Raw genomic sequence first — 57,336 nt, 5'->3', positions numbered from 1 at the left:
TCGATGTTGTGCAGCTTGAACTGGCGGAAGATTTCACAGTTCAGGATGTCCAGCACCCGGCCTTTGAGGGCCGGCTTGTCAATCCACACCAGCAGTTCGAACTCAAGGGCAGAGGCACCGTAGCGGCGGAAGCGCACCCGCGGTTCCGGGGCGGCGCAGACGTATTGTTTTTCCCCCAGCGCAATTTGCATCAGGATTGCCCGCACTTGATCGATATCCGCATCGTAGGCGATGCCGATCGGTACCCGGCAGCGGTATTTTTCGTGCGGGCCGCCGGACTCGTTGATGATCTTGGTGTTGCCCATGACCGAGTTGGGGATGGTGACCTCCACGTCCTCACGAGTCAGCATGCGTGTGCTGCGCATACCAATATGAGTCACTTCGCCCCGCTCGCCGGAGTCCAGGACGATGTAGTCGCCAATCTTGTAGGGCGCGTCGGCCATGATGAAAACCCCGGAAAAGAGGTTGGCGAGGGTATCCTTGGCGGCAAAGCCCACGGCGATACCGACGATGCCGGCCGACGCCAGCCAGGCGGTCATATTCACGCCCCAGACGGAAAAGACGAAATACACCGCCAGCACTATGACCACGATGTTGACCAGGTTGAGGAACAGCGGCAGGGTTTTGTTGTTGATGATTCTTACCCGCCGGGAGTTGCGGGCAATGCCGGTCAGCAAATAGCGATTGGCGCGCATAAAAAAGCCGGACCAAATCAGGATAGCGAGGGATTGCAAGGTCGAGTAGACAATGTGCAGGTAGAGCTCCGCGGGCGACAGGATCAGGGTGGCGCTGGCAAAGCCGAGCAGCAGGAAGCTGAAGTAGACCGGCGAGTGCAACAGGTCGAGAAAGCTGTTATCCACATCCACCTGGCTGCGGGATACCAGTCTTTTCAAGCCGGCGATAATCACGTATTTGAAAATCGAGGCCACCACAAAGGAAAACACGATGACCACCGCCGCCTGGATATAGGGGTTGTTGCCAAAGGCATTCAGGAGTGGCGCGATGGCGGACTGCAGTTGTTCAAACATGGTGAGAATCCAAACGGGAGCCAGGGCAAAAAGTGTAACTGAAGCGCGGGACTAAAGCATGTCTTTGTAAGGCCGGTCCGGCGGCCTTAGCAAACGGGCTGCCGCGGTGCCTGCTATTGCCTTGTGCTGCCTTACCAGTGGCCAGCGGGGTGGGGGTTGGGGGTGTCTGCGCTTTCTATTTGGCGTCCAAAAGTTTACCCTGCAGCGCTTGAATTCACGCAAAACCTGACGAGCCTGTTGTTGTCCAGAGAAAACCTTACTCCTGCCAGCCCTGATACCCGCAGCCAGCGCCTGGTGTTGTTGCTGGTGTGTATGGGCTCCGTGTTGATGCCTTTCACTATGGCGGCCGTCAATATTGCCATACCCTCGATGGCGGCCGACTTGCAGGCAGATGCGGCGAGTATCGCCTGGATGCCAACCCTGTTTTTGCTGGCCAATGTGGCCCTGATTCTTCCCTTCGGCAAGCTCGCCGACAACTACGGTCGCAAGCGCATATACCTGTTGGGGTTGGCTCTCTCTGCGCTGGCATCCCTTGGCTCCTGGTTCTCCCCGACCATAGACTGGGTTCTGTTCTTTCGGGTCTTGCAAGGTGCGTCTTCAGCCATGATTTTTGGCTCCAGCCTGGCGTTATTGACGTCGGTTTTTCCCGCCAATGCCAGGGGGCTGCCGCTGGGCCTGAATACCGCCAGTGTTTATATCGGCCTTACCATTGCCCCGGCCATAGGTGGCTGGTTGACGCAAGTCTTCAGTTGGCGGGCCGTGTTTTTTGTGCCCATCCCGGTTGCGCTCGGGCTGATTGTTATCGGTGTCGTGCTGGTGAAAGGCGAATGGAAAAAGGATCAACACTCAAGGTTTGACTGGATCGGGACCGCGCTTTTTGCCGGCTGGGCACTGACCTTTGTGACCGGGTTTACCAAAATCCCCGCGGGCCAGGGCATAGTCCTGTTGCTGGCTTCCTTTACCTTTATCGGCTTGTTTATTTATCACCAATCCCGAAACCAGGAGCCGCTTATTCGGGTTCAGTTGTTCAGGGAAAACCGGATGTTCGGGTTTTCGCTGCTGACCGCCTTTTTGATGTACGCCAGTAACTACCCGCTGGCTTTTTTGCTCAGCCTGTACCTGCAGTATATTCGCGGTCTGTCACCGGCGGAATCCGGCCAGGTATTGCTGGTGCAGGCCATAGCCATGGCCCTGATCGCGCCTTTTTCTGGCAAATTTTCTGACCGGCTGCAGCCGCGCCTGCTCAGCACAGGGGGCTGCCTGGTCACCTTGATCGGTTTTTTGTGCCTGTTAAAGCTGCACGAAGCAACCCCCACAGTACTGATCAGTGCCGCGCTTTTCCTGGTGGGCATTGGTTTTGGCCTGTTTTCCTCCCCCAACCACAACGCCATCATCAGTTCTGTGGAGAACAAGGACTTAGGGGTTGCTTCCGCCAGCCTCAGCCTGGCGCGAGTGTGCGGTAACATTGTCGCCATGAGCGTTGTCACCGGATTGATTCACCTGCTAATTGGCAGTGAATTGATTACGCCGGCCAACTACCCGGATTTGATGCAAACCGTGCATATCGCCATCTATATATCTGTAGGCCTGGTCACTGCGGCGGCCATAATCTCTGTCCGGCGGGGGCGTATGGTGCACTCTCCGGGCAGCTGACATCTCACTGCTCCTGCTCTCCTGCGGTCGACTTGCCCGAAGCGCGCTGTGGCCCACCCCGGCCCGACATACTCCCGGCCTGTGCTTTTGCGAGGCATAAACCTGCCATTCAGCCCGTTGCCCGGCTGAGCTTGGCCGGCTGCGATCAGTGTCTGCCGAGGAGATGGGTTCGCGCCAGTTATTTTAGTTGACATTGTCAAGCACATTTAATATAGTTGATCAAGTCAACCAAATGCCTGGTTCCTTGTTTTCAACCTATGATGCCTGAGCCCTCTATGCCTCGACCCACTGTTTCTCAACCGACTGTGCCGCAACCCCAAAAGCCGGGGGCGTCTCTGCCGCAGTCCCTCAGCGATCCGCTACATCGCCTCACCCACGCCTACAAATCCCGGCTGCGCGAGCTTATTGTGGCCGAGGGTATTCCGCTACCCATTACCCAGATTCGGGTGCTGAAGGGGGTGTGTCGCAACCCCAGCTGCACCGCCCACACCATTGCCACCCATATGCGTCGCGACAAGGCGCAGATAACCCGTGTGCTCAACGAACTGATGCACGCTGAGCTGATTATCAAGGTCGATAACCCCGGTGACCGGCGCAGCCAGCTGCTGCAACCCACTGACGCGGGGCGCGAGATTATGCGCCGACTGCAGGCGGTGGAAGCCCGGGTTACCGCGCAGATGACGCAACAGCTCAGTGCTGAAGAAGTGAGTATGTTTATCCAGCTGAGCCGCAAAATGACCGACAGTCTTGGCCATGCCCAGCCGTCGACCCAATCAGGAGAGTCTTAATATGTCCAGGCCTTTACCCCGTGAACTGGAGGTGCTCGCCACCGCCGATATTACCCCCCATATGCGCCGTATCACCCTCGGCGGCAGTGGTATGGCTACCTTCCCGCAGGAGGACCAGGGCGGTGCTTACATCAAATTGGTGTTCCCGCAACAGGACGGTGCCAAGCCGCTGCTGCGAACCTACACAGTGCGCAACCAGCGCGAGGGCGAAATTGATGTGGATTTCGTCTTGCACGACGCGCCCGGCCCGGCGTCCCGCTGGGCAACTCAAGCCGGTGTCGGCGATCGTATCCTGGTGGGTGGGCCCGGCCCGCGCAAGCTGATCAACAGCGATGGCGACTGGTGCCTGTTTGTCGGCGACATGACCGCCCTCCCGGCCATTAGCGTTAACCTGGAATTGTTGCCCGCTGACACGCGCGGTTACGCGGTGCTTGAAGTGTTGCACGAAGAGGATATCCAGGCGTTGCGCGCGCCGCAAAACCTGCAGCTGGTTTGGGTGGTCAACCCGGATCCGGATCCGGAGGGCAGGGTGCTGGCAGAGCGCATTGCAGCGCTGCCCTGGCTGGAGGGTTCGCCGGCGGTATGGGCGGCGTCGGAATTCAACAGTATGCGCGAGCTGCGCAGGTGTTTCCGCGAAGTTCGTCCAGTTGAGAAAAAGCTCAGGTATATTTCCAGCTACTGGAAAATGGGCATCAGTGAGGATCAACACAAAATCGACAAGAAGCGCGATGCGGAATTGAACGCTGACTGAATTGGTGTTGCAACGTTAAGCCTGATATGGCTTGGCAAATTTAAAAATCTGGAGTAACTATGGCCTCAATGAAATTTCATAACTCCCTGCGTCGCTATCACCGCTGGTTGGGATTTTTCCTGGCGGGTATTATGGCAATTTACGCGCTCAGTGGCATATTGCTGATTTTTCGGACTACCGATTTTTTGCAGTATGAACAAACCGTCGAGCGCCAGTTGAGCCCGGGACTGGCCGGCGCAGAGCTCGGCGAAAGCCTGAGAATGAAGGGCTTCAAGCTGCTGGAGGAGACTGACAATCAAGTTCGCTTCCAGCAGGGTATCTACGACAAGGGCACCGGTGTGGCGGTGGTTACCGACAAGGACTACCCGCTGCCGCTGGCGAAGCTGGTGAATCTGCACAAGGCCACCACCAATAGCCCCCTGTTCTGGCTGAATATCACCTTCGGAGTCGGGTTGCTGTTTTTTGTGGTGTCTGCTTTTCTGATGTTCTTGCCCAAGACGTCAGTGTACAAAAACGGCCTTCTTATCGCGGGCGCAGGATTCGTATTTGCGCTGTTGATGGTCGTGTTTGGTTCTGCCTAACTGTCTTTGCTGCCAACTTCTTTCCTAATTACCCCTATTAATAAGCCAGCCCTCGGCGATAGTAGACATATACCTCGTAAACCCTGGGACATCAGCTTTTCTCCCGGCCTGGCTCCAGGAGCCAGGCCTACCATAGTGCCAGCTGGACGACGCCTGGCTTTAGTGATAATCAGGACTTCTTTAATGATCGTATTGACCGCTCCGCGCGTAGGTACAGTAGGTACAGCAGGTACAAGAGCAGGCTAACCTCGGCGAGAGACGATGACAGAAATTTACTGGTTTCAACAGGATCTGCGCCTGCGGGACAACCCCGGCCTGCTTGCCCACTGCCGCGCCGAGCCGCTGTTGCTGGTGTACTTTTGGCCTGCAAACCGGCCCTGGTGTAACCTCACCGGGATGGGTGGGCAGCGGCAGCGGTTTCTGGCTGAGTCACTGCAGTCGCTGCATGCGGAACTCGCTGCGCTGGGGCAAAAACTGCTGGTTTTACAGGGCCCGCCGGAAGTCGGGTTGGCGGCGCTGGTGCGGCAGACCAGGGCGTCGCTGGTGGGTACGTCGCGCTCACCGGGCTACTATGAACGACATTGCCTGCGTCGGGTTGCCGCGGCTTTGCCGGTCGCTCTCAAGGTGCATCCCGGCAATACCCTCTTTACTCGCCATGACCTGCCGTTTGAGTTGGAGCAACTCCCGGTCCAGTTCACCCCCTTTAAAGACAAGGTGTTGGGGCTGCCCGTGGCCGAGCCGTTGCCGGCACCGGCGCGACTGCCAGCGCCGCCGCCGTTTGAATTTCAGCCGCTGCCGGCTGCAGCAGTGAGGGCCTCCGCCGCGTTGCCCATCCGCGGCGGAGCGCCTGCCGGTCAGCGTCGCCTCAGGCAGTGGACCCAGGCAGGGCTTGCCGACTACAAGCAGACGCGCAACTGTCTCGACGGGCTGGATGGCTCCAGTACACTCTCGCCCTGGCTGGCACTCGGTTGCCTGTCTGCGAGGGAGGTGGTGGCGGCGGTCCAAGCCCATGAGCAGGTCCAGGGCGAGAGTGAATCCAGCCGCTGGCTGGTATACGAATTGCTGTGGCGGGAATTTTTCCACTGGCGTGCGCGCCGGGATGATATCAGCCTGTTTCGGGTGGGGGGCGCCAAGGGCAAAGCGAGGCTATCCACCTTTGACCCGAGAAACTTTGCTCGCTGGTGCCAGGGGGATACCAATTTCCCACTGGTGAATGCCCTGATGCGGCAGTTGCTTGAAACCGGCTGGATGAGCAACCGCGGCCGCCAGATCGCCGCCAGCTGCCTGGTCAACGAACTGGGTGTGGACTGGCGTTACGGCGCGGCCTTCTTCGAGAAACACCTGATCGATTACGATGTCGCCAGCAACTACGGCAATTGGCAGTATATTGCCGGCGTCGGTGCCGACCCCCGCGGCGGTCGCCATTTCAACCTCGAAAAGCAGGCGCAGCAATTCGATGGGGATGGCCAGTTCACCCGCAAGTGGGGCGGTGTCAGGCCCAGGCAGCCTGACTTTGCAGTGGATGCCGCGGACTGGCCGCTACCCCCGGAGATGAGTTGAGGGGTCGGCTTGCTGCAGGTTGGTGCTGCGCCGGGTCGACGCCGGACTAAAGCCGTTGCAATAAACGCTCGGTAAGCCACTGTGTTAAAACCGCAGGCGCAGAGTTGGCGTATTTAACCAGTGACGCTTGCTCTGCTCACTTACATTGGAGGTTCGTCATGCTTCGTATTTTCATTGCGGCCATTGCGCTGTTTGGCAGCGTTGCCGTCGCCGCCGCTTGTCCTCAATACATGGATCACTCCATGCGCAAGCTGCATTCGAAAGAGCAATTGCACCTGTGTGAGTTGCAAGCGGGCCGGCCAATGCTGGTCGTCAATACTGCCAGCCACTGCGGTTTCACTCCGCAATTCAAGGGCCTCGAGGCCCTGCACCAGAAATACCGGCAGCGCGGCCTGCTGGTGCTGGGGTTTGCCAGTGACGACTTTCGCCAGGAAGCGAAGGATGAGGCCAGCGCGGCGGAAGTTTGTTACGTCAACTACGGGGTAACATTTACCATGCTGGCCCCTAGCCACGTCAAGGGAGCGGATGCCAATCCGGTGTTTCGCGCGCTCGCCAGCCAGAGCCAGGCGCCGGGCTGGAACTTCAACAAGTATGTGATCGATGCTTCAGGTGCGGTGGTGCAGCATTTTGGCAGCAGTACCCGCCCCGATAGCAGGGAACTGGCCGCGGCGATCGAAAGCGTGTTGCAAGACGACTAAACCACCGCCCCAAAACCTAAAAGGGGTCGGTGACAAACGGTAATCGAAATGATTCCTGTCTGTCACCGACCCCTTTATTTGCCGCCGCCTTTATTGTGCTCTTCTTTAATGCTAGTCCAGCAGGGTGGGGGTGAAGTCGGCCATCTCCGGGGGCAGGAAGGGGTTGCACAAGGTGAAAACCTTGCGCTCTCTCAGGCCCAGGCGCTGCACCACATCACCGTGGTGTTTGCGGAAGAGGGCGTCGTGCTCGCCGCTGGCCATTAACGCTGTTAAGCCGGCCTCTACCAGTTTGGCAAGATCGGGCTTGGCCGGGTTGACGTAGAACACCAGCGGCAGGGGGTAGTAGATCATTGCGGTGGGTTCAATACTGAGTCCGCCAAGGGGTTCTGCACGTTGCGCAAAAGCTGCCTCTATCTCGTTGGCGCCCAGCGAAGTGTAGTCGAATGCTCCCGTTTTCAGTAGTTGAAACAGGTCATCAAAAGAGCCTCGTTCGACCACGCAATAGCTGTTCAGGCGGAATATTTCCGCGTCCGCCCAGGTTGCCGGAATACCAATGGCCAGCGCCTGTAATGCCGTCGCCTCGGTCAGTGCCTGGAATCTGCCCAGGGATTCCGTTCTCGTGATGATCAAGCGGTAGCCCAGCAGGCCCTTGGCCAGGGGCCGGGGCAGTATGATCTTCTGCTTGTCCTTGAATTTCTGATTGCCGGCAACGGTGACCAGGATATCGGCACCGGCGCTAAAAATATTGCCTTCGTCTTCCGCCCGTGGATAGTCAGTGTTGTCGATATGCAACTGCGCTGGGCCCCAGTCTGTTGCCGTCGCGGCAAGGCAGGCTTGCAGCAGTTCGGTCTCGTAGCCCTGCCGGGCGCTGCTTTTATTGCCGTTCCAAAAGTTGACGGTGGTCATAATGCCAGCGATGCCTGTTTGCTATTTAGTGAGCAGAAATTGTTGCGCTGTTGTATTAAAGCAGCTGCTTTTAGTCAGCTGTTTCAGGCGGCTGCTTTTACGCTGCCCGGTGGTGCCGGACGCCTGGCAGGAAGCGCCTCCGGCCGGCAGATTGAGCAGCAGGGCTGCGCTTGGTGAGCGTCAGGGACATTCTACTCCGGCCTGCAATATTCTGCTATTCTGGCCGCTGTTTTTGGTTTCTTACTGGCGGTGCTGTGGTGTTGCGCGAGGTTGTATCTTTTTTGAACAGGTGGTGTTTTTTTTCGAAGTCGTTAGCGGTCGCGTGGCTGGCGCTGGCCGTTGTGCCGACAACTGCGCGGGCGGATGAGTTTGCCGATTGTGTGGCCAATTTGCAGCAGCAGGCGCTGGCCAGCGGGGTGCCCCAGGCGACGGTAGAGGGGCCCCTGGCGCAAGTGCAATTTGTGCCGAAAGTGATCGAGTTGGATCGCCGCCAACCGGAATTTACCCAGACCTTCGCCGGTTATTTCAATGGCCGGGTCACCGATTGGCGGGTAAACCGCGGGCGTGAATTGTTGCAGCAGCACCGCCCGCTGCTCAATCGCCTGGTGGTGGAGTACGGGGTGCCGGCCCAGTACCTGGTGGCCTTCTGGGGCCTGGAAACCAATTATGGCGGTTACCTCGGCAAGATGCCGATCCTGGATTCCCTCGCCACCCTGGCTTGCGACCCGCGCCGCAAGACATTTTTTACCGCTGAGCTGTTCCAGGCGCTGCACCTGTTGAGTGAGCCGGGTATCAAGCCGCCGCTGTTCGGTTCCTGGGCCGGTGCCATGGGGCACACCCAGTTTATGCCCTCGGCCTATCGCCGCTACGCCCGGGACGGCGATGGCGACGGTGCTGCAGATCTCTGGGGCAGTATCCCGGATGCACTGACGTCGGCGGCCAACTTCCTGCAGCAGTTGGGCTGGCAGCGGGGTTTGCGCTGGGGCCGGGAGGTGATCCTGCCGCCCAACTTTGATTACGCCACCGCTGGTCGCGGCAACAAGCAGCCATTGACCCATTGGCGCGAGCTGGGGCTGCGTATGGTCAATGGCGAGCGGGTGCCTGCCAGCGAGATCGAGGCGGCGGTGCTGGTGCCGGCCGGCTTTGAGGGCCCGGCCTTTCTGGTGTATGACAACTTCGCGGTGATAATGCGCTGGAACCGCAGCGAGTTTTACGCGCTGTCGGTGGGCCACTTGGCGGACCGCATCAATGGCGCCGGGACCCTGCAAGTGCCGGCGCCGGAGACTCAGCCCCGTTTGAGTATTCTGCAGGTGCAGGAGCTGCAGGAAAAATTGAACCAGCTGGGTTTTGAAGCTGGTACTGCGGACGGTATCCTCGGCCCCGGTACCCGCCAGGCCATCCGCGACTTCCAGAAGGCGCACAATATGGTGGCGGATGGCTATCCCGGTGAGACTGTTTTCAAGGCCCTGAATATCAGCTTGCCGTGAGCATCAATTCGTTCGGAGCGCTAGCGAGAGTCCATTCATAAGTTGTATGTTTTTATTTTAGGGCTGTTTACGTCTCATCCGGCGCCGGTGGTCGTGCCCGGGTGGCGATGCCGCGCAACAGGCGGCCGAGAATGTCGGTGCCGGTGACTATGCGTTTTTTGTCGGTCCAGACCAGTATCATGTCGTCTTTAATCACGTCGTCAGCCTCGTGGCGGGCGTAGACCTTCAAGTGCGACAGCACTTTGCCGAGCAGGGTGGCATTGTCCTTAACGATGATTGGGCGGTGGCAGTATTGCAACGGGTTGATCGTTGTGGGCGACAACAGAGCATCGCGCAGGAAGGCGTTGGCATTCAAGGCCATGACCGGCTCCTGCTGGGGGTCGACAATGATTACCCACTTGCGGCCGCCCTTGTGGACGCGCTGTAAAAATTCGTCCTCAATACTGCATTTGAACGCCGGAAAAACCGGTTGGCCCAGGTGTTCCGGCAGCGTGATGATACTGTCGCTGTGGACGGGTTCCCCCATCTGGGTCACGCCGATGTCGTCCAGGCGCAAAAAATTCATGGCGCCAATGCCTTCGATCATACTGACGTCGCTCTGGCTGGCGTCCATATGCTTGCGAATCACCGTGTGCAGGTCTTGCTCGCGAAAGTAGCTGATGCCCTCGGCACCCAGCCAGCGGTCCAGCACCATGGCACTGGGTTTGGCGACCGGGTAAAGTAAAATTTGGTAGAAACGCAGCACCGGGGCCAACAGCGCGCCCATGCGCAGGGCGTGGCGGGAAAAATAGGCCTGGGGGGTGATCTCCCCGGCAAAGGTGATCAGCACGGTGGAGAACAGGAACGCCGTCAACCCGGTCATTACCGAATTGGAAAGCAGGGTCAGCAGCACGTTGATGCCCACATTGCCCCACAGAACGGTGGTGAGGAGGAAGTTGACGTCCTGGCGCAGGGCCAGGACCTTTTTGGCAGCGGGGTTACCCGAGTGGGCCTCGACTTCCAGGCGCAGGCGACTGATGCCCAGCAGCGCCAGGTTAAGGCCGGAAAACATGGCCGACTGGCTGATGCAAAACAGGATACCAAGCCAGATAAGGAAGTTGACTGACAGTGTTTCCACGTATTTTGTATCCAGTAGTAGGCGGTGGCCGGGAGTTGTGTTTGGGGCACTGCAAAACCGACACTGAGGTGCGGTTAATTTCCAGAGTAACAAGACCACAGGCGAGCGCAATAGGCAAGCAGGATTTGTGGTCAAATGGGTGCAGCGTCCAGCCGCCAGGATTGCGGTGACCTCGGTGTCATTCTGGCGCGAGCCATGGTTGCCTGGGGAGTAACCGGCGGCTGCTTTTGCGGCAGTCAGGCGGAGCCTGGTGCGAACATGACGCCGGCAAGTTACACCTGCAAGTTACATCTGAAAGTTACATCTGAAAGTTACACCCCGGACCAGTCACCAGCCCTTTCGGGTGCGGCATAATCTGGCGCGATGCTGGCAGGACTGATTGACGGATATCAGTCTGCCGCGGAAGCGCATTTAATGCACAGGTCGGTATAGGGTACCGCTTTGAGGCGCTCGGGGTTAATATCAGCACCGCACTCGCTGCACAGCATATAGGTGCCGTTATTAATGCGCTCGATGGCGTGGTGAATCTGTTGCAATTCGTGGCGGGACTCGTTGCCGATCTCCTCCAGCACCTCATCATTCTGGCGTTCCTGGGCCTGCTCCGACCAGTCGGCAGAGTGCTCCTGGGTGATATTGGTGGTGACTTCGGCAATGCGCTGCGACAGCTCGCTCTGGCGCGCCAATAATTGCTGCTGCAATTCTGTCAGGACTTTCTTGTTCATAGGCTGCCTGCTGTTTTATGTCATGTTGCGCTACGTCTGTAGGACTATGCGTGTGCAGCGGTGAGAACGCCATGGCCGGGGGGAGCCCGGGGGGGCCAGCAATACCAACCCCCCGGCACTACGGAGAGCGTCGGGGGTGTGGTCTCGACAGCTGGCTACGACAAGTGCTAGCTTATCTCAATGCGCCGTTGCTGGGGTATGCCTGGCTTGGCCTTGGGGGCCTTCAGCTTTAGCACGCCATCGCTAAACGCGGCGCTGATGTCGCTTTCCTCGACGTTGCCACCGAGGTTAAAGCTGCGTCGGTACTTGCCGTAACGGCGCTCCTGGCGAATGATTTTACCTTCTTGCTCCTGTTTTTCTTCCTGCTGAGCTTCCGCCTCCAGAGTGAGAATGCCGTCGTGCAAGGTAATGTGAACATCTTCCTTTTTGATGCCGGGCAATTCCGCGGTCACTTCATAGTGATCGTCGAGCTCCTTGATGTCTACCCGGGGGGTAAAAAAATTACCCACATTGCTTTCGTTGCGAGTGGCCGGAGCCCAAAAATCATCAAAGATTTTGTCCAAATCGTAAAAGCTGCCTCTTGGTATCAGAGCCATGTTACACCTCCTGAAAATGTCAACTGGCAGTATGGATATTGGTCTGGCCGGACCGGTTTCAAGAGAGAGTTGAGTGGTTTGGCGACATTTTTTGCTGTTGAGATTAATCCTGTAATCTGCCGGGTTTTAGTCCAGGACTATTGTGTTTGCTACCGTGCAGTCTTAGACGTTGTAATCGGTTGAAAGTTCTGGGGCAGGGGGCTGTGGCAGTTTTGTCTGTTTTAAGGGGTGTATACTGTTCCGATCTGATTTCAACTGGTTACAGAGAGAGCTTTATGGTTAAGCATAAAGGCAGAATTGGGCTGGTTCGGCACGGTCAAACCTACGCCAATATCGACCGGGTGTGGCATGGTTTTACCGATACCGAGCTGACCGAGCAGGGCCACGACCAGGCCCGGCGCCTGGGTGAACATTTTCACAACTATATGCGGCCGGATGTGATTTACGCGAGTCCATTACAGCGGGCCAGGATTACCGCTCAGTCCATCGGCGACAAGTTCCAGGTGCCGGTTATCCTGGATGCGCGGCTGAAGGAGTTTAACCTGGGCGATTGGGAGGGGCAGTCGTTCGAGTCCCTGACGGAGGGCGAGGATATCCTGGCGCAATTGGTGAGTAATCCCGATTTTACCGCGCCGCAGGGTGAGTCGCAGAATCTGGTCAGGAAGCGCATCGTCGCAGCTATTGATGAGATAGTGCACAAGCACCCGCAAGACAATATCGTGATAGTTGCTCATGGGGTGGCGATCGCCATTGCCCTGTCACACTTTATCGATGGCGATACCAGGCAGTGGCCCAATTACTCGAAAAGCAATACCGCCTTTTCCGAGCTGTGTCTTAACACTAATAAACTGCTCAGTTATAACCTCACCGACCACCTGGCCGGCGACGACCACTTGGGGTGAGAAGCAAGGGTTAAGCAGCAAGGGTTAAGCAGCAAGGGTGAGAAACAAGGGTTGAGATTTGCGGGCTGGCGTTTTGGGTTGTTAAAAAATCCGGTAGGTTACCGCTATGTTAAAAGGTTTCGAATTACCTTTTAATAAGCCGGCTATCGGGCGGTGGGAGGGATGTGCCCTTAAGCCATTGGGGTATTAGTTCTTTTCCCGGCCTGGCCGCGGGGGTTTGCTTTCAAGACTCGCCGTGCATCCATCCATGGAGGCTCCACGACAGCATCCCTGCTGTCGAGGGTCTTGAAAGCAAACCCCCGCAGCCAGACCTGCCATAGTGCCAGCGGCAAGATGTAAAGCATTGGAGGTAATTGAGGAGGGGTTTGGCCGTCTGTGGGCTGGGGTTTTCTTAGAGGGGGGCTTGGCCTGCTCTAAAGGCAGGCCTGCCTTGAGATAATACAATTCCAGGTTGCCAGTGCTGGTCAGTTCGCGTTCTGCCAGTACCGGTCAATTAACCTTTTGCCAGCGGCCATCCAGTTTGATGTAGTTGCCCGAGGTTGTTTTCTGCATGGCTTTTTGTCCCGCCAGTTGTTCAACGGCTTCCAGCGGTGTCTTGTTTTTATTGGCGATGCTTTCATAGGCGTCGCGGCGCTTGCCGTTGATATCGGCTACCAGCGCTTCCAGTTCCGCCGACGAGCGACCGACAATGCCGAGGTAACCGTTGGGTTGCTCACCCACCAGGCCCTGGTCCTTGGCATCTTGCAGGGACAGGCTGAGGGCGCTCATGGAAAATAACAGGGCGGTGAAGAGTAAACCGGTGCGAAAGAATCTGGTCATGATGTCGGCTCCTGGTCAATCACTGGCTGGCGCTTGCTGAGCGCCTGCGGGTCGGTGGTCAATGCTTGAGTGTCAGAGTTCAAGTTTAATTGTTTGTTCATAAATGCTCGGCTGTAGGTGTTCAGCTGGGTGCGGCACAGGGTTCCCGGTTCATCATCCTGGCCATCAAAACAAGCCGCTGTCTTCGGATAAAACATTCTCCAGCTCCCGGTCAACTTTCACCAGTATCTCATGCTTGATATTGACGTTGAGGTTGATGGTAATTGGTTCGCTGGTGTCCACCTTGACGGTGGGGGTGCAGGCGTAGAGGGCCAGGCTGGCGGCCAGCAGTCCGCAGCTGAGCAGCAGCCGGCGGTGGCTCTGGTGGGGCTCGGGTATGGGGTTCATTGTCTGGCTCCCTGGTGGCGCGGTTGGTATAAGGATTCGATGCGTTGATTCAGGTCTTGGCTGATGTCCTGGGTCAGTTTCAGGCTTTTTAGCAGTGCCGGAATGTTTTCGGTGATGTTCAGGTTAAAGTGAATCGGGCGCTGCTGTTTGAGATCCGGGTTGTTGCCTTGCAGCCTTGCACGCAGCACCAGGTCACCGGCTTCGTCGGCGTCCACCTGTACGTCGAGCACCTGGTAATGAAAGTTTTTCAGCGCGTCCAGGGTCAGTTGCAGGCTGGCGTCCAGGGCAGATTTTCCCAGTGGCACTTTGCTGTCGTATTTAATTACGCCACCAGGTGCCAGGCTGCTGAGCCTGCCTTTATCCACCCGCAGCCCGGTGCTGGAAAGGGTCAGGGGCAGGCTGCCGCTGAGTCTACCGCTGCCGGAAATACCGGACTCAAGTTTCAGAACCTGGTTGAGCTGGATGTTGTGCAAATCAATCACCAAGTGATTCTCCGGCGCGGACCAGTTGTACAGTAGGGCTTTTTGACTGGCGCGGCCACCCAAAAGTTCGGCCTGTAAATCCTTCACCAGAACAGTTTGCGCTTCCGAGCTGAACCCGAGCTGAATATTGCGGATCGGGATGCCCACATCGATATTGGCAATGGTTAGCGAGTCGGCGCTGATGTGCCATTGGTCGTGCAGGTTGCGGGCCAGCAGTTTGGCGTTCAGGCCCCGTACAAGGTTGCGCTGGTAGAATCCACTCAGGTTTTGCAGTTGCACCTCCGCCGAGCTTTGAGTCAGGCCCTGTCGATTCCAGCTGAGGCGGGTAGTGGCACTCAGCTGGCCGCCGCTGATGTCCAGCGGCAGGCCCAGCGGTTTGACCAGAGCGGGCAGAAACACCTGTTTTTCCCCGAGTTTGGCGGAGCGGGTGTCGGCGCTGAGTTGACCTTTACCAGTGCCGAGGTCGTGTTGCAGCTGGCCGTTGCTGCTGAGCAGCTTGTTGTCGGTGTGGACGTTGAAGCTGCCCGCCAGGCGGTTCTGGTCGAGACCTAGTTGGCTGTTGATGGTCAGCGCTGCCAGCTGCCGCTGCTGGTGCTGCAACACCAGTGCCCTGATGCCCAGTGTCAGCTCGGCACTGGCTGCTGCGCCGGAGGGCAGGTGCAGGTTGTGGAGGTCGAGATTCGCCCCACCGAACTGCAGCGGCTCGCCGGCCAGCTGCAGCTGTTGCCGGCCAAGACGAAACTGCGCCGCCGGAATTTTGAGGTCATCCGCTTGCCACAATAGGGTCAGCGGTGTGTTGGCGGTGATCTGTAGTTGCGGCGCTTGCCAGCTGTCACCGCGCAGGCTGTGTGCCTTCAGGACCGTGTCCGCCACCGTGGTGTAGGACAGTTGGTGCGCCTCCAGGGTTACTCTGCCGCGGCTGTTTAGCTGTATTTTTTGCGCACTTACGGCCTCTGACACTAGTTTGTCCAGGTCACCCTGCAGCGCGATGGCGGCGGCACCGGAGGCGTGCTCCGGGGCGACCCAGGGGATAGTCCCGGTCGCCTCGGCGAAGTCGAGCTGCGCCGCGATACCGCTGTGCTGTTGGGCGGCACGCACTTCTCCCGCCAGGTTGGTGAGCTCCAGTTTGCGCGCCGCCATAAGTGCCTGCAGGCGCGCACCGGGTTGCAGTTCCAGCTCCAGCTGCAGCGGCTGTTTATCGACGCCGGGCCGGGGCGGGATAAAGGGCAGTGCCAGGTCGACGCCGGCAGTAACCCGAGTCTGCTCCAACACCAGTTGCAACTGCCGGGAATCGGCCTGGTAGCGGGCGTCGAGCTGAAAGTTGCCCGCCAGGAGTGCGGCATCACCCTGTGGCGCCGTTGCCGAGGCGGACAAATCCGGGTGCGGGGTGCGGTATTGACCGCCGCTGCGCAAGTGCCCGCTCAGCTGCAGTTGCGGCAAGGTGTCGCTGTGGATGACCTCGGGCAGTGGCATGGTCCAACCGATCTCAAGTTGGCCGTCGAGTTGCTGGTTCGGGAGTAGCAGGCCCAACTGCTGTGCCAGTGCGCTGGCGCTGCCGAGCTTGAGCTCCAGCGTGCCTTCCCAGGCCTGGCTGTCAGGTGCGCTCGCGATGCGGGAGGATAACTGCAATGCCGCTTCACCCTCCAGGGTTACCGCAGCGGCGAGGGCGTTGTGCCGGTCAGCGCTGAGTAGAATGTGGCCGTAGGTCGGGGCGTCAGGCGGCAGCGGTTGCGAGGGCAGCAGTTGTGAGGGCAGTTGCGGCGAAGGTGATGGCTGTGATGGCAATAGTTGTAAAGGTGATGGTTGCGACGGTAATGCTTGCAACTGTGATGGTTGTGGTTGCCGGTTTTGGATTTCAAATTGCAGCTGCAGTTGCTCGGGGGACAGGCGCAGGTCGCCGCTCAGGCTGTATTGCGGCAGCAGGTCAGCCGACTCGAGCAGCAGCCTGTCAATCTGCAGTTGCTGCAGCGGTAATGCTGCCAGCCAGGTCTGGGGCAGCAGCAATGCCAGCGAAGTGCCACTGCCCTGGGGTATGGCCTCGCGGCTGGCATCCGCAGCTACGGCCAGCTGTAATTGGTCAATATGCACAGTTGCCAGCCTGCCCTTGAGCAGCTGCAATGGCCGATAGGTGAGCGTTAAATCATTCGCTTGCAGCTGCAGTTGGTAGCCGGATAATCTATAGTCGGCCACCAGGTCGCTGATGGCGATGCCAGTCAGTGACGGCCGGGAAATTTTGGCCTGGTGCAGGTCGATATCGTAGCCGCGCAGCAGCAAACGTGCCATGCTCGGCGACCACTGGCTCCAGCTCAGGTAGAGGCCGATGGGGGCGAGGATGACAAGCAGGCTGAGGCTAATGGCCAGGCGTTTAAGCACAGGGAGAATTCCTTCAGGTTGCGCCTGGAAGGGCAAAAATGCGCGCGCATCAATGTATCACAACCGCTTACGGACCCGTTAATGACCACTGGCAATACAGTTAAGACCAATACAGTTAAGGGCAATGCCATTAAGACCGCAATCGTCGGTTACGGATTTTCGGCCAGGACTTTTCATATCCCGTTTCTCGAAACCCTGGCCGAGTTCGACTTGCTGGCGGTCAGCAGCAGCCAGGGCGAGCTGGTCCGGCAACAGCTGCCGGACGTGAGCCTGTATGCCAATGCGGAAGCCATGCTCACGGACAGCGACGCGGAGTTGGTGATTATCACCGCCCCCAACGATGTGCATTTTCCGCTGGCCAAACTGGCGCTGCAATGCAACAAACACGTGTTGCTGGAGAAGCCATTTGTCACCAGCGTCGCCCAGGGCGAAGAGTTGATCGCGCTGGCGGCCGAAAAAAAGCGTGTTTTGACGGTCTACCAAAACCGGCGCTGGGACGGCGACTTTCTCACCGTGAAAAAATTGATTGCTGAAAATCGGCTCGGCAATATCCGCTACTACGAATCTCACTTTGATCGTTTTCGGCCCCAGGTGCGCCAGCGTTGGCGCGAGACGGCGGCCGATGGCGGTGGCATTCTCTATGACCTGGGGCCGCACCTGCTGGACCAGGCGCTGCAGCTGTTTGGGCGCCCGGCGGCGTTGACCGCGCGCTGCCGGGCAATGCGCGCTGACGCCAGTACCACGGATTTCTTTCACCTGTTGCTGGACTATGCCGACAAGCAGGTGGTGCTGCACGCCAGCCCTTTTTGTGCCGGGCCCAACCTGCGCTTCCAGCTGCAGGGCGACCAGGGCAGTTACGTAAAGTACGGCCTCGATCCCCAGGAAGATCGCCTCCGTGCCGGCGTGCGCCCCGACCACGACCACTGGGGCGACGAGGTCGCCGCCGACTTCGGCACGCTCTACCGGGCTGAGGGCGCGGCGCCGGTCACCACGGAGAGCGGTGGCTACCAGCAGTTTTTTCGCCAGCTGGCCGCGGCAATCAGGCGCGACCAGCCGCCACCGGTCAGTGCCGTCGAGGCCCTGTGGACCATCGAATTGATCGAGCTGGCCATAGACAGCAGTCGCCGCGGAGTAACCCTGGCGCTGGATTGAGCGCGAAAATTTACCTGAACCTGAAGGCTAGGAGCCTGTCGGACTTAGGTGCCCGTAGCGAGAGAAAGTCCGATTTGAGTCAGTTTTTAACCATTTTTGAGGCGAATAGTGGTTCTATTTAACGAGAAAATGGTTAAAAAATGGCCAAACTCGGCTTTTTCGCAGCAGGGCAACCCTAAGTCCGACAGGCTCCTAGTGGGTCAAGTCGCCGCGCTGTATGCTGGATTGACAGAGCGCCAGCCATTGCCGTGGCACCGGGCTGGCCATTATTTATGCCGAGGAGTGCCCCGTGACGAATAACAAAGAGCCGCGACCCGGCAGTGGGCTGGCCACAAAAACGCCAGCGCCGCTGCTGCGCCTGGCGGTGCGCTTGCAATTGCTGCTCAGCGATGAACTGATGGCCCTGCTGGCGCTGATCACCCTGGCGCTGGCGGCGGTGCCGTTTGCCTTTGCGATGTCGCCGGCGCTGGAGCGGGCCCTGGTGGTGGCGGACGTGCTGATCGTGTTGCTGTTCGCGCTGGAGTACTCGGCCGGCTTGCTGCTGGCGCCGGACAAGGCCGCCTTTGTGCGCAGTCCCTGGCGCTTGCTGGATGTGTTTATTATCCTGGCGGCGCTGATATCGCTGCTGCCCTTTACCGCCGAGACCCTGGGTGCCTCCCCGGCGCTGCGCCTGATCCGGTTTGTGCGAGTGGCGGTGCTGGGGACCCGCTCCAGTGCGCGGCTGGCGGGGCCGGTCACAGCCCAGGCCGCGGCGGCGGCGCGATCGTCGGGTGAGTTGCAGGCCTGGGCGCTGGATTTCGACGCCGGCGGCAAAGGCCTGCAGTCGGTGGATTGGCAGCACTTGTTGGAGCGCATCGGCTCGGAACAGGAGGACTGGCTCTACGTCAGCGGTGTCGGCGAAGAACTGCTGGCGCCGTTGGCGGCCAGCTTTGCGGTGCCGGAACCGGTGTTGCACGGCAAATTATACGGTGCCGCTTTTCCGCGCCTCGACCGGCTGGACCGCTACGTGACCCTGTTTGCCTGGTACCCGCAGCTGTCCGGCGACATCAGTGCCGAGAGCACGGTCATTCAGCGCGCCGGGCTGCTGCTGGTGGGGGCGGACAAGAATGTGGCGGTGCTGGAGCGCGAGCCCAGCGATTTGCGCCGCCGGGTGGAGCGTCGCCTGCAGGAGAGCGAGGCCAGCGGCGACGCCACCGGGCCGGCGCTGGTAAATGCCACCCACGCCCTGGTAAAAGAAGTCGTGCGCGCTTACGCCCGGGTGGCTGAGTGGCTGGAGACCCGCTTGATGGCCATCGAGGCCAATGAAGCGTCCCTGCGCGACCGGGAATTTTTGCAGCGCACCTTTCTGCTGCGCGCGGAAATTTCCCGGGTGCGCACCACGCTGCGACACTTGGCGGAGGTGACCCGCAGTCTCAATTCCCGCCGCATCGCCATTCGCGGTTTTGAGGTGGGAAACTTGCCCCAGTTTCAGTTGCTGGCCAGCGAGGCCTCGGACCTGTACGAGCGGGTCGATGATTTGAGCGAGAACCTGGCGGCGCTGGTGGATATGCGCCTGAATGTGTCGTCGTTCCAGATGAACAAGGTGATGCGGTTGCTGGCCATACTCACGACTCTGGCGCTGATTCCGTCGGTGGCCGGCGGTATGCTGGGTATGAACCTGATCGATACCCCCTGGCCCTCCTCGCTGCCCCAGGTGGCTTTCTGGGTCGGCAGCGGTATGGCGTTGAGCCTGTATTGGTTCGCTATCAAGGGCTGGTTGCGCTGAGGGGCGCTGGGGAAAGCGCTGGGCTAATGGTGCCGTCAGGGTGGATAATGGTAATGAGGAACCTCTAACGGCCGAGCAAACAGTGTGGGTCAGGTAAACAGTAAAAATCGGCCAGTCCGAAAACATCGGGCCGTCGGTAAGAGCAATGCGCTGCGTGAGAGCAGGGCAAACAGTGAAATTGGAGCAAATTATGAAAAGGCTGGTACTGGGTGTTTTGGTGTTGTTCAGTGCGACCGTGGTCGCCCAGAATGAGGAGTTTGTCACCGCCACTAACAAGGTGTGCGAAAAGATGAAGTCCTGCTCCCTGGCGGAGCTGGAAGCGCAGAACCTGGCGCCGGAAATTATGGCCATGATGCGGCCCATGATGAGCGAGATGTGCAGCCAGGTGCTCGGTCAATTCGAAGTGGCGCTGACCAGCCACGCCTACTACAAGCCCTCCATCGCCTGCCTGAACTCCATTGAAAGCCTGTCCTGCAGCGAGATTCTGAACTCCCGCTCCGATGTGACTCCGGAGTGCGCCGCCTTCAGGAAACTGGTGGATAACAGCGCCAGCAAGACTCAATAAGTTTGCCAGCGGAGTCAATCGCCCCGCTAGCGGCACCGTCCCTGCCAACGGCGGCAAATAACCGGTATAATCCCGCCTTTTTTCTAATCAGTCGCTGGCGGCTGTCTTACCTGTGGATTAAATCGTGCTTGTTGCTTCCAATATCACCATGCAGTTTGGTGCCAAACCCCTGTTTGAAAATGTCTCCGTCAAATTTGGCGAGGGCAATCGTTACGGCCTGATTGGCGCCAACGGCTGCGGTAAATCCACCTTGATGAAAATTCTCGGTGGCGATCTGGAGCCCAGCGCCGGCAACGTCTCCAAGGACGTCAACGAGCGCATCGGCAAGTTGCGCCAGGATCAATTTGCCTTTGAAAAGTACAGTGTCATCGATACGGTGATCATGGGCCACGGCGAGTTGTGGGCGGTCAAATCCGAACGCGACGCCATTTACGCCAACCCGGAAATGACCGAGGCGGACGGCATCCGCGCCGCCGAACTGGAGGCCGAGTTTGCCGAGATGGACGGCTACACCGCCGAGGCCCGGGCCGGCGAGTTACTGCTGGGGGTGGGCATCCCGCTGGAACAGCACTACGGCCCCATGAGCGAAGTGGCGCCGGGCTGGAAGCTGCGGGTGCTGCTGACCCAGGTGCTGTTTGCCGACCCCGACATCATGTTGCTGGATGAGCCGACCAACAACCTCGACATCAACACCATTCGCTGGCTGGAAGGGGTGCTCAACGAACGCAACTGCACCATGATCATCATTTCCCACGATCGCCACTTTCTCAACAGCGTCTGCACCCATATGGCCGACCTGGATTACGGCGAGTTGCGCCTCTTCCCCGGCAATTACGATGAATACATGACCGCCGCCACCCAGTCGCGGGAGCGGTTGCTGTCAGATAACGCCAAGAAGAAGGCCCAGATCGCGGATTTGAAGGCGTTTGTCAGCCGCTTCTCCGCCAACGCCTCCAAGTCCCGCCAGGCCACTTCGCGGGCCAAACAAATCGACAAGATCCAGCTGGAGGAGGTGAAGCCCTCCAGTCGCCAGAACCCCTACATTCGCTTCGAGCAGGAAAAAAAGCTGCACCGCCAGGCGCTGGAAGTGAAGGGGCTGGGCAAAACCTTTGATGAGAAACTGTTTGCTGGCCTCGACCTGATGGTGGATGTGGGAGAGCGCATCGCCGTGATCGGCCCCAACGGCATTGGCAAGTCCACCCTGCTGCGCTGCCTGGTGGGGGATCTCGAACCCAGCGCCGGCACCATCAAGTGGTCGGAGAATGCCAGTATCGGTTATTACGCCCAGGATCACGCCGCCGATTTTGACCGCGACGACACCCTGTTTGACTGGATGAGTCGTTGGGGCAAGGAGGGTGATGACGAGCAGGTTATTCGCGGCACCCTCGGCCGGCTGCTGTTTTCCCAGCACGAAATCAAGAAGTCGGTAAAAGTGATCTCCGGTGGTGAGCAGGGGCGGATGCTGTTTGGCCGGCTGATGTTGCAGAAGCCGAATATTATGTTGCTGGACGAGCCCACCAACCACCTCGATATGGAGTCCATCGAGTCCCTCAACCTGGCGCTGGAAAACTACGAGGGCACGCTGATCTTTGTCAGTCACGACCGCGAGTTTGTCTCCTCGCTGGCGAGCCGCATTATCGAGTTGACCCCCAGCGGAATAGTGGATTTCCACGGTAGCTATGAAGATTACCTGCGCAGCCAGGGGGTGAATTGATCGGATCCGGGCAAGGTTTATCTCAAAAATAGCCATGCTTTAGGATTTGTCTTTCTTTAATGAGTGTTATTTGCGCTTATGTTGTTATTTTATCCCAATATATCGGCGATATTAGGATGGTTGTTGAATCTGGTGCAGGCTGGACGTATATTGAGTGCCTCCAGTAAACCATTATTTGCGACCCCGTAACCGGACACTGCCATGAGCACTTACAACCCCCATTCGCAACTGTTGACCAGGCGTTCCAGCCTGTTTGTGGCGTTGCTCTGTGCCCTGTTGCGACTGCCGCGGGCAGTATAATTTCTCTCTCACCTGCTGCCCGTTGCGGTCAGCAGGGCCGGGCGCCCAGCGCCGTTAATCCCCCGATTTTGCAGCTATAGATTTTGTGGTTTCCCCGGCAGGGGAGACAGTTCTGATTCAGTGATGAGGCCAAGTGATGAGCAAAGATAAATTAGTGATTTTCGATACCACCTTGCGCGACGGCGAGCAGAGCCCCGGCGCCTCCATGACTCGCGAGGAGAAAGTGCGTATCGCCAGGATGCTGGAAAAAATGCGCGTCGATGTGATCGAGGCCGGTTTCCCCATTGCCAGCCCCGGTGACTTCGAGTCGGTGCGGGCGGTGGCGGCGGCAGTCAAGGACTCCACGATTTGCGGCCTGGCGCGGGCTACCCGGGTGGATATCGAGTCGGCGGGGGCAGCCCTGAAGGACGCCAATTCCGGTCGCATTCATACCTTTATCGCCACTTCACCGATTCATATGAAATACAAGCTGATGCTGTCTCCGGAGCAGGTGTTGGAGCAGGCGGTGGCCGCAGTGAAGATGGCTCGCAACCTGGCCGCCGATGTGGAATTCTCGCTGGAGGATGGCAGCCGCACCGAGCCGGAGTTTATGTACCGCATCGTCGAGGCGGTGATTAACGCCGGCGCTTCCACCATCAATATTCCGGATACCGTGGGTTACGGTACCCCGGAAGAGTACGGCCGCATGTTCCGCAACGTTATCGCCCAGGTGCCGAACTCCGACAAGGCCATCTTCTCGGCCCACTGTCACAATGACTTGGGTTTGGCGGTGGCCAATTCCATGGCCGCGGTGATAAACGGTGTGCGCCAGGTGGAGTGCACCATTAACGGCTTGGGGGAGCGCGCCGGCAATGCTTCACTGGAAGAAGTTGTGATGGCGGTGAAGACCCGACGCGATTTCTATCCGGTGGAAACCGGTATTGAAACTACCCAGATCGTGCCTACCTCGCGGCTGGTGGCCAGTGTGACCGGCTTCCCGGTGCAGCCCAACAAGGCCATCGTCGGTGCCAACGCCTTTGCCCACGAATCCGGTATTCACCAGGACGGTGTGCTCAAGCACCGTGAAACCTACGAAATCATGAAGGCGGAGGACGTGGGCTGGAACTCCAACAAGCTGGTGCTGGGCAAGCACTCCGGACGGGCGGCGGTGCGCGCCCGGTTCGAGGAGTTGGGTGTTACCTTTGCCAGCCCGGAAGACCTGAACGAGGTGTTTGCCCGCTTCAAGAGCCTGGCCGACAAGAAGCATGAGATTTTTGATGAAGATTTGCAGGCCCTGGTCACCGACAAGGGCGGTGATGATTTGCCCGAGGTCTACAAGTTTGAGTCCATGCAAGTCAGCTGCAAGACCGGCCAGAAGCCCTGGGCCCAGTTGGTGATCGTCAAGAACGGCGAGTCGGTCACCACTGAAGCGGAGGGCAGCGGCCCGGTGGACGCTACCTTCAAGGCGATTGAAAAAGTGGCCAAGAGCAACACCGCGCTGGAGTTATACCTGGTGAGTGCGATTACTGCCGGCACTGAAGCCCAGGGTGATGTCACAGTGCGGCTGGCGAAAAACGGCAGTATCGTCAACGGCGTGGGTGCCGACACCGATGTGGTGGCGGCCTCGGCCAAGGCCTATTTGCACGCCCTGAACTTGCTGGAGTCCGGCGGCGCCCGCGCCCATCCACAACACGACGGCGTATAGGTCGTTTGGCGGCAGCCCCGGCGCAATGCAGGGGCTGTCATATCTAATTAGCCGTGACCCCTAAAGCACCAGCATAAAGTACACCGCGCCGCCCAGGTAGCCCAGCAGTGCCAGCCCGGAGATGTTCTTCAGGTACCAGAAAAAATTAATCTTCTCCATTCCCATCAGTGCCACCCCGGCGGCCGAGCCAATAATCAGGCAGCTGCCACCGGTGCCCGCTGTGTAAGCCATAAATGGCCAGAAATCGTCGTCCATGGGGAAGTGATACATCTTCTGTGCCGCCGCCACCAGCGGCACGTTATCCACGATCGCCGACAGCAAGCCCAGCGCCACCGCGATCAGGTCGTAGTTGCCAATGGAGCGGTCCATGGCACTGGCCAGCCCGGCCAGCACGCCGGTCCCCTGCAGGGTGCTGACTGCCAGCAGGATGCCGAGAAAAAACAGGATGGCGGAGGTGTCGATGCGGGACAGGGCGTGAATGGCGGTGTAGGGCTTTTTCTCCTCCTCGGTCTTGTCGATGTGAATCATTTCCGACAGCAGCCACACCACCGCCAGCCCCAGCAGCATGCCGAGGAAGGGGGGCAGGTGCGTCACTGTTTTGAATATCGGTACGAACAGCAGCATGCCCACCCCGGTGAAAAACATCCGCGAGCTGCCGTGCACATGCTCGGCGACATTGGCCTGTTCATAGTCGTAGGGCTGGCGAGTGACATTGCCCTGCAGTTTCAGCATCACCAGCCCCATGGGAATCAACATACAGATCAGGCTGGGAATAAAAGCGGTCTGGATGATCGCCGCAGCGGATATCTGGCCGCCAATCCAGAGCATGGTGGTGGTGACGTCGCCGATGGGCGACCAGGCGCCGCCGGCGTTGGCGGCCACCACCACCATGCCAACGTAAATCAGGCGCTGCTGGTCGTCGTGGATCAGGCGCCGCAGCAGCGAGACCATGACGATGGAGGTGGTGAGGTTATCCAGCGCTGCGGAAAAGAAAAACGTCACGAAACAGACAATCAGCATCAGCAGCCGGGCATTGAGGGTGCGTATGCGGTTGGTGATGATCTTGAAGCCCTGGTGGGCGTCCACCAGTTCGACGATGGTCATGGCGCCGAGCAGGAAAAACAGGATCTGGGATATGTCGTAGAGGTGGTGTTCCAGCTCCTCGGAGATGTGCTCGGCCTCGCCGAACAGGGCCCAGATGGCCCACATGATGACCCCGGCCATTAGCGCCGGTACGGTTTTGTTAACCTTGGTCAGGTGCTCGCAGGCGATGGCGGCATAGGCGACGACGAAGAGGGCTACTAACGCGACAGTCATGGGCGGACTCCGGCAGAATGGCAGGCTGCGAGAACCGCAGATGGGAGATCATAAGCGCAATTTCCCCGCTTCGGCAAGCGCCTCATTGGCGGCAATCGCCGGTGGTAATGGAGGCGTTTGTGCTTTAATCTGTGCCGCTGTTCACGCCGGGCAGGTTTTGCTCCAGTGGCATTTAATCAAGTGGCATTTAACCAAGTGGCTTGTACCCGAGAGGCTTGGACCCAAAAGGCAGAAACAATATTTGGTTACACCCGTATTGCGGGGTGGCAACCGGCAATTGAGATCGGGCCGCCGGTATTTATCGGCACGGCCCGGGCACCGCTGGGGGACCCATCGGCGCCCAGGAGACAAGCTTAAAGCATGAACGAATTGCAGCGCATACATTACCTGGATGCCATGGGGATCGACTCCTACATGCCGCGCCGGGTATTGCCGAATGCACCGCTGGCGCAGCTGTGTGAGCCGGTGGCGGTGCCTGTTGCCGCCGCTGGGGCTGCCCGGCGCCCGCAACCAGTGGCACAGGGGGCGGCAGCCAGCCCGGCGCCCGGCGCGGCCAGGCCGACGGCCGCCAACGATGTCATGGCCCTGCTGCAAGAGCGCTCGACGCCGCCAGTCACGCCAGGGGCGGGCCAGGCCGTTAACGCGCCCCCCGGGCAGGTACCGTCTGCGCCCGTGACAGCGGCAGCTGCCGCCAATCCCGCAGCCGCCACTCCTGCTCCGGCGAGCCCGCCGGTTGCGGCCGCAAAGACTGCGGGCCCGGCTGGCGCAAACCGGGAACAGCTGGCTGCTGCCACCACCGACACCAGCGGAGTTGCGCCGGTCGGGGTGGCCAGGCCGCGCTTTGCCCTCAGCTTCTGGCGGGTCGGCAGCGAGTTGATGATTATCGACAGCCGCCACCCGGAACTGGCCCTGCCCACCGAGTCACTGCTCAACAATATACTGTTCGCCCTCGGCTACACCGGGGTGACCCTGCCGCGGGCGGAAATCTTCAAGTGGCCGATGCACGAAAATATCGCCGAGGCCCGGGATGAATACGCAGCCCGGGATGCGCTTGGGGCCATGCTGGCGGGCAAGCTGGAGCTGAACCCGGTCAAGTATTGCCTGTTGCTGGGGGAGGAAGCCTGCTATTACGCGCTGCCAACCGAGGTGGTCAGCCACTCCGGGGTCGATCCGGAAGTGCGGCCGGCGGAGGTTTTCAAGGCCATGGTTGGCACCAGCGTCCCCCTGCCGGAGCTGGCGGTTACCGCTATTGTTGCACCGGGGCTGTCGCAGATGCTGCAACAGCCCCAGTTAAAGGCCGTGGCCTGGCGAGCAATCCAGCCGCTGCGGTTGACTTGTTGAGGCTTGTTGCGCGCTCTTAATCCGGTCAAACTGTCTTTATCTACCCAGATTCTCTCAACCCAATCAAGCTGCCATCGTCATGATTACCCAAGACCCCCAGCACTCTACTGCCCACACTGCCCGGCAAATGGCGCTGAGCTTTGTGCGGCTCTCCATCGACGACCTGGAGCGGGTTGCCCGCCTCGAGGCCAACGCCCACAGCCACCCCTGGAGCAAGGCCCAGGTGCTGTCGGCATTGCAGCACTACCACTGCTGGGGGGTTCGCAGCGGCGCAGACTGGGCCGGTTTTGCGGTGCTGTCCTGTGTGGTGGGTGAAGCGGAGCTGCTGGACTTTGTGGTCGCGCCCGAGTTCCAGGGCCAGGGGGTGGGCAGCACGTTGTTAGCCTGGCTGCAAAATTGGGCCGCGACCGAGCTGCAGGCGAAGCGCTTTTACCTGGAGGTGCGAGAGTCCAACCAGGCGGCCCTGGCGCTCTATCAAAACGCGGGTTTTGTCGAGGTGGGAATCCGCGCCGGCTACTATCCCGCCCGCGGCGGGCGAGAGGATGCAGTGCTTATGGCCATGGAGTTGATCGCCTGATTGATGGGTGCTTTTCCTGGTACTTTTCCCGGGGCTTTCCCTGGCGAGCAGCCATAGCGACCGACGCCTTTGATGCGGGCGGCAGCGCCCTGTTTACGGGCAATCAGGGCGCCGCCGTAATCGACCCATTGTAACCCGCTACTCCATCGTCAATCTTGTGACCCGATAGAGCCCTGGCCGATCGCTGCCAGGGCAGGTTCTCTGCTGTCGGACAGCAGGTCGCTTGAATGGAATAAATATTGCTGGCTAAAGCTTTAACTGGCAGTGTGCCGCGGCTGCGGTTGCCAACGGTATTGGGTATTGCGGTTGTCCCGGTTTAACACCGTTAATAGAGAGAGTTTGTGCATGATTGATACGGTGTCGCTAATACTGTTACTGGGTGGAGGATTGGTCCTCGGCGCCGGGTTCAGTCTGTTGATCCGCTACCAGCGACAGGCGCGACGCCAGCGACAGGCGCTGGGGCTACGCTTGCTGTCCGGCCTGCGCATCCTGTTGGCGCTGGTGCAACAGCACCGCGGCTTGACTAATGGCTACCTCAACGGCAGCCGGGAATTGCTGGCTGAGATCGAAACCGTTGAACACGATGTCAGCCGGAATTTTGCCGATATCGCCCGTATCGACCCGGTTTTGGAGGGGGACGATCGCTGGCAGGGTATTACCCAGCACTGGGCAAGGCTGGCCGGAAACTACAAGCGGCTCGAGTCGGGCTACAACCTGAACCAGCACAACCAGCTTATCAAAAACGTGTTGCTGCTGATTGATGCGGTGGCCAAGCGCTGTGAACTTTTACTGTTGCGCAACCAGCACCAGCAACCCCTGCACCTCTACTGGCGTGAGCTGCTGGCGGTGGCGGAGTTTATCGGCCAGGCTCGCGCCATTGGTACTGGCGTGGCCGCCGCCTGTCACTGTGACAGGGTTTCCCGCCGCCGCTTAAATGACCTGTGCGCGAAAATTCGCGAGAGCAGTGTGCGGCTGCAATTGCAAAACGGTACTGCAGATTCATCGAGCAGCGACATCAAGCAGCTGCTCAAATGTATCGATGAGCAGATCCTGACCGAGTTGCCCTCCATCTCGGCGCCGGCCTATTTTGCCCTTGCTACCCAGGCCATAGACAGCTTGCTCAACCAGTTTGACCGGCTGCTAAAAGAACAAACCTGGCGCTAATCCCCAGCGGCGGCTGCACGCCGCCTGTGCTTTTGTGCGCATCAATCCTCTGTATCAAACCTGCCCTGCCCAATCTGCAAGGTGGCTTTTTGCGTCACTTTGGTGCTCTGTGCACTAAAAAAAACCGAAAAAACAGCACCGGAAAAATGCAGAAAAAATTTTGTCGAATATCGTGGATCAAAATAGAGCGCGAGTGATTTATGTTGGTGCTCTTTTCGGACGGATTTCTATTGCTCGAGCGAAAATACTGCTGTTTTTACGTTTTTTTCCATGTTGGCACGTGCAATGCAATACACAGTTTATGTTTGCGAGTGCCACTGTCGATGGGGTCTGAATCCCTAACACAGAAACGCGAATAATTATTAAAGAAAGTATGGCGGCCGAAATTTAGCGGGCCGTCAATGGTGAAAGGCGCTCAGTTAACGGTCACCCGGTTGTACCGGTAGTCTGTTAATGAGCGCTTTTTTTACGCCATTTTTTTATTTGTCATTAACGAGGGTGAAGCATGAATTGGTTGAAACCATTTAAGAAAGTTGTAGCGGCCGGCGTCATTGGAGTCAGTGCTGTTGTGACTTTTGCACACGCAGAAGAGCTGGGTTATCCGGAAAAAGAAGAGCTGAAGTTTGGTTTTATCAAGCTGACCGATATGGCTCCCATCGCGATTGCCTACGAGAACGGCTATTTTGAAGACGAGGGCCTGTACGTAACTATTGAAGCCCAGGCCAACTGGAAAGTCCTGCTCAATGGCGTTATCGACGGTACTCTCGACGGCGCCCATATGCTGGCCGGCCAGCCGATCGCAGCGACCATGGGCTTCGGTACCAGTGCCCATATTATCACTCCGTTCTCCATGGACCTGAACGGCAATGGCATCACTGTTTCCAACGATATCTGGGAGCAGATGAAACCCAATATCCCGAAAATGGCCGATGGCCGTCCTGTGCATCCCATTAAAGCCGATGCCCTGAAGCCGGTGGTAGAAAAATACAAGGCTGATGGCAAGCCTTTTAATATGGGCATGGTTTTCCCGGTATCCACTCACAACTACGAGCTGCGTTACTGGCTGGCTGCCGGTGGCATTCACCCGGGTTTTTACGCGCCACACAAGGGTGATACCTCCGGACAAATCAATGCCGACGCGCTGCTGTCAGTAACCCCGCCACCGCAAATGCCGGCAACTCTCGAGGCCGGTACCATCTACGGTTACTGTGTGGGCGAGCCCTGGAATCAACAGGCGGTATTTAAAGGCATCGGTGTGCCGGTAATTACCGATTACGAAATCTGGAAGGACAACCCGGAAAAAGTTTTTGGTATCACCGCCGAATTTGCCGAGAAGTACCCGAATACCACCATTCGCCTGACCCGCGCCCTGATTCGCGCCGCCAAGTGGCTGGATGAAAACGACAACGCCAACCGACCTGCTGCGGTGAAGATTTTATCCCAGCCTAACTACGTCGGTGCCGATTACGAAGTGATCGCCAACAGCATGACCGGCACCTTCGAATATGAAAAAGGCGACAAGCGTGAAGTGCCTGACTTCAACGTATTTTTCCGTTACAACGCCACCTACCCCTACTACTCGGATGCCATTTGGTACCTGACGCAAATGCGCCGCTGGGGCCAGATTTCCGATGACAAAAGTGATGACTGGTACAAGGAATTGGCGGCCAAGGTCTATCGCCCGGACATCTACACCAAGGCAGCCAAGTCCCTGATTGCCGAGGGCTTGATGAGTGCCAGCGAGTTCCCTGACTTTGCCAGTGAAGATGGCTATCGCGCACCGCAGACCCACTTTATTGACAATATTGTCTATGACGGCACCAAGCCCAACGACTACATCAATAAATTCACCATTGGCCTGAAGGCCGGTGACAAGCTGTAAGCCGGCTTTTTAACCCGCAGAGACTGACAGGAGCAGAACATGGCGACGACATCCATAATCAACAAGCTGAGCAACAACTACCCGGTTGCCGAAAAAGTGAAGGGCGTTTTTACCGAGCTCACAAGGCTGGTGGTAGTGCCCTTGATTGGCTTGTTAGTGTTCCTGTTACTGTGGGCAGCGGCGGCGCAAAATATTGATACGTCGTTGGGAAAATTTCCCGGGCCCGCGGCTGTGCTGGAGCAGTTTGGTTCGCTCTACGATGAGCACCGTCGCGAGCGGGTCAAGGAAGAGGCCTTCTATGAACGCCAGCACCAGCGCAACGCCGATCGGGTGGCGAAGGATCCGGGCTACCAGCCCAAAATTCGTGCCTACACCGGCAAGGAAACCTTCCTCGACCAGATTGGCACCAGCCTGGTCACGGTAATGAGCGGGTTTTTACTGGCCGCGGCTGTGGCGATACCGCTGGGCATTGCCATCGGTTTGAGCAAGACCCTCAACTCCGCGGTCAACCCGATTATCCAGGTGTTCAAGCCGGTTTCGCCACTGGCGTGGTTGCCGCTGGTCACCATGGTGGTGAGCGCCCTGTATGTCTCTGATGACCCGATGGTTTCCAAGGCCTACCTGGTGTCGATGATCACTGTGACTTTGTGCTGCCTGTGGCCGATGGTGATCAATACCTCGGTCGGGGTCGCCTCTATCGACAGCGACCTGGTCAATGTCAGCAAGGTGTTGCGTCTGCGCGCCTTGACCCACGTGCGCAAGATTGTGTTGCCGGCGTCTGTTCCCATGATCTTCACCGGTATGCGCCTGTCCCTGGGTATTGCCTGGATGGTGCTGATTGCTGCGGAGATGCTGGCGCAAAACCCCGGCCTCGGCAAGTTCGTCTGGGATGAATTCCAGAACGGCAGCTCAAACTCACTGGCGCGAATCATGGCGGCAATTTTGGTTATCGGATTTATCGGCTTCCTGCTGGATCGCGGTATGTTGCAAATTCAGCGACTGGTGTCCTGGGACAAAACCAGTGCCGATCGTTAATTTGTGAACTAACAAAGGAGAGCAAACATGCAAGACGTAATACTGGATATCAGCCACATCGACATGGAGTTTCCCACTCCCAAGGGTTCGTTCAAGGCGTTGAGTGACGTCAGCCTGAAAATCAAAAAGGGCGAGTTTGTCTCCTTGATTGGCCACTCCGGCTGCGGTAAATCCACGGTACTCAACGTGGTAGCTGGCCTGTACCAGGCCACCAAAGGCGGGGTGCTTTTGAATGGCAAGGAAGTGAATGAGCCGGGGCCGGAGCGCGCGGTGGTGTTTCAAAACCACTCGCTGCTGCCCTGGTTGACGGCCTACGAGAATGTCGAACTGGCGGTGAAACAGGTGTTCGGCAAACAAAAGTCGAAGGCGGAAACGAAAGATTGGATCGAGCACAACCTGCACCTTGTGCATATGGATCACGCCATGTACAAGCGCCCGGATGAAATTTCCGGCGGTATGAAGCAGCGGGTGGGTATCGCCCGGGCGCTGGCCATGCAGCCGGAAATCCTGCTGATGGATGAACCGTTTGGCGCACTGGATGCGCTGACTCGCGCCCATATGCAGGATTCGCTGATGGAAATCCAGGCGGAACTGAACAACACCGTGATTATGATTACCCACGATGTGGATGAGGCGGTTTTGCTGTCCGATCGAATCGTCATGATGACCAACGGCCCGGCGGCAACGGTAGGGGAGATCCTTGATATTAACCTGGAGCGACCGCGGGACCGGTTGGCGCTGGCAGAAGATGCGGAGTACACCCATCTGCGTTCTGAAGTGTTGAAGTTCCTCTATGAAAAGCAGCGCAAGGTGGAACCCATAACAACAAAAATTGATAAAAAGAATAATAAAAAATCGCAAGCTGCCTGAAGTTTTTAATCGAGTTTTAATTTTTGTTTGTTTTTTTACTAATGTGGAGTGACCATGAAAAACCTGAAGAGAAATGTACTGGCTAGTGCTGTTGCCCTGTCGTCTGTTGTTGCGGTACCAACACTGGCTGCTACTACCGTTGCCGAAGCGCTTTCTGGGGGGAAGGCCTACGGTGATTTTAATTTGCGCTACGAGGCAGTTGATCAGGACAATGCCCTGGATGATGCCAGCGCCTTGACCCTGCGCAGCAGAATCGGCTATGTAACTGACAGCCTTAACGGCTTTTCGGCAACGGTTGAATTTGAAGACAGCCGCATTGTTGCCGGTGTGGACGAGTTCAGTGTGCCGCCTACGGGTTTCCAGACTGGCGAGTACTCATTCATTGCCGACCCGGAAACAACCGAGCTGGACCAGGCCTTTATCCAGTATAAAACCGATATGGTGACCGCCAAACTGGGTCGCCAGGTGCTCACTCTGGATAATCATCGTTTCGTCGGTCATGTGGGCTGGCGCCAGGATCGCCAGACCTTTGATGGCCTGTCCCTGGTCGCCACCCCGGTTGCCGGTTTGACGGTAACCTATGCCTACCTCGATGAGCGCAATCGGATTTTTGCCGAGGCTGCCGACGTTGACTCCAAGGATCACCTGCTGAACCTGTCCTACAAAACTCCAGTCGGTACCCTCACTGCATACTCCTATTTGCTGGAGATGGACGTCGCTACCGATAACGCCCTGGATACCTACGGTGTGCGCTTTGCCGGTAGCACTGAAGCCGACGGCACCAAGTTTCTCTACGAGCTGGAATACGCCACCCAGAGTTCCGAAATGGGCAGCAGCGACTTCGACGCCGATTACCTGCTGCTGGAAGGTGGCGTCGTGATTAGCGGTATCACTGCCAAGCTCGGCTATGAAGTGCTGGGTTCCGACGACGGCGACTACGGCTTCTCCACGCCATTGGCGACCCTGCACAAATTTAATGGCTGGGCCGATATGTTCCTTGCTACCCCCGGGGTTGGCATCGAGGATATGTATGTGTCCGTTGGCACCAAGGTTGGTCCCGGCATGTTGACCGTGGTCTATCACGACTTCAGTGCCGATGACGCCAGTGCCAGCCTCGATGAACTGGGCAGCGAAGTGGATGTTTCCTACGGCATGAAGTTTGGCAAGCATTACAATGCCGGTATCAAGTACGCAGCATACTCAGCGGATGATTTCTCTGTGGATACCGACAAGCTGTGGGTTTGGGTGGGCGCTTCCTTTTAAGCGATCGACTTGATAGCTGAAACCCGCTCCCTGAGGGGCGGGTGGGGCAAAGGGGCTCGCTGCCGCAAGGCAGCGAGCCCCTTTTGTATTAGCCTTTGAAACTAGCCTTTTGTACCGGATAGTTAAATTAGACCAAAGGGTTTTGGCTCCAGGGGTTGCTCAGCCCTGATTGCCCGGGTGGCTCCGGATTAACTCAGCCTTGTTTAGAGGCTATATCCAGCTCCAGCTTTCTCGGGTTCAACTGGTCGGTAATATTTCTCTGCTGGTCCAGCTTGAACAGGAAATGCACCCGGTTGGGCATGGTTTTCAGGGTGTGCTCGGTGATGCGCTGGTAGTGCCCGATAAAACGTTCAACCTGTTTGGCTGACATCAGGCCCGAGGTGTCTGCACCGCTGCTCTGTTTAACGGCTCGCAATTTGTCCTCCTGTTCCAGGCGCCAGCGAAACACGGTGTCGAAGGAGGGCGCTTTCAGCATGACCCACACATCCATCAGGTGAAACAGGGCCTGGTAGTCCGCTTCCAGTGTGTCGTTGACGTAGCGGCGCCAGACTCCATCCGGGTCTTCGTATTTTTCCAGGTCGTTGACCGGGTCGAGCAATTGCGCCGGGCTTTGCGGTGTCGCCCCCACGCACCAGCCCTCCAGGATCACCACGTCCAGGGGGCTTTCCACCCGGGGCCACTGCTCCTCGGGCTGGCGATCATCGCTGGCTTTATCAAAGCGCGGCACCGCTACGGTGGTCTTCTCTGGTGCGGTGAGCGCGGCGAGGGTCTGGCGGGCCAGTTCGGTGGCGTGGGTGCCGGGGACGCCGCGGGTGCGCAGCAGCGGGTGGACGCTGTTGCCGAGATGCTCCCGTTCGGCTTTGGTGAGATAGAAATCGTCAATGGATACAGCCTGGGCGCGCAAGTTGTGCACTTCCTGCAGCAGCATTACCAGGGCATCTGCGAGGGTGGTTTTGCCAGATCCCTGGCAGCCGTTGATACCCACCAGTAGCGGGCGCGCGGCAACCTGTCGCTGTTTGGCTATGGTGGCCGCCACGGGCAGGAACTGCTGCTGGATCAGGTCGCCATAGCTGGCGGGCAGTTTGTGGCTGTTGAGAAAGGCTTCGAGGTTCAATGGTTTCATGGTTATGACTCGGCGCGTGATTGAAAGACAGGGCGTGTGAACAATGGCTGAATCTTGGCGTATTAGGTTGCTGCATCGACCTGCAAACATCAACAGGAGAGGCTGTGCGGAGGTGCGCGAGCGGTTGGCCAATCAGCCTCGGCAAACACCACCTGCCCCAGAGCTTTATACAGCACCGTATTTGGAATGCAATTCACCTGCCAGTATTGCCCCCGGCAACCCCACATTCAACCGCGATGGGACCCGGTTCTGTGTTTTAATAGCGCCCTTTATGATCACCTGGCACAGCTGCTTTTTATTGCTGGCGCTACAATCTTCGGCAAAACAAAGGATCTTCGGTAGCACTAGCGATGGCAAAACCGGCAGTTTCATTTACGCAGGGCGACCCCGGGTGGGTGTTGTACCACATGTCCCTGCCCATGGTATGGGGGCTGTTGGCCACTATGTCCTTCAACGCAGTGGACACCTATTTTGTCGCCCAATTGGGCAGCGCCCAGCTGGCGGCCATGAGTTTTACCTTTCCTGTGGTGATGGTGGTGACCAGTCTGGCCATTGGCCTGGGAGCTGGCACCTCCTCGGTTATTGCCCGCTTGCTGGGCGAAGAGCGCGTGGCGGATGCCCGCCAGGTCGCCGCCGATAGCCTGCTGTTGGCGCTGGCGCTGTCCGTGGTGATGATGGTGCTGGGCCTGCTCACCATCGAGCCGCTGTTTACGCTGCTCGGAGCCGAACCGGCACTGCTGCCATTGATTCGGCAATATATGGAAATCTGGTATTTCAATACCCCGTTTGTGATTGTACCGATGGCGTTGTCAGCGCTGATGCGGGCGGCGGGCCACAACCAGGTGGCGGGTAACCTGATGCTGGTGGCGGCGCTGTTCAACCTGTTGCTCGATCCGCTGCTGATCTTTGGTTGGGGAGTGGTGCCTCGACTGGAGATTGCCGGGGCGGCCTGGGCCACCCTAATTACCCGCGGCCTTATCGGTGTTGTCTCGCTCTATTGGGTCAGTTGCCGCTTGCAGCTCACCAGTTGGCCGCACCGTCAGTGGTCGAATCTGTTGGCTTCCTGGCGCTCAGTGCTGCACATTGGCCTGCCCGCCATGGCCACCAATATGATTATTCCCCTGGCCAGCGGTATTACCGTGGCGCTGGTGGCCGGGCACGGGGTCGATGCGGTAGCCGGTTATGGTGTGGCGGTGCGCATTGAGCCGGTGGTGTTGATCGCCTTTTACGCATTGTCCGGGGTTATCGGGCCGTTTCTGGGGCAGAATATGGCCGCCCATTTACGGCCTCGCCAGCAGCAGGCACTGCGCGCCATAGTCCGCTTCAGCCTGGTATTCGGGTTGCTGTTGGCGCTGCTGCTGGCGCTGGCGGGGCGATTCCTGGCTGGCCTGTTCAGTGATTCGAGCGAAGTAATTGCGATCGCCGCGGTCTACTTGTGGATCGTCCCCATCAGCTACGGTGCTTACGGATTGGTGATGTCTGTCAATGCCGCGTTTAACGGCCTCGGCTTGCCGCTGCCGGCGATGACAATTTCTATTCTACGGGTGTTGGTGCTGTACCTGCCGCTGGCACTGCTCGGGCAGTGGCTATTCGGGCTCAAGGGCTTGTTCCTCGGTACCGCCATCGCCAACCTGCTGGTGGGGTTGCTGGGCTATGCCTGGCTGAAAAAAACTATGCATGGCTGAAAAACTACCTAATTACGCCTATGAATAAGCCAGCTATCGGCGATAGCAAACATATACCCTGTAGCCCTTGGGACAGCAGCTTTGCTCCCGGCCTGGCTCCAGGGACTTGCTTTCAAGACTCGCCGTGCCCAAAGCACTCGCTGCGCTCGCGGGGCAGGCTCAGCTTCCATCCATGCACCCAAAGCACTCGCTCCGCTCGCGGGGCGGGCTCGAGGCTCCACGACAGCATCCCTGCTGTCGAGGGTCTTGAAAGCAAGCCCCCGAAGCCAGACCTAACATAGTGCCGGCTGCACGATGCTTAGCTTAGGTGGTAATTAGGAAAAACTATGCCTGGTTGAAAAAACTATGTCTGGTTGAAAGAGGCGCTTGCGGCTGGACAATATGCCACCAAAAGGCGCATGGTTGTCAGGTGAGATGCACCTGAAATGTACATGAAATGCATCAACAGGAAATGACAACCACCACTGCGGAGGCCACAATATGAGTTCACTCAAAGATAAAGTTATTTTTATCACCGGCGCCAGTCGCGGCATTGGCCTGGAAATCGCGAAGCGGGCGGCCCGCGACGGCGCCTGTATTGCCATCGCCGCCAAAACCGCAGAACCCCATCGCTATTTGCCTGGCACCATCTATACCGCCGCAGAAGAGATTGAGGCCCTCGGCGGGCGGGCCTTGCCACTGGTGGTGGACGTGCGCTCGGAGGAGTCGGTGGCCGCGGCGGTGGAGAAGACGGTGGCCACTTTTGGCGGGCTTGATATCTGCATTAATAACGCCAGCGCCATCAATCTTGTCGATACCGAGAGCGTGAGCATGAAATCCTGGGACCTGATGAACCAGGTCAATGCGCGCGGCACCTTTTTAACCTCCAAGCTCTGTCTGCCGCACCTGCAGAGGGCGGCCAACCCCCACGTGCTGACCCTGTCGCCACCGCTGGACATGCAGGCCAAGTGGTTCGCCCGTCACGTCGCCTATTCCATGGCCAAGTTTGGTATGAGTATGGTGGTGCTGGGTATGGCGGCAGAGTTCAAGCGGGCCGGGGTCGCCTTTAATGCTCTCTGGCCGCGAACACCTATCGCCACTGCGGCCATTGAGTTTGGCATTGAAGGCGGCAAGGCGTTGATCGCACGCAGCCGCAAACCGGAGATTATGGCCGATGCTGCGCACTGCATCCTGACCCAGCCGGCCGCCAGTTTCAGCGGTAACTTCTGTATCGACGATACCCTGCTTTACGAACTGGGTGGCGTCACCGACTTCGAACCTTACCGCTGTGTGGCCGGCAGCGACCTGGCCACGGATTTCTTCGTGCCGGACGACGCGACCCCGCCCCCGGGGGTGCATACCACCGCGTTTTAAGGTGGGCCCTGTAATAGTGGTGTTGGCTCGGTGTTGGCTTGGTGTTGGCTCGATGTTGGCTTGGCGAGCAGGCACGGATTGCTGGTGCCGCTGCAATAGCGGCTGAATAGCAGCTGAATAGCCACTGAAAGAGGCGGTCGCAGGCGCCAAGCTCGTGTATAATCGCGCAATTTTTAAATTTCACCAAAATTGCAGGGGTTATACCCGCGTCAGTTGCGGCTAATTCCCGGGAACCAGCAAGAATGTCTTCAAAATATATCGCCGACGAGATACGCAAGAGGCGTACTTTTGCCATTATCTCCCACCCCGATGCGGGTAAAACGACGATCACCGAAAAACTGTTACTGTTCGGCAACCTGATCCAGCTGGCCGGCTCGGTAAAAGGCAAACGCGGGCCCCACGCCCGCTCCGACTGGATGACCATGGAGCAGGAGCGGGGCATCTCGGTCACCTCCTCGGTGATGCAGTTTCCTTACAAGGGGCGGGTGGTGAACCTGCTGGACACCCCCGGTCACGAAGACTTTTCCGAAGATACCTACCGCACCCTGACCGCGGTGGACTCGGTGCTGATGGTGATCGATGGCGCCAAGGGCGTGGAGGATCGCACCATCAAGCTGATGGAGGTGTGCCGCCTGCGCGATACGCCAATCCTGTCCTTCGTCAACAAGATGGACCGGGATATTCGCGATCCCATTGAAGTGATGGACGAGATCGAAGAGGTGCTAAAAATATCGGCCGCACCGATCAACTGGCCGCTGGGTATGGGCAAGGAGTTCAAGGGGGTTTATAACCTCTACACCGACACCATTCACGTCTACCAGGCGGGAATGGGGCACCGTATCAATGACGATCTGCGCATTCAGGGGCTCGACAGCGCCGAGGCCTCGAAATTACTGGGTGCCTACGCCGATGATGTGCGTGAGGAGATCGAGCTGGTGCGCGGCGCCACCCACGAGTTCGACGTCGAGGAGTATTTGGCCGGGCGCATGACGCCGGTATTTTTTGGCTCGGCAATGGGCAATTTCGGAGTTCGGGAAATGCTCGACGGCTTTGTGGAATGGGCGCCACCGCCCCTCGGGCGCGAGGCGAGCACGCGTCACGTCAGCGCCGCGGATCCGGCCTTCAGTGGTTTTGTGTTTAAAATCCAGGCCAATATGGATCCCAAGCACCGCGACCGCATCGCCTTTATGCGGGTTTGCTCCGGCCGCTACAGCAAGGGCATGAAAATGCGCCATGTTCGTATCGGCAAGGACGTCAAGATCGCCGACGCGGTGACCTTTCTCGCCGGCGACCGCAGCCAGGTGGAAGAGGCCATCGCCGGTGATATCATCGGCCTGCACAATCACGGTACTATCCAGATCGGCGATACTTTTACGGAAGGGGAGGACCTGAAGTTTTCCGGTATCCCGCATTTTGCCCCGGAACTGTTTCGCCGTATCCGCCTCAAAGACCCGCTCAAAACCAAGCAATTGCAGAAAGGCTTGCAGCAATTGGCGGAAGAGGGTTCGACCCAGGTGTTTTTTCCTCTCAGCTCAAATGATATTGTCGTCGGTGCAGTTGGTGTACTACAGTTTGAAGTGGTTGCCTACCGCCTCAAGGACGAATACAAGGTGGAAGCCATCTATGAGCCGGTTAACGTCAACACTGCGCGCTGGGTCGACTGTGATGACGATAAGAAAATGGCTGAGCTGAAACGCAAGTGTGAGGAAAATCTGGCCATTGACGGCGGCGGTCACCTGACCTATCTGGCGCCTACCCGGGTTAATCTGTCCTTAACGCAAGAGCGGCATCCTGATGTCGTCTTTCGATCAACTCGTGAACACTGAAATATGCCTGTAAAAATAATACATTGCGAGGAGCGCTAGGGTATGAGTGTGGAAGTTATCATCCCGGAAAATATGCCCCGCCGCGGCTCGCCTTGGCTGCAAGGGTTGGGCCGCCTGTTCTTGCGCTTGCGCGGCTGGAAGCTGGTTGGCGAGTTGCCCAACGAGCGCAAGGTGGTGGTGGTATTGGCGCCGCATACCTCCAATTGGGATTTTGTCATTGCCGCCTCGGTGTGGCTGGCACTAGACCTGAAGCTGTCCTACCTGATGAAGCAGGAGGCCTTCTTCTGGCCAATGAAAGGTTTCTTTATGGACATCGGCGGTATTCCCATCGATCGCAGCCGGCCGCAGTCCATTATTCGCGGCGCGGTAAAATGGTTTCGGGAGCACGATGGAGTCTGGCTCGGTATCACTCCCGAGGGCACGCGCAAAAAAGTGGATAAATGGAAAACCGGCTTTTTGCGCATCGCCCACGAAGCCCGGGTGCCGATCCTGCTAGTGGGCATTGATGGCACCACCCAAACCATTGTTATCGACAAGGTGCTTGAGGCCACCGGTGATCACACCACCCAGGCCGCTGAACTGCGCGAATATATGAATCACAAGTTCTCCGGCGTCAATCCGCAGTACCACTTGTAAGCCGGTGCTGCTGCGGTCGCGCTGACTCATGACCTTGCTAATCTCTTGCCTGCTCAGCGTACTGGTGTGTGCGGGGGTTTTTGCCGTATTGTATTGGGTGCGCACGCCACACTACCGCCTGACAGCAACCGAGGTGGCGCGGCTGCTCGAGTGGGTACTGCTGGGGCAGGCCACAGCCAACGACTGGCGGGTATTTTGTGATATTCCCATTTCCCACGATGCGCGCCTGGAAGCGATTCGGCAGCAGTGCCAGCAGATCGACGAGTTGTATTACATTGGCGATGGCGGCTCGTCCTACCTGCTCAGCAAGGACGGTTTGCAGCAGGTCAGGCGCCTGCTCGACGAGTTGCGCGGGTTCGACCCTGGCTAGTCATTGTGGCTCGCGATAATTTGCGCGTCGGGTCCAAACCAGGCAACAATTAAAATAGCAGTTAAAAGCGGCGGAAAATCCGCACTTGCAGTTTGTGCGCACTGACGTCGGCCTGGTAATTGACCGGTGACACCTGCAGCCGCGAGCGCTGCGCCTGGTAGTGGTTGGTACCGGCTACCCACTTTTTCAGATCTTCGCTATTAATCTTGACGCTCTCCTCGTGGCGCCAGTCGTTGATCGGCAGGGAGCGGCCGTTGTCCCGATGGGCGTATTTTAACGCTTGTATCCATTCGCTTTCATAGGCATTGTTGGCGTTGCTGAGCGGTGCCAGCAGAGCCAGCAATGGCAGCGCGGCAATGGCGATAAGCTTTGCGGTGGTGTTGGATGGCTGTATCATTTTGCGACCCCTGTGGCTGGCTCTGTTGGGCTGACGTTGTGACTGTTGCGGCAGCCATGGATATTGCATGGATGTTGGGGTTATTGTGGCAAACAGCGGCCTGTGGGGCTGTTAAGCCTGCACGCTTTTTAGATCAATGGGGCATCGATCCGGAATTGTAGAAGCGGTGGCTTATATCGAGCAGGGCTTTTGTGACGCGCTGGGCAAAGCGCGAGTGAACCTGGTCAGCTCGATGGTCACTGGCTGGTATTGGCCGGTAGTGGAAGGGTTACTGAAAAGCTAACTGGAAGGCAATGAGTGATTAGCGACAAGTTAACCAGCGCCGTACTCGAGGTGCTGCCGAGTGCGAGAATAGAAGCCTTTGAGCTGGCCAATGGCACCGGCATCCAGCTCTACCTGATGAATGCGGATTACCCCCAGGACAGGTTGCCGCAAGAGGCCGCCCTGAAGCTTATGGAGCAACCCTTCTACTGGGCTTTTTGCTGGGCCTCCGGCCTGGTTCTGTCTGAGTATGTCATGCGCAATCCGCAGCTGGTGCGCGGCAAACGGGTGGTTGATTTCGGCAGCGGCTCCGGTGTGGTGGCGATCGCCGCCGCCAGGGCCGGCGCTGCCGAAGTAGTGGCGTGTGACATCGATCCCATGGCGCGGTTGGCGATCGAGGAAAATGGACGCCTCAACCGGGTGGCAATCGACACCAGTGACGATTTTGATGCGATTGAGGGGGCGGTGGATGTGATCTTTGTTGCCGACGTGCTCTATGATCGGGACAACCTGCCCTGGCTCGGGCGCTTTATCGAGCGCGCCAGCGCGGTGGTGGTGGCGGATTCCCGGGTCAAGAATTTTGATTTTCCTCCCTATCGGCAAGTTGCCCGGCAACAGGGGTGTACCCTGCCAGACCTCGACGAGTCGCCCGAGTATCGCGACGTGCGGCTCTACCAGGCGCTGGCCGGTTGAGCGGCAGTTAACATTCCCATACCGGGCGACTTCCGTCGCCGGGTGCCAGCGACTACACTAGCGCACTTTTATTTGGCAATGCGTTGATCAGGAGATTTGCGTGGATTTGACGACGGACAACCGGGACCTGGTTTGGGGGCTTGATTCAATTAAGCAGCGCCAGCGAGCGGTGGATTTTGTCATGGGGTTTGAAAACAAAATCTGTGTCTATTCGGACTCCGTTGAGCAACTCTACACCAACTACAATATCTTTTTCCCCAAGCACGAGCGCCGTCAGCTGGTGATTTTGCCCAATCCCTTCGCCCATCACGATATCTTCAACAATATCCCAGCCGCGGCGGTGACGGCCACGGGCCTGAATATTATTCACGGCGATGTTGTCGGCCGGGAGGGCCTGTACCTGCTGATACCTGCCCGGGATAACAAGTCGCGTTTTCGCGCTGTACCGCTGCACACCGGGTTGCGGGTTATCAATAAGCGGCGGCCGCTGGACAAGCCGCTGCTGCCGATAATAATGAAGGGCGATCTGCGCGAGCTGCGGGCGGAGACACCCTGTCTGCACTTGCACTGTCTGCACCTGCATCGGCTCCAGCACTTGTCGCCACTGGAGCGGCAGGGTATTCAGCGGGTGATCGTGGAGCACCTGGATAAGCTGGGCTGAGCCAGCACTGCCGCGACGCCAGTGACCGGCGCCTGACGGGGTTGCCTGCCCCGATTACCGAAGCGGCTTGCCCCGGTAATCAAAGCGACAATTTACAGCTACAGGAATTATTACAACTACAGGAATTATTACAGTTACAGGAATTACAGGCGCGCTCGCACCGAGGCCAGCTTGACGCAGGTGACAAAGACCTGCATGGCCTGCTCCAGTTCGGCGACGCTGGGCACCGTCGGGGCAATGCGGATATTGCAGTCCTCGGGGTCCTGGCCGTAGGGGAAGGTGGCGCCGGCGGGGGTCAGTTTGACGCCGGCTTCCGCCGCCAGCTTGACCACTGCTTTGGCGCAACCGGGCTGGGTATCGAAGGAGATAAAGTAACCGCCGAGGGGCTTTTCCCAATTGCCCAGGTCGCTGTCTCCAAATGCCTTGTCCAGGTGTTGCAAGACACAGGCGAAGCGCGGCTTGATAATGGCGGCGTGCTTGTCCATTTGCTGCCGGATGGCGGCGCTATCGGGCAGCAAGTGTGCGTGGCGCAACTGGTTGACCTTGTCCGGGCCGATAGTGGTGGTGCCGAGGGCGGCGGTGAAGCCTTTCAGGTTGGCGGCTGAGGCGGCCAGGAAAGCGACCCCGGCCCCGGGGTGGGTGATTTTCGAGGTGGAGGCAAACTGCAGGACACTGTCTTCGGTGCCGTGCTTGCGACAGGCCGCGGCAATGTCGAGCAGTTGCGGCGGGTTGTCGACCAGGTCGTGCACCGCGTAGGCGTTGTCCCAGAACACGCGGAACTCGGGGCAGGCAATTTTGCCCAGCTGGGCGATGCGCTCCACGGTTTCATCGCTGTAGACCACGCCGGTGGGATTGGAGTACTTGGGTACACACCAGAGGCCGACGATATTGGCATCCGCCTTGATCATGGCCTCCACCTTGTCCATGTCGGGACCGCTCGCCAACATGGGTACGGTGACCATCTTGATGCCCAGCTGCTCGCACACGGTGTAGTGGCGATCGTAGCCGGGAACCGGGCAGAGGAAGGTCACTTCGCCCTTGTTTTTCCAGGCCGAGGCGGCGCCCTGCAGGCCGAAGTGAAGGGCAAACTGCGCCGCCTGGAACATCAGGGTCAGGCTGCTATTGCCCGCCGCCAGCACCGTGTCGACCTCGACTTGCATAATATTGGCGCCCAGTTGCCGGGCTTCGAGAATGCCGTTCAAACCGCCGTAATTGCGCACATCGGTGCCGTCGGCCGCCTTGTAATTGCCCGCGAGAATGCCGTCCAAAGCGTCGGACAGAGTCAGCTGCTGGGTTGACGGTTTGCCGCGGGTCAGGTCCAGGTTCAGGGATTGTTGCTGCAGTGATTGGTATTCAGATGCCAGGGCGGCTTCCCATTCACGAAGTTGTACAGGGGTGGCTTGGTCCAGTTGCACGGGCAAACTCCTCGGGGCAAGGGGGTAGTGGATTGGCGACCGCAAAGCGCTCGCGCCGGGGGCGGATTATAACTGCAGATTTCACCACAGCGAAACATTCCCGGCAGCTAAATCGAGCGGCGGTGGCAACAGGGTTGGGGGAAGGGTCGAAGTGCGGCCCGGGCGAGAGGTGGCGAAATCCACTTTCAGGGGCACGGCAGTGCCAGAGGTCGGCTTGTGGGCGGTGCTTTGGCGGTTGGCCGTGCTTTGGCGGATTGTAGAGGTTAGGTGTGGTGGGCAGTAGAGAGGAGTGTCTGGCCAAGGTGAGCTGCGCCCGGCGAGAGCGGGCGCCCACAGCCGGGGGCGCCACAGCCAGGGCTCGAGTGATCAGGATTCCATTTGCGATTGCAGGTAGTTTTGCAGGCCCACCTTGTCGATCAGGCTGAGCTGGGTTTCCAGCCAATCCACGTGCTCTTCCTCGGAGTCGAGGATGTCGGCAAACAGGTCGCGGCTGACGTAATCGCGCACCGACTCGCAATACTCAATGGCATCCTTGAGGTCGGGAATGGCTTGCATTTCCAGCTTCAGGTCGCACTCGAGCATCTCCAGGGTGTTCTCCCCGACCAGCAGTTTGCCCAGGTCTTGCAGGTTGGGCAGCCCCTCCAGGAACAGGATCCGCTCGATCAGCTTGTCCGCGTGTTTCATTTCATCGATGGATTCTTCGTACTCGTGCTCGGCCAGTTCCTTCAGGCCCCAATCCTTGTACATGCGCGAGTGTAAAAAGTATTGGTTGATGGCGATCAGTTCGTTGCCCAGGGCTTTATTCAGGTGTTCAATGACTTTGGGATCACCTTTCATGGGTGTTCTCCTCGCTGGGGGTGGGTGTGGTCGACGCAGGGGCTCGCGCTGTACCTGGTCACGGTTTTTGCTGTTAGTTGATGGTGCCGATTAATTGGCGGTGCCGGATAATGGGTCGTGCCGGTATGGCCGCTAGTGTGAAACCGGGTGTTGAGGCTGTCAAGCGCAGCAGCCTGATTCCCCCATTAGTCGACCACATGGGCCGGCCCCATTGGCTGGGCGCGGTGCTCGAGCACAGTGGCTGAGGTTCAGGTCGAACGGAAACAGTGCGGGAGAGAGCTGCACCGAAGCGGGCCCGGGGGCGGGTGCATTTTAGTGAGACTGCTGCGAGATGCCTGACGGTAGATACCCGTGGCGTCTCAGCCGGCGGCGTAGAACTGGCTCTCCTGGCCGCCGACGGTGGCTGCATTGAGGGTTTCGGCGATAAGTTGCTGGGTGTAGATGCCGCATTTACCGCATTGGGTCGTTACCCCAAGTTGCTTGCGTACAGCGCGCAGGTTACTGGCACCACCGTAGACGGCGTCCTTGATCTGGTTGTCTGTGATTCCCTTGCAAAGGCATACGTACATAGTGGCTACCGGCGCTATCTGGTTAAGTGGCATGTAATGGGGTCAAGCGAATATCGTGCGTCAAGTGTGCATGCCCGCTGTGGCAGGCGTACTGATCTGTATCAACAACCCCTGAATACTCAATCAAATCAAGTTTGCTAAAGTTAATCTAAACGATAATTATTGTCAATAACTTATGAGATCTATTCTCATTGGTGGGCTCGGATGCGATTGCCAGTGGCTATATATTTCACCTGTGAACGGTTTACATGGTGCGCGGCCGGCGACAAGACCGGCCGGCTGAAAGGACTACAGAAGTACCAGAAGTACTAAATACTCAAGTTTCGGAGTTCGTAAGCCAATTCGCTAGCACTAAAGCCGGGCGGGGCAGTCCCTTCCGGGACCGTCGGAGGCATGGATGCCGACGCCGAGCTTACAGGGACGTACTTGCAGCGTGTCCTGGAAGGGACTGCCCCGCCCGGCGCGGTGGAATGAACTCCGAAACTTGAGTAAATAGAAGTAGTTGAGCCGGTTGGGCCGGGCGGACCGGTTCAGTCCGCCGCGGGGGGCCAGCCACCCAGCGCCTGCCAGCGATTGACGATAATGCAGAACAGGTCGGCGGTCTTTTCCGCATCGTAGGCGGCGGAGTGAGCCTTGCTGTTGGAAAATTCAAGCCCCGCCAGTTGGCAGGTCTTGGCCAGCACGGTATGGCCAAAGGCCAGCCCGCTGAGGGTGGCGGTATCAAAGCAACTGAAGGGGTGAAAGGGGTTGCGTTTGATGTCGCAGCGATTGGCGGCGGCGTTGATAAAGCCGAGGTCGAAGTGGGCGTTGTGGGCGACCATCACGGCGCGGGTGCAGCCGTGCTCCTTTACCGCTTTGCGCACCGAGCGAAACAGCTCCGGCAGTGCCATCATCTCCGGCTCCGCCGGTCGGTCCGGATGCTCCAGGTCGATGCCGGTAAAATCCAGTGCCGACTGTTCGATATTGGCCCCTTCAAACGGCTCGATGTGGTAGTCGAAGGTCTGGTGGCGGTGCAGCAAGCCCTGTTCATCCATGCGCAGGGTGACCGCGGCAACCTCCAGCAGGGCATCGGTGTGGGCGTTAAAGCCGCCGGTTTCCACATCCACGATCACTGGCAAAAAACCGCGAAAGCGCTTTGCCAGCGGGGATTTGGACTGGTCGGAGCCGGGCTCGACCACTGTTTCCAATGAGCTCAAGAGTCCGCTCCAAGCAGTTTCCAGGGCAGGGTTTCACCGGCCAGCAGCGGGCAGACATAGTCGTCGCCCAGCGGCAGCTGGGACGGCAGCTGCCAGTCGATCTTTTCCAGGGTGACGGTGTCGGTATTGCGCGGCAGGCCATAGAAGTCGGCGCCGAATACGCTGGCAAAGTTTTCCAGTTGTGGCAGGGCGCCGGCCTGGTCAAAGGCCTGGGTGTACAGCTCCAGGGCGTGGTAGGCGGTGTAGGCGCCGGCACAGCCGCAGGCCGCCTCCTTGCGAGAACGGGTGTGGGGGGCCGAGTCGGTGCCGAGGAAAAAGCGCGGATTGCCGCTGGTGGCGGCTTCGATCAGGCGCTGCTGGTGGCGGCTGCGCTTGAGAATCGGCAGGCAGTAGTAGTGCGGGCGAATGCCGCCAACCAGCATATGGTTGCGGTTAAACAGCAGGTGATGAGCGGTGATGGTGGCCGCGATATTGGGGCCGGCAGCGCTGACAAAGTCGACGGCGTCGGCGGTGGTTATATGCTCCAGCACCATCTTCAGCTGCGGAAAATCCGCCGCCAGCGGCACCAGGTGACGCTCGATAAAGACTTGTTCCCGGTCGAATATATCGATGTCGGCATCGGTCACCTCGCCGTGGATCAGGAACAGCATGCCCTCCTCCTGCATGGCTTGCAGGGCCGGGTAGATGTTTTTCAGGTCGGTAACGCCGGAGTCCGAGTTGGTGGTGGCGCCGGCCGGGTAGAGCTTGCAGGCAACCACACCTGCCGCTCTGGCGGCGCGGATCTGTTCGGCGCTGGTATTGTCGGTGAGGTAGAGCACCATCAGCGGGGTGAACGAGCTGCCGGCGGGAATGTGCTGCTCGATGCGCTGGCGGTAGGCGACGGCCTGCTCGGCGTTGCTGACCGGCGGCACCAGGTTCGGCATTACGATAACGCGACCGAAGCTGCGGGCGGCGTCGGCGACGGTATTGGCCAGGGCAGCGCCGTCACGCAGGTGAATGTGCCAGTCGTCCGGGCGGATCAGGGTGATGGAGTCAGTCATGGAAAGCGGTAACCGTATGGGCGAAAATCAAAGCGGAAGTGCAAGGGGGGAATGCTACCGAAAAACGGCGTTAAAGCACAGGGCCAGTCGGCCGATACTCTTGCTATTGGCGGTGAATCCGGGGTTATTGCGGGTGAGTCCGGCAAAAAATTGGCGATGGGGTAGGCTTGGCATGGTATTGAAGTGGCGATCGAGAGAGGCAGTTGGGCTGGTCGGGGTGCTGCTGGCGCTGTGGTCGGGTATGGTGCTGGGGTCCCGCTACCAGGCCGCTATGGACGAGTCCAGCTGGGAAGTGAACGCTTCCATCTTCGAGTGCAAGCTCAGTCACAACATTCCCTTTTACGGCCAGGCGGTATTTGAGCGGGGCGCGGGGGAGGCGGCGCGCTTCCGCCTGCAGTCCAGCACGCCGCGACTGGAGTCGGGCAAGGCGGCGTTGGTGGCAAAGCCCCCGCTGTGGAAACCCGGGGTTGCGGCGCAAGACCTGGGTTATGTGCCGGTGGCGCGCGGCAAGGCGCCCATCGTGCTGGACGACAAGTACGCGGCGCAGCTGTTGGAGGTGCTGTTCGACGGGCGCGAAGTGGAATTTACCCGGGCGCCCTGGTACCCGGCGGAGGCGTCTTCCCGGGTGGTGTTGAGTACGGTAAATTTCCAGGCGGCCTACGGTCAGTACCTGAACTGCCTGGCGGCCTTGCTGCCAGTAAATTTCGAGCAGATTCGACGCACCGCCATCTACTTCCGCGCCGGCAGTGCCAGCCTGGCGGCGGCGGAGGAGGTCAAGCTCGACCGCATCGCCCTCTATGTGCAGGCGGACCGCAGTGTCGAGTCGTTTTTTATCGATGGTCACACCGACAGTGACGGCAGTCGCGAGGACAATCTCGAGCTGTCCCGCCAGCGTGCGGAAATGGTCACGGAATTGTTGGTCAAGCGCGGCATCTCCGCCGAGCGCATTACCACCCGCTGGCACGGTGAACGCTACCCGGTGGCCAGCAATCGCGACGCCAGTGGCCGCGGCAAGAATCGCCGGGTCACCATTCGCCTGGAAAAGACCGCGGGCCCGGTTGTGCCGACACTGGCGCGCACTGAGCCGGGTGGCGCCGGCTGAGCACGGGGTGACGGCTGCTCCGGGCAGCGCCCGTCGGGCAAGCCGCTTGCTCCTCCAGCTTTTCCTCTGTTTGTTCTGCTGATAATCTCTGCCTGAATTCCCCCTTAATTTTTCCGGGTACTGGGATTTGGCGTCAATAACGGCTACAATTCGCGCCCGAAATTAATCTGTGCGGCGAGCTGGATTGGCTTGCCGGTGCAGCTGTTGATGTGCATTTGCCGATTGCCCTGGAGAGATTATGTCTACCATTAACAAAGTCGTATTGGCCTATTCCGGTGGCCTCGATACGTCGGTTATCGTTCGCTGGCTGCAGGATACTTACAACTGTGAGGTGGTTACCTTTACCGCCGATATCGGCCAGGGTGAAGAGGTTGAGCCGGCCCGGGCCAAGGCCAGGGCGATGGGCGTCAAGGAAATCTATATCGACGACCTGCGCGAAGAGTTTGCCCGGGACTTCGTCTTCCCGATGTTCCGTGCCAATGCCATTTACGAAGGTGAGTATTTACTCGGCACGTCCATCGCCCGGCCCCTGATTGCCAAGCGGCTGGTGGAGATCGCCCGGGAAACCGGTGCCGATGCCATCTCCCACGGCGCCACCGGCAAGGGCAACGACCAGGTCCGCTTTGAGCTGGGCGCCTACGCCCTGATGCCGGGCATCCAGGTGATCGCCCCTTGGCGGGAGTGGGACCTGACCTCCCGTGAAACCTTGATGAAATACTGTGAGACCCACAATATCCCGGTGGATTATGCCAGCAGCAAGAAAAAGTCGCCCTATTCCATGGACGCCAATCTGCTGCACATTTCCTACGAGGGCGGCAACCTCGAAGATCCCTGGTGGGAAGCCCACGACCCGGAGATGTGGCGCTGGACCGTGGCACCGGAAAACGCTCCGGATGAACCCACTTACGTCGAATTGACCTACGAGCGCGGCGATATCGTTGCCGTCGATGGCGAGCCGATGACTGCCGCCGAAGTCATGGCGCATCTCAACAAGGTGGCCGGCGCCAATGGTGTCGGCCGGCTGGACATCGTCGAAAACCGCTACGTGGGCATGAAATCCCGCGGCTGCTATGAGACCCCCGCGGGCACTGTGATGATGAAGGCGCACCGGGCGATCGAATCCCTGACCCTGGACCGGGAAGCGGCGCACCTGAAAGACGAATTGATGCCCAAGTACGCCAAGTTGATCTACAACGGCTACTGGTGGAGCCCGGAACGCAAGATGCTGCAGGCCGCTATTGACGAGTCCCAGCAAGCGGTCAACGGCGACGTGCGGGTCAAGCTCTACAAGGGCTCGGTCAGTGTTGTGGGGCGGCGCTCGGCAGACAGCCTGTTCGACGCCAGGGTGGCCACCTTTGAAGACGACGCCGGCGCCTACGACCAGAAAGATGCGGCCGGCTTTATCAAGCTCAACGCGCTGCGCCTGAAAATTGCGGCTGGCAAAGGCCGAAAAATGGACTAGCCGGCACCGGCGGGATGTTGTCCCGCCCGGTTTGGCTGCTGTAACAGCGCAAGCGGTGAGCAAATGATGTACTTTAGGACGGTTTAATCCGGGCCGCCTTGGGGTACACTTGACGCGCATCAAAATATTGGCAGTACAAGTGCGGCACAATGCCGGACTTTCTGTCTGCAGCGAAGGGCGCCTGACGTTGTCGCTGCGCGAAACCGATTTATTCAGTTTTAAAATCAATCAGGAACGTCACTATGAGTAGTAATCAGGCAACGGCTGTCGAACAGTCTGCATATGACTACAAGGTAGTACGCCAGTTCACCATCATGACCGTCGTTTGGGGCGTGATCGGGATGTCACTGGGCGTATTTATTGCAGCCGAGTTAATGTGGCCGCAGTTAAACGATATCTTGCAGCCATACTCCCACTTCGGGCGCTTGCGTCCGCTCCACACCAACGCAGTTATCTTTGCCTTCGGCGGTTGCGCCCTGTTTGCAACCTCCTACTATGTGGTGCAGCGCACCTGCCAGGCGCCCTTGTTCGGCGGCATTCTGGTGCCCTTTACCTTCTGGGGCTGGCAGCTGGTGATTGTGCTGGCGTGCATCACGCTGCCCCTGGGCTACACCTCCACCAAGGAATACGCGGAGCTGGAGTGGCCGATCGATATCCTCATAACCCTGGTGTGGGTGTCCTACGCGATCGTGTTTTTTGGCACCATCGTCAAGCGCAAGACCTCGCACATCTACGTGGCCAACTGGTTCTACGGCGCTTTTATTATCACTGTGGCGCTGTTGCACGTGGTCAACAGCATGGCGGTGCCGGTCACCCTGACCAAGTCCTACTCCATGTACAGCGGTGCCATGGATGCGATGATCCAGTGGTGGTACGGTCACAACGCGGTGGGCTTCTTCCTGACCGCCGGCTTCCTCGGCATGATGTACTACTTCGTGCCCAAACAGGCCGGTCGCCCGGTGTACTCCTACCAGCTGTCGATCGTCCACTTCTGGGCCCTGATCAGCCTTTATATCTGGGCCGGCTCCCACCACCTGCACTACTCGGCGCTGCCCGATTGGGCCCAGAGCCTGGGCATGGTGATGTCACTGATTTTGCTGGCGCCCTCCTGGGGCGGCATGATCAACGGCATCATGACCCTGTCCGGTGCCTGGCATAAATTGCGCACCGACCCGACCCTGCGCTTCCTGGTGGTATCCCTGTCGTTTTACGGTATGTCCACCTTTGAGGGCCCGATGATGGCCATCAAGACAGTCAACGCCCTGTCCCACAACACCGACTGGACCGTTGGCCACGTGCACTCCGGGGCGCTGGGCTGGGTTGCCATGATTTCCATCGGTGCGGTCTATCACCTGCTGCCAGTACTGACCGGCAGAAGGGAAATGTGGAGTGTGACTTTGATCAACACCCACTTCTGGCTGGCCACCATTGGTACCGTGCTCTATATCGCCTCTATGTGGGTGAACGGCATTATGCAGGGCCTGATGTGGCGCGCATTCAACGCCGACGGCACCCTGACCTACAGTTTTGCCGAAGCGGTGGAAGCCAGTTACCCCGGCTACTTTGTCCGCGTCCTGGGCGGTGGCTTCTTCCTGGTGGGCATGCTGCTGATGGCCTTTAATATGTACCGCACCCTGGTGACCGAAGAAGAAGATGAAGTCACCGATGCGCAGCCGCAAACGGCTTAAGGAGCTCAGCAGTGAAAAACCATGACATAGTTGAAAAAAATATCGGCCTGCTGATGATCCTGGCGGTGGTCGCCATCAGTTTTGGTGGCCTGGTCGAAATCGTGCCGCAATTTTTTCTCAAGCAAACTACCCAGCCAATCGAGGGCCTGAAGCCCTGGAATGCGGTGCAGCTGGAGGGGCGTGACATCTATATTCGCGAAGGTTGTCACGTCTGCCACACCCAGATGGTGCGCCCCCTGCGCTCTGAAGTGGAGCGCTATGGTCACTACTCGGTGGCGGGCGAGTCGGTCTACGATCACCCCTTCCTGTGGGGTTCCAAGCGCACCGGACCAGACCTGGCCCGGGTGGGTGGACGCTATTCCGATGAGTGGCATCGCGCCCATCTCTACAATCCGCGCAACGTGGTGCCGGAGTCGAATATGCCGGCCTTCCCGTGGTTGTTTGACAATATCCTGGACGGCAAGCACACCGGCAAGAAAATGGCGGCGCTGCGCTCCGTGGGTGTGCCCTACACCGACGCGGATATTGCCGGCGCGGCAGATGCGGTTAACGGCGTGACGGAAATGGAAGCGCTGATCGCATACTTGCAGCAACTGGGTACTCTGTTGCAGCACAAGCGCTAACAGCCACAACACAGACAAGCGAGGACATCATGGACTTAAATACGCTGAAAGGTTTCTCTACCATCCTGGTGATGATCGCCTTTGCCGGTGTCTGCTGGTGGGCGTTCTCGCCCAGCCGCAGGAAGCAGTTCAAAGAGGCGGCGGAGCTGCCGTTTGCCGACGATGTCCCAGCACCCAACAAGACACTTCGTCCGGCCGCGGACGAAGACAAGGCGGAATAAATTATGAGTACTTTTTGGAGCCTTTGGATTATTGGCCTGACCCTGATCAATCTGGGCCTGATTATTTGGGTGCTGATGGCAAACCGCAAGGTAGCCATCAGCGATGACGACGACCCGGAAAACAAAACCACCGGTCATATTTACGACGGCATCGAGGAATACGACAACCCACTGCCCAAGTGGTGGTTCCAGATGTTTGTCGGCACGATTATTTTTACCGCCATCTACCTGGCGCTCTACCCGGGACTGGGCAGCTTTAAAGGCCTGCTGGGCTGGACCTCCCAGAATCAGCTGGAGCGGGAGCAAGAGCGTGCCGATGAGCAGTACGGTGAGTTGTTCGCCCAGTTTGCCGCGATGCCGGTGGAGCAGGTGGCGGAGGATCCGCGGGCACTGAAAATGGGTGTGCGCCTGTTCGCCAACAACTGCGCGATTTGCCACGGCGCCGATGCCGGCGGCAACTATGGCTTTCCCAACCTGACCGATAACGACTGGCTCTATGGCGGTACGCCGGAGTTGATCAAGCAGACCCTGGTGAACGGCCGCAACGGCAATATGCCACCCTGGGGCCCCATCATCGGCGAGGAAAATGTGGTGGCAGCCGCGGAGTACGTCCTGTCCCTCTCCGGTCGCGAGCACCGGCAAGAACTGGCGGTCGCCGGGCAAAAGGTATTTGCCCAGAACTGTGCGGCCTGTCACGGTGCCGATGGCAAGGGCAACCAGCTGTTGGGTGCGCCCAATTTGACCGACGACATCTGGTTGTACGACGGCACCGCCAAGGGTATACGCCACTCGATCCGCAATGGTCGCAACAATGTGATGCCGGCCCAGCAAGAGCGGCTGCGGGAGGAGAAGATCCACCTGCTGACGGCCTACGTCTACAGCCTGTCGCGCAATATGGAATAGCCGGCCCTGTTGGCTGGGGGGCATTCGCTGCTCGAGGCGCGGTTTGTACAAGCGTACAGACCGCTGTAAAAAGGCCCCGTATAGCGGGGCTTTTTTGTGCCTGTGCTGGCGGCGGCCGACGCTGGGGCTGGCTTATTTTCCCGTTTAGGCACATAGATTTATCCTGTTTTGTGACGCGCCGGTTTTGCGCTAGGGTGTCGCGGCGTCAGGGTGTCGCGCCAGTTGCCTGGCAGCTGCAGTATAGTTGCGCTCAGTCAACGCGCTGGCGCCGGTGCCTGTTAGTATGGCCGGTTTCAGCCTGGCCGGTTTTCAGTACGACAGGGCTTTCAGTACCACTGGGCTTGCTGCGCCGGGCGCGGCGAGCGACTGCCTGGCCAGGGTTGGCCTGGCGACGGTAAGGGTCTTAACAGGAGCATATTCATGGGTGAAAAAAACCCGGTTAAAGAGCAAGCTGCAGCGCCGGAAATTCGTTATCGCAATCTCTATGAGGACACGGGTAAGGTCTATACCCGCAAGGTCTCCGGCTTTTTTCAAAAGATACGTCGCTACACCGGCTTGCCGTTGATCGCCGGCTTTCTGCTGATGCCCTGGTTGGTGGTGGATGGTCGCCCGGCCATGCTGTTTGACCTGCCGGCGCGCAAATTTCATATTTTGTGGATGACCTTCTGGCCCCAGGACGGCATGTTGCTGGCCTGGTTGCTGATCATTGCCGCCTTTGCCCTGTTTACCGTCACGGTGCTGGTAGGGCGGGTCTGGTGCGGTTTTACCTGCCCGCAAACTGTGTGGACACTGATGTATATCTGGGCCGAGCACTTCTGCGAGGGCGATCGCAACAAGCGTATGAAGCTCGACCAGCAGCCCTGGACCACAGAAAAAGTCTTGCGCAAAGGCAGCAAGCATTTTCTCTGGGTGGCCATAGCGCTGATTACCGGGCTCACGTTTGTGGGGTACTTCACACCCATACGGGAGTTGATTCTGGGCTTTATCCCGAGCCTCAACGAATCCGGTATGGTGACCTTTGATGTGCACCCGGTGGCGGCGTTCTGGACCTTTTTCTTTGCCACCGCCACCTATGTCAACGCCGGCTGGTTGCGCGAGCAGGTGTGCAAGTACATGTGCCCCTACGCGCGCTTTCAATCGGTGATGTACGATACCGACACCCTGGCGGTGCACTATGATGCCGCCCGCGGTGAGCAGCGCGGGCCACGTAAGTCCGGGGAGGACTACAAGGCGGCGGGCAAGGGCGACTGTATCGACTGCTCCTGGTGTGTGCAGGTGTGCCCGGTGGATATCGATATTCGCGAGGGGCTGCAGTACGAGTGCATCAACTGCGGTCTCTGTGTCGACGCCTGCAACCAGGTGATGGACAAAATGAACTACCCGCGCGGCCTGATTCGTTTTACCTCGGAAGACCAGTTGGAAAACGGTGCCACTCATTTTTTGCGGCCGCGTTTGTACGGCTATACCCTGGCGGTGGTGGCCATGATCGCCGCTTTTGTCTACGCGGTGGGCTCGCGGGAACCGGTATCGGTCGATGTGATCCGCGATCGCGGTGCCCGCCTGTACCGGATCAGTGGCGACCAGGTGCAGAATGTCTACACGGTCAAGATCAACAATATGGACCAGCGCCCGCACAGCTACGAGATCGCGGTTGAGGGTGCCGGCGATTTCCACATTCGCGGCTACCGGCCGCTGCAGCTGGAAGAGGGAGAAATCTTCACCCTGCCGGTGCGGGTATCTGTGCCCAGGAAGGACTTGAAGACTTCGAAGAACACCATCTATGTAACGGTGACGGCCACTGATGACCCGGCCATTACGGCGCGGGAAGAGGCCAGCTTTATCGGCCCATCCATGCACTGAGCGGCCGCCGCGACAGGCAATGTTGTGGCCACATTAGCGGCGCCAGGTGTTAGAATCCCGCCCCGGCTCCGAACAGGTTGGAGCCGCTCCCATCCCGCCGCGCAGGTAAGATTCCCGCGGCCGGTGAAATACTCTTGAACCAGGTTAAATGTTAATGACAGATTCACGCAAGCACGGCCAGCAGGACCGGGACGATGGGCCCTGGTATAAGCAGTTCTGGGCCTGGTTTGTGCTGGCGCCGCTGCTGTTGGTGATGCTGGCCTGGATTCCGTTTATGACCATTATCGTGAAAGATGCCGATGACATGGTGGTCGACAATTACTACAAGGAAGGGCGCATGTACAATATGCGCCTGGAGCAGGACCGCGCCGCCGCCGAACTGGGCCTGGCGGGGGAGCTGCTGGTCGATCTTACGGTGGGTGAGGTGGTGTTGAGCCTGGCCTCCAGCGCCAGTGACTACCGCTTGCCGGAGCAGCTGACCCTGTACCTGGATCATCCGCTGGAAGAGGATAACGACCTGCGTATCCTGTTGCGGCAAGCCTATCCCGGGCGCTATCTCGGCGACCTGCCGCACCGCATCCAGCACCGCTGGTACGTGCGCCTGGCGTCCACTGGCGACGCCATGGCGCCGGGCCAGACCCCCGCGGCTGCACGTACCTGGCGCTTGACCGGCGAGTTAAATCTCGACCGGGCAACGCGCTTGAAGTTTGGTGGCGATGAGTGAGCAGCAACTCCAGGCCGGCTGCTACCACTGTGGGTTGCCAGTCCCGCCGCAGACAGATTTCCAGCTGCTGATAGACGAGCAACAGCGCCGCTTTTGTTGCCCCGGTTGCCAGGCGGTGGCGACCGCTATCGTCAGTGGCGGGCTGGAAAATTTCTACCGCTTTCGCACCGATAACAGCGTGCGACCGAATTCCCGGGCGGCCGATTTCAGTGCCTTTGACCTGCCGGAAATCCAGGCGCAACTGGTGCACCGGGACGCCACCGGCGCGGCGCAAGTGGCGCTATTGCTGGAAGGCATTAACTGCGCCGCCTGTGTCTGGTTGATCGAACATCATCTCGGCGCCCTGCCGGGGGTCCTGTCCGTGCGCGTCAACGCCAGCACCCATAGATGCCAGTTGCGCTGGCAGCCGCAGCAAATAACCCTGGGCGAATTGCTGGCAGCACTGGCCGGGATCGGCTACAACCCGGTGCCGGCCACCGAGGGGCGCCAGCAAGCCCTGCGTGAAAAGGAAAACCGCCAGGCCCTGATGCGGCTGGCGGTGGCCGGTTTTGGCATGATGCAGTTGGGTATGGTGGCGGTGGCCCTGTACGCCGGCGCTGATGAGGGCTGGGAGGTTTTCCTGCGCTGGCTCAGCCTGTTGATCGCGACCCCGGTAGTGCTCTACAGTGCCCGGCCGTTTTTCCAGGCGGCCCGGCGCGGCCTGCGCACGCGCCACCTGAATATGGACGTGCCGGTCTCCATCGCCATTGGCGGCGCCTACAGCGCCAGTGTCTGGGCCACGCTGTTCGGCGGCGGCGAGGTGTATTTCGACTCGGTCTCCATGTTTACATTTTTCCTGCTGTTGGGCCGCTACCTGGAGATGCGGGTGCGGCATCGCAACGGTATTGAAACCGATCGCTTTGCCCAGCTGCTGCCCTTGACCGCCCGGCGCCGGGCGGCCAGTGGTGCCTGGGAAACGGTCAGCCTGCGCCAGTTGCGCTGCGGCGATCGGGTGGAAGTGGCCAGCGGTGCCTGTATTCCCTGCGACGGGGTGGTGCGCGACGGCAGTGGCGGGGTGGTCGAAACCCTGCTCAGCGGCGAGCCGGACGCGGTGCATAAGGAACCCGGCGACGAGGTGATTGCCGGCAGTATGAACACCGACAGCGCCCTGCAGATCGATGTCACGGCGGTGGGTGTGGACACTCGCCTGTCGGCCATAGAACGCCTGGTTGA

The 57,336-nt window shown here is 58.7% G+C and carries 53 protein-coding genes (2 of these 53 cut by a window edge); 37 read left to right on the top strand and 16 right to left on the bottom strand.

What is annotated here, in order from left to right; translation table 11 throughout:
* A protein-coding gene (locus G8764_RS11960) for a mechanosensitive ion channel family protein (RefSeq protein ID WP_166164874.1) crosses the window boundary here: on the bottom strand, nucleotides 1–1,028 show its 5' portion. Its footprint begins 55 nt before the window's first position; only the first 1,028 of its 1,083 coding nucleotides appear in the window; its start codon is at nucleotides 1,026–1,028; its stop codon lies beyond the left edge, outside the window.
* A gap of 240 nt (nucleotides 1,029–1,268) precedes the next feature.
* Here G8764_RS11960 and G8764_RS11955 point away from each other — a divergent pair, with 240 nt between their 5' ends.
* From G8764_RS11955 to G8764_RS11930, 6 genes are all read left to right on the top strand, one after another.
* A complete protein-coding gene (locus tag G8764_RS11955) occupies nucleotides 1,269–2,681 on the top strand; it encodes an MFS transporter (protein WP_207951845.1) in 1,413 nt (470 codons plus the stop codon).
* Nucleotides 2,682–2,956: 275 nt separating this feature from the next.
* A complete protein-coding gene (locus G8764_RS11950) occupies nucleotides 2,957–3,469 on the top strand; it encodes a MarR family winged helix-turn-helix transcriptional regulator (protein ID WP_243748763.1) in 513 nt (170 codons plus the stop codon).
* Nucleotide 3,470: 1 nt separating this feature from the next.
* Complete coding sequence (locus tag G8764_RS11945) at nucleotides 3,471–4,220, top strand: siderophore-interacting protein (protein ID WP_166164873.1); 750 nt, start codon at nucleotides 3,471–3,473, stop codon at nucleotides 4,218–4,220.
* Nucleotides 4,221–4,279: 59 nt separating this feature from the next.
* Entirely contained in the window at nucleotides 4,280–4,801 is a 522-nt protein-coding gene (locus G8764_RS11940) for a PepSY domain-containing protein (protein ID WP_166164872.1), read from the top strand.
* A gap of 261 nt (nucleotides 4,802–5,062) precedes the next feature.
* Nucleotides 5,063–6,361: a DASH family cryptochrome gene (locus G8764_RS11935; protein ID WP_166164871.1), complete on the top strand. Its 1,299-nt coding sequence runs from the start codon at nucleotides 5,063–5,065 to the stop codon at nucleotides 6,359–6,361.
* Between the two features lie 158 nt (nucleotides 6,362–6,519).
* Complete coding sequence (locus G8764_RS11930) at nucleotides 6,520–7,059, top strand: glutathione peroxidase (protein ID WP_166164870.1); 540 nt, start codon at nucleotides 6,520–6,522, stop codon at nucleotides 7,057–7,059.
* A gap of 111 nt (nucleotides 7,060–7,170) precedes the next feature.
* Here the strand turns inward: G8764_RS11930 and G8764_RS11925 are convergent, their stop codons facing one another.
* The gene (locus G8764_RS11925; RefSeq protein WP_166164869.1) at nucleotides 7,171–7,965 is read right to left on the bottom strand and encodes an amino acid ABC transporter substrate-binding protein; all 795 of its coding nucleotides are present in this window, start codon (nucleotides 7,963–7,965) and stop codon (nucleotides 7,171–7,173) included.
* A 341-nt stretch (nucleotides 7,966–8,306) separates the two neighbouring features.
* Between G8764_RS11925 and G8764_RS11920 the strand changes: the two genes are divergently transcribed.
* The gene (locus G8764_RS11920) at nucleotides 8,307–9,452 is read left to right on the top strand and encodes a lytic murein transglycosylase (protein ID WP_341806379.1); all 1,146 of its coding nucleotides are present in this window, start codon (nucleotides 8,307–8,309) and stop codon (nucleotides 9,450–9,452) included.
* 67 nt (nucleotides 9,453–9,519) lie between these two features.
* On the opposite strand, the gene G8764_RS11915 is transcribed toward G8764_RS11920, so the two are convergent.
* The 3 genes from G8764_RS11915 to G8764_RS11905 all read right to left on the bottom strand — a co-directional run bounded on the left by G8764_RS11915 (nucleotide 9,520) and on the right by G8764_RS11905 (nucleotide 11,887).
* Nucleotides 9,520–10,569 (bottom strand): DUF21 domain-containing protein, encoded by a 1,050-nt coding sequence (locus G8764_RS11915; RefSeq protein ID WP_341806378.1) that lies wholly within the window; start codon nucleotides 10,567–10,569, stop codon nucleotides 9,520–9,522.
* A gap of 389 nt (nucleotides 10,570–10,958) precedes the next feature.
* The gene (locus tag G8764_RS11910; protein WP_166164867.1) at nucleotides 10,959–11,291 is read right to left on the bottom strand and encodes a TraR/DksA family transcriptional regulator; all 333 of its coding nucleotides are present in this window, start codon (nucleotides 11,289–11,291) and stop codon (nucleotides 10,959–10,961) included.
* Nucleotides 11,292–11,458: 167 nt separating this feature from the next.
* Entirely contained in the window at nucleotides 11,459–11,887 is a 429-nt protein-coding gene (locus tag G8764_RS11905) for an Hsp20/alpha crystallin family protein (protein WP_166164866.1), read from the bottom strand.
* Between the two features lie 275 nt (nucleotides 11,888–12,162).
* Here G8764_RS11905 and G8764_RS11900 point away from each other — a divergent pair, with 275 nt between their 5' ends.
* Nucleotides 12,163–12,789 carry a histidine phosphatase family protein gene (locus G8764_RS11900; protein ID WP_166164865.1) on the top strand — a complete coding sequence of 209 codons (627 nt, stop codon included), beginning with the start codon at nucleotides 12,163–12,165 and terminating at the stop codon, nucleotides 12,787–12,789.
* A gap of 489 nt (nucleotides 12,790–13,278) precedes the next feature.
* On the opposite strand, the gene G8764_RS11895 is transcribed toward G8764_RS11900, so the two are convergent.
* The 3 genes from G8764_RS11895 to G8764_RS22955 form a co-directional block, all read right to left on the bottom strand.
* Nucleotides 13,279–13,608, bottom strand: coding sequence for a YdbL family probable chaperone protein (locus G8764_RS11895; protein WP_166164864.1), 330 nt, complete (start codon nucleotides 13,606–13,608; stop codon nucleotides 13,279–13,281).
* A gap of 165 nt (nucleotides 13,609–13,773) precedes the next feature.
* A complete protein-coding gene (locus G8764_RS11890) occupies nucleotides 13,774–13,995 on the bottom strand; it encodes a YnbE family lipoprotein (protein ID WP_166164863.1) in 222 nt (73 codons plus the stop codon).
* Nucleotides 13,992–16,850: an intermembrane phospholipid transport protein YdbH family protein gene (locus tag G8764_RS22955; RefSeq protein ID WP_166164862.1), complete on the bottom strand. Its 2,859-nt coding sequence runs from the start codon at nucleotides 16,848–16,850 to the stop codon at nucleotides 13,992–13,994. Before G8764_RS22955 ends, G8764_RS11890 begins: the two co-directional genes overlap by 4 nt.
* Before the next feature lie 81 nt (nucleotides 16,851–16,931).
* Here G8764_RS22955 and G8764_RS11880 point away from each other — a divergent pair, with 81 nt between their 5' ends.
* From G8764_RS11880 to G8764_RS11860, 5 genes are all read left to right on the top strand, one after another.
* Nucleotides 16,932–18,002 (top strand): oxidoreductase, encoded by a 1,071-nt coding sequence (locus tag G8764_RS11880; protein ID WP_166164861.1) that lies wholly within the window; start codon nucleotides 16,932–16,934, stop codon nucleotides 18,000–18,002.
* 289 nt (nucleotides 18,003–18,291) lie between these two features.
* A complete protein-coding gene (locus G8764_RS11875) occupies nucleotides 18,292–19,767 on the top strand; it encodes a CorA family divalent cation transporter (protein ID WP_166164860.1) in 1,476 nt (491 codons plus the stop codon).
* Between the two features lie 190 nt (nucleotides 19,768–19,957).
* On the top strand, nucleotides 19,958–20,332 hold the full coding sequence (locus G8764_RS11870) for a hypothetical protein (RefSeq protein ID WP_166164859.1): 375 nt from the start codon (nucleotides 19,958–19,960) through the stop codon (nucleotides 20,330–20,332).
* 148 nt (nucleotides 20,333–20,480) lie between these two features.
* Complete coding sequence (locus tag G8764_RS11865) at nucleotides 20,481–22,046, top strand: ABC-F family ATPase (protein WP_207951863.1); 1,566 nt, start codon at nucleotides 20,481–20,483, stop codon at nucleotides 22,044–22,046.
* Between the two features lie 436 nt (nucleotides 22,047–22,482).
* Nucleotides 22,483–24,030 (top strand): 2-isopropylmalate synthase, encoded by a 1,548-nt coding sequence (locus G8764_RS11860; protein WP_166164857.1) that lies wholly within the window; start codon nucleotides 22,483–22,485, stop codon nucleotides 24,028–24,030.
* 60 nt (nucleotides 24,031–24,090) lie between these two features.
* On the opposite strand, the gene nhaD is transcribed toward G8764_RS11860, so the two are convergent.
* A complete protein-coding gene (nhaD, locus tag G8764_RS11855; protein ID WP_166164856.1) occupies nucleotides 24,091–25,347 on the bottom strand; it encodes a sodium:proton antiporter NhaD in 1,257 nt (418 codons plus the stop codon).
* Nucleotides 25,348–25,707: 360 nt separating this feature from the next.
* Between nhaD and G8764_RS11850 the strand changes: the two genes are divergently transcribed.
* The 7 genes from G8764_RS11850 (at nucleotide 25,708) to G8764_RS11820 (ending at nucleotide 33,479) form a co-directional block, all read left to right on the top strand.
* A complete protein-coding gene (locus G8764_RS11850; protein ID WP_166164855.1) occupies nucleotides 25,708–26,688 on the top strand; it encodes a hypothetical protein in 981 nt (326 codons plus the stop codon).
* A 79-nt stretch (nucleotides 26,689–26,767) separates the two neighbouring features.
* On the top strand, nucleotides 26,768–27,265 hold the full coding sequence (gene rimI / locus G8764_RS11845; protein WP_166164854.1) for a ribosomal protein S18-alanine N-acetyltransferase: 498 nt from the start codon (nucleotides 26,768–26,770) through the stop codon (nucleotides 27,263–27,265).
* Between the two features lie 345 nt (nucleotides 27,266–27,610).
* Nucleotides 27,611–28,429, top strand: coding sequence for a hypothetical protein (locus G8764_RS11840; RefSeq protein WP_166164853.1), 819 nt, complete (start codon nucleotides 27,611–27,613; stop codon nucleotides 28,427–28,429).
* A 505-nt stretch (nucleotides 28,430–28,934) separates the two neighbouring features.
* Entirely contained in the window at nucleotides 28,935–30,311 is a 1,377-nt protein-coding gene (locus G8764_RS11835; protein WP_166164852.1) for a CmpA/NrtA family ABC transporter substrate-binding protein, read from the top strand.
* A 39-nt stretch (nucleotides 30,312–30,350) separates the two neighbouring features.
* A complete protein-coding gene (locus G8764_RS11830; protein ID WP_166164851.1) occupies nucleotides 30,351–31,346 on the top strand; it encodes an ABC transporter permease in 996 nt (331 codons plus the stop codon).
* Nucleotides 31,347–31,373: 27 nt separating this feature from the next.
* A complete protein-coding gene (locus G8764_RS11825; protein ID WP_166164850.1) occupies nucleotides 31,374–32,216 on the top strand; it encodes an ABC transporter ATP-binding protein in 843 nt (280 codons plus the stop codon).
* Nucleotides 32,217–32,270: 54 nt separating this feature from the next.
* Nucleotides 32,271–33,479, top strand: a complete 1,209-nt coding sequence (locus G8764_RS11820; protein WP_166164849.1) for an alginate export family protein — start codon at nucleotides 32,271–32,273, stop codon at nucleotides 33,477–33,479.
* Between the two features lie 193 nt (nucleotides 33,480–33,672).
* On the opposite strand, the gene G8764_RS11815 is transcribed toward G8764_RS11820, so the two are convergent.
* Nucleotides 33,673–34,602: a hypothetical protein gene (locus G8764_RS11815; RefSeq protein ID WP_207951844.1), complete on the bottom strand. Its 930-nt coding sequence runs from the start codon at nucleotides 34,600–34,602 to the stop codon at nucleotides 33,673–33,675.
* Nucleotides 34,603–35,009: 407 nt separating this feature from the next.
* Here G8764_RS11815 and G8764_RS11810 point away from each other — a divergent pair, with 407 nt between their 5' ends.
* The 5 genes from G8764_RS11810 to G8764_RS11790 all read left to right on the top strand — a co-directional run bounded on the left by G8764_RS11810 (nucleotide 35,010) and on the right by G8764_RS11790 (nucleotide 40,472).
* A complete protein-coding gene (locus G8764_RS11810) occupies nucleotides 35,010–36,287 on the top strand; it encodes an MATE family efflux transporter (RefSeq protein WP_243748762.1) in 1,278 nt (425 codons plus the stop codon).
* Nucleotides 36,288–36,767: 480 nt separating this feature from the next.
* Nucleotides 36,768–37,640 carry an SDR family oxidoreductase gene (locus G8764_RS11805; RefSeq protein ID WP_166164847.1) on the top strand — a complete coding sequence of 291 codons (873 nt, stop codon included), beginning with the start codon at nucleotides 36,768–36,770 and terminating at the stop codon, nucleotides 37,638–37,640.
* 242 nt (nucleotides 37,641–37,882) lie between these two features.
* Complete coding sequence (locus G8764_RS11800) at nucleotides 37,883–39,466, top strand: peptide chain release factor 3 (RefSeq protein ID WP_166164846.1); 1,584 nt, start codon at nucleotides 37,883–37,885, stop codon at nucleotides 39,464–39,466.
* A 42-nt stretch (nucleotides 39,467–39,508) separates the two neighbouring features.
* Nucleotides 39,509–40,102: a 1-acyl-sn-glycerol-3-phosphate acyltransferase gene (locus G8764_RS11795; RefSeq protein ID WP_243748761.1), complete on the top strand. Its 594-nt coding sequence runs from the start codon at nucleotides 39,509–39,511 to the stop codon at nucleotides 40,100–40,102.
* 28 nt (nucleotides 40,103–40,130) lie between these two features.
* Nucleotides 40,131–40,472, top strand: a complete 342-nt coding sequence (locus G8764_RS11790; RefSeq protein ID WP_166164845.1) for a hypothetical protein — start codon at nucleotides 40,131–40,133, stop codon at nucleotides 40,470–40,472.
* A 61-nt stretch (nucleotides 40,473–40,533) separates the two neighbouring features.
* Here the strand turns inward: G8764_RS11790 and G8764_RS11785 are convergent, their stop codons facing one another.
* Nucleotides 40,534–40,869, bottom strand: coding sequence for a hypothetical protein (locus tag G8764_RS11785; protein ID WP_166164844.1), 336 nt, complete (start codon nucleotides 40,867–40,869; stop codon nucleotides 40,534–40,536).
* Between the two features lie 136 nt (nucleotides 40,870–41,005).
* Between G8764_RS11785 and G8764_RS11780 the strand changes: the two genes are divergently transcribed.
* From G8764_RS11780 to G8764_RS11770, 3 genes are all read left to right on the top strand, one after another.
* A complete protein-coding gene (locus G8764_RS11780; RefSeq protein ID WP_166164843.1) occupies nucleotides 41,006–41,152 on the top strand; it encodes a hypothetical protein in 147 nt (48 codons plus the stop codon).
* 14 nt (nucleotides 41,153–41,166) lie between these two features.
* Nucleotides 41,167–41,823, top strand: coding sequence for a class I SAM-dependent methyltransferase (locus tag G8764_RS11775; RefSeq protein ID WP_341806377.1), 657 nt, complete (start codon nucleotides 41,167–41,169; stop codon nucleotides 41,821–41,823).
* Nucleotides 41,824–41,923: 100 nt separating this feature from the next.
* Nucleotides 41,924–42,484 (top strand): hypothetical protein, encoded by a 561-nt coding sequence (locus G8764_RS11770; RefSeq protein ID WP_166164842.1) that lies wholly within the window; start codon nucleotides 41,924–41,926, stop codon nucleotides 42,482–42,484.
* Between the two features lie 143 nt (nucleotides 42,485–42,627).
* Here G8764_RS11770 and G8764_RS11765 read toward each other — a convergent pair whose 3' ends face one another.
* The 5 genes from G8764_RS11765 to pyrC form a co-directional block, all read right to left on the bottom strand.
* Nucleotides 42,628–43,899, bottom strand: coding sequence for an aspartate aminotransferase type Ic (locus G8764_RS11765; protein WP_166164841.1), 1,272 nt, complete (start codon nucleotides 43,897–43,899; stop codon nucleotides 42,628–42,630).
* A gap of 366 nt (nucleotides 43,900–44,265) precedes the next feature.
* On the bottom strand, nucleotides 44,266–44,736 hold the full coding sequence (gene bfr, locus G8764_RS11760; protein ID WP_166164840.1) for a bacterioferritin: 471 nt from the start codon (nucleotides 44,734–44,736) through the stop codon (nucleotides 44,266–44,268).
* Between the two features lie 359 nt (nucleotides 44,737–45,095).
* Nucleotides 45,096–45,305 (bottom strand): bacterioferritin-associated ferredoxin, encoded by a 210-nt coding sequence (locus G8764_RS11755; protein ID WP_166164839.1) that lies wholly within the window; start codon nucleotides 45,303–45,305, stop codon nucleotides 45,096–45,098.
* A 530-nt stretch (nucleotides 45,306–45,835) separates the two neighbouring features.
* Nucleotides 45,836–46,501 carry a ribonuclease T gene (gene rnt / locus G8764_RS11750; RefSeq protein WP_243748760.1) on the bottom strand — a complete coding sequence of 222 codons (666 nt, stop codon included), beginning with the start codon at nucleotides 46,499–46,501 and terminating at the stop codon, nucleotides 45,836–45,838.
* Nucleotides 46,498–47,541 carry a dihydroorotase gene (pyrC, locus tag G8764_RS11745; RefSeq protein ID WP_166164838.1) on the bottom strand — a complete coding sequence of 348 codons (1,044 nt, stop codon included), beginning with the start codon at nucleotides 47,539–47,541 and terminating at the stop codon, nucleotides 46,498–46,500. Before pyrC ends, rnt begins: the two co-directional genes overlap by 4 nt.
* 172 nt (nucleotides 47,542–47,713) lie before the next feature.
* Between pyrC and G8764_RS11740 the strand changes: the two genes are divergently transcribed.
* The 9 genes from G8764_RS11740 to G8764_RS11700 form a co-directional block, all read left to right on the top strand.
* Nucleotides 47,714–48,643 (top strand): flagellar protein MotY, encoded by a 930-nt coding sequence (locus tag G8764_RS11740; protein ID WP_166164837.1) that lies wholly within the window; start codon nucleotides 47,714–47,716, stop codon nucleotides 48,641–48,643.
* 238 nt (nucleotides 48,644–48,881) lie between these two features.
* Nucleotides 48,882–50,105 (top strand): argininosuccinate synthase, encoded by a 1,224-nt coding sequence (locus tag G8764_RS11735; protein WP_166164836.1) that lies wholly within the window; start codon nucleotides 48,882–48,884, stop codon nucleotides 50,103–50,105.
* Between the two features lie 242 nt (nucleotides 50,106–50,347).
* A complete protein-coding gene (gene ccoN, locus G8764_RS11730; protein ID WP_166164835.1) occupies nucleotides 50,348–51,793 on the top strand; it encodes a cytochrome-c oxidase, cbb3-type subunit I in 1,446 nt (481 codons plus the stop codon).
* Between the two features lie 11 nt (nucleotides 51,794–51,804).
* Entirely contained in the window at nucleotides 51,805–52,416 is a 612-nt protein-coding gene (gene ccoO / locus G8764_RS11725) for a cytochrome-c oxidase, cbb3-type subunit II (protein ID WP_166164834.1), read from the top strand.
* Between the two features lie 29 nt (nucleotides 52,417–52,445).
* Nucleotides 52,446–52,637 (top strand): cbb3-type cytochrome oxidase subunit 3, encoded by a 192-nt coding sequence (locus G8764_RS11720; protein WP_166164833.1) that lies wholly within the window; start codon nucleotides 52,446–52,448, stop codon nucleotides 52,635–52,637.
* 3 nt (nucleotides 52,638–52,640) lie between these two features.
* Entirely contained in the window at nucleotides 52,641–53,540 is a 900-nt protein-coding gene (gene ccoP, locus G8764_RS11715; RefSeq protein ID WP_207951842.1) for a cytochrome-c oxidase, cbb3-type subunit III, read from the top strand.
* Nucleotides 53,541–53,960: 420 nt separating this feature from the next.
* Nucleotides 53,961–55,400 (top strand): cytochrome c oxidase accessory protein CcoG, encoded by a 1,440-nt coding sequence (gene ccoG, locus G8764_RS11710; RefSeq protein WP_166164832.1) that lies wholly within the window; start codon nucleotides 53,961–53,963, stop codon nucleotides 55,398–55,400.
* A 154-nt stretch (nucleotides 55,401–55,554) separates the two neighbouring features.
* The gene (locus tag G8764_RS11705; RefSeq protein WP_166164831.1) at nucleotides 55,555–56,124 is read left to right on the top strand and encodes a FixH family protein; all 570 of its coding nucleotides are present in this window, start codon (nucleotides 55,555–55,557) and stop codon (nucleotides 56,122–56,124) included.
* A protein-coding gene (locus tag G8764_RS11700; RefSeq protein WP_166164830.1) for a heavy metal translocating P-type ATPase crosses the window boundary here: on the top strand, nucleotides 56,117–57,336 show its 5' portion. It continues 1,252 nt past the right edge of the window; 1,220 of the gene's 2,472 nt are visible here — the first part of the coding sequence; its start codon is at nucleotides 56,117–56,119; its stop codon lies off the right edge, out of view. Before G8764_RS11705 ends, G8764_RS11700 begins: the two co-directional genes overlap by 8 nt.

Origin of the sequence: Pseudomaricurvus alcaniphilus (genome assembly GCF_011440395.1) — a bacterium.
GTDB classification, from domain to species: domain Bacteria; phylum Pseudomonadota; class Gammaproteobacteria; order Pseudomonadales; family Cellvibrionaceae; genus Pseudomaricurvus; species Pseudomaricurvus alcaniphilus.
The sequence above is the reverse complement of the archived record's forward strand: the minus strand, read 5'-3'. Positions and strand labels throughout refer to the sequence as shown.

Bases quoted from the DNA above. Each gene is read 5' to 3' on its own strand.
- G8764_RS11780 (WP_166164843.1), top strand. From the start codon at position 41,006: ATGGGGCATCGATCCGGAATTGTAGAAGCGGTGGCTTATATCGAGCAG.
- rimI (WP_166164854.1), top strand. From the start codon at position 26,768: ATGATTACCCAAGACCCCCAGCACTCTACTGCCCACACTGCCCGGCAA.
- G8764_RS11900 (WP_166164865.1), top strand. From the start codon at position 12,163: ATGGTTAAGCATAAAGGCAGAATTGGGCTGGTTCGGCACGGTCAAACC.
- G8764_RS11795 (WP_243748761.1), top strand. From the start codon at position 39,509: ATGAGTGTGGAAGTTATCATCCCGGAAAATATGCCCCGCCGCGGCTCG.
- G8764_RS11805 (WP_166164847.1), top strand. From the start codon at position 36,768: ATGAGTTCACTCAAAGATAAAGTTATTTTTATCACCGGCGCCAGTCGC.
- G8764_RS11930 (WP_166164870.1), top strand. From the start codon at position 6,520: ATGCTTCGTATTTTCATTGCGGCCATTGCGCTGTTTGGCAGCGTTGCC.
- G8764_RS11825 (WP_166164850.1), top strand. From the start codon at position 31,374: ATGCAAGACGTAATACTGGATATCAGCCACATCGACATGGAGTTTCCC.
- G8764_RS11895 (WP_166164864.1), bottom strand. From the start codon at position 13,608: ATGACCAGATTCTTTCGCACCGGTTTACTCTTCACCGCCCTGTTATTT.
- G8764_RS11735 (WP_166164836.1), top strand. From the start codon at position 48,882: ATGTCTACCATTAACAAAGTCGTATTGGCCTATTCCGGTGGCCTCGAT.
- G8764_RS11910 (WP_166164867.1), bottom strand. From the start codon at position 11,291: ATGAACAAGAAAGTCCTGACAGAATTGCAGCAGCAATTATTGGCGCGC.
- G8764_RS11940 (WP_166164872.1), top strand. From the start codon at position 4,280: ATGGCCTCAATGAAATTTCATAACTCCCTGCGTCGCTATCACCGCTGG.
- G8764_RS11830 (WP_166164851.1), top strand. From the start codon at position 30,351: ATGGCGACGACATCCATAATCAACAAGCTGAGCAACAACTACCCGGTT.
- G8764_RS11785 (WP_166164844.1), bottom strand. From the start codon at position 40,869: ATGATACAGCCATCCAACACCACCGCAAAGCTTATCGCCATTGCCGCG.
- G8764_RS11935 (WP_166164871.1), top strand. From the start codon at position 5,063: ATGACAGAAATTTACTGGTTTCAACAGGATCTGCGCCTGCGGGACAAC.
- ccoN (WP_166164835.1), top strand. From the start codon at position 50,348: ATGAGTAGTAATCAGGCAACGGCTGTCGAACAGTCTGCATATGACTAC.
- G8764_RS11890 (WP_166164863.1), bottom strand. From the start codon at position 13,995: ATGAACCCCATACCCGAGCCCCACCAGAGCCACCGCCGGCTGCTGCTC.
- G8764_RS11705 (WP_166164831.1), top strand. From the start codon at position 55,555: ATGACAGATTCACGCAAGCACGGCCAGCAGGACCGGGACGATGGGCCC.
- G8764_RS11880 (WP_166164861.1), top strand. From the start codon at position 16,932: ATGACCACTGGCAATACAGTTAAGACCAATACAGTTAAGGGCAATGCC.
- G8764_RS11720 (WP_166164833.1), top strand. From the start codon at position 52,446: ATGGACTTAAATACGCTGAAAGGTTTCTCTACCATCCTGGTGATGATC.
- ccoP (WP_207951842.1), top strand. From the start codon at position 52,641: ATGAGTACTTTTTGGAGCCTTTGGATTATTGGCCTGACCCTGATCAAT.
- G8764_RS11800 (WP_166164846.1), top strand. From the start codon at position 37,883: ATGTCTTCAAAATATATCGCCGACGAGATACGCAAGAGGCGTACTTTT.
- bfr (WP_166164840.1), bottom strand. From the start codon at position 44,736: ATGAAAGGTGATCCCAAAGTCATTGAACACCTGAATAAAGCCCTGGGC.
- G8764_RS11790 (WP_166164845.1), top strand. From the start codon at position 40,131: ATGACCTTGCTAATCTCTTGCCTGCTCAGCGTACTGGTGTGTGCGGGG.
- G8764_RS11850 (WP_166164855.1), top strand. From the start codon at position 25,708: ATGAACGAATTGCAGCGCATACATTACCTGGATGCCATGGGGATCGAC.
- G8764_RS11860 (WP_166164857.1), top strand. From the start codon at position 22,483: ATGAGCAAAGATAAATTAGTGATTTTCGATACCACCTTGCGCGACGGC.
- G8764_RS11820 (WP_166164849.1), top strand. From the start codon at position 32,271: ATGAAAAACCTGAAGAGAAATGTACTGGCTAGTGCTGTTGCCCTGTCG.
- G8764_RS11740 (WP_166164837.1), top strand. From the start codon at position 47,714: ATGGTATTGAAGTGGCGATCGAGAGAGGCAGTTGGGCTGGTCGGGGTG.
- G8764_RS11950 (WP_243748763.1), top strand. From the start codon at position 2,957: ATGCCTCGACCCACTGTTTCTCAACCGACTGTGCCGCAACCCCAAAAG.
- G8764_RS11815 (WP_207951844.1), bottom strand. From the start codon at position 34,602: ATGAAACCATTGAACCTCGAAGCCTTTCTCAACAGCCACAAACTGCCC.
- G8764_RS11810 (WP_243748762.1), top strand. From the start codon at position 35,010: ATGTCCCTGCCCATGGTATGGGGGCTGTTGGCCACTATGTCCTTCAAC.
- G8764_RS11755 (WP_166164839.1), bottom strand. From the start codon at position 45,305: ATGTACGTATGCCTTTGCAAGGGAATCACAGACAACCAGATCAAGGAC.
- G8764_RS11835 (WP_166164852.1), top strand. From the start codon at position 28,935: ATGAATTGGTTGAAACCATTTAAGAAAGTTGTAGCGGCCGGCGTCATT.
- G8764_RS11840 (WP_166164853.1), top strand. From the start codon at position 27,611: ATGATTGATACGGTGTCGCTAATACTGTTACTGGGTGGAGGATTGGTC.
- G8764_RS11870 (WP_166164859.1), top strand. From the start codon at position 19,958: ATGAAAAGGCTGGTACTGGGTGTTTTGGTGTTGTTCAGTGCGACCGTG.
- pyrC (WP_166164838.1), bottom strand. From the start codon at position 47,541: ATGACTGACTCCATCACCCTGATCCGCCCGGACGACTGGCACATTCAC.
- G8764_RS11925 (WP_166164869.1), bottom strand. From the start codon at position 7,965: ATGACCACCGTCAACTTTTGGAACGGCAATAAAAGCAGCGCCCGGCAG.
- G8764_RS11945 (WP_166164873.1), top strand. From the start codon at position 3,471: ATGTCCAGGCCTTTACCCCGTGAACTGGAGGTGCTCGCCACCGCCGAT.
- G8764_RS11865 (WP_207951863.1), top strand. From the start codon at position 20,481: ATGCAGTTTGGTGCCAAACCCCTGTTTGAAAATGTCTCCGTCAAATTT.
- G8764_RS11905 (WP_166164866.1), bottom strand. From the start codon at position 11,887: ATGGCTCTGATACCAAGAGGCAGCTTTTACGATTTGGACAAAATCTTT.
- ccoG (WP_166164832.1), top strand. From the start codon at position 53,961: ATGGGTGAAAAAAACCCGGTTAAAGAGCAAGCTGCAGCGCCGGAAATT.
- nhaD (WP_166164856.1), bottom strand. From the start codon at position 25,347: ATGACTGTCGCGTTAGTAGCCCTCTTCGTCGTCGCCTATGCCGCCATC.